The 52,374-nt window shown below is 64.3% G+C and carries 67 protein-coding genes and 1 pseudogene (2 of these 68 running past the window's edge); 30 read left to right on the forward strand and 38 right to left on the reverse strand.

What is annotated here, in order from left to right:
• Together MESCI2_RS0103045 and MESCI2_RS1000000136485 are read left to right on the forward strand one after the other, a co-directional pair.
• Positions 1 to 189, forward strand: the final stretch of a protein-coding gene (locus tag MESCI2_RS0103045; RefSeq protein WP_027035263.1) for a hydroxyacid dehydrogenase. The gene continues 843 nt to the left of window position 1, outside the view; only the last 189 of its 1,032 coding nucleotides appear in the window; its start codon lies beyond the left edge, outside the window; it ends in the stop codon at positions 187 to 189.
• Positions 190 to 302: 113 nt separating this feature from the next.
• Positions 303 to 419 carry a putative RiPP precursor gene (locus MESCI2_RS1000000136485; protein WP_346557995.1) on the forward strand — a complete coding sequence of 39 codons (117 nt, stop codon included), beginning with the start codon at positions 303 to 305 and terminating at the stop codon, positions 417 to 419.
• Positions 420 to 499: 80 nt separating this feature from the next.
• Here MESCI2_RS1000000136485 and MESCI2_RS0103055 read toward each other — a convergent pair whose 3' ends face one another.
• The gene (locus tag MESCI2_RS0103055; RefSeq protein WP_027035264.1) at positions 500 to 709 is read right to left on the reverse strand and encodes a hypothetical protein; all 210 of its coding nucleotides are present in this window, start codon (positions 707 to 709) and stop codon (positions 500 to 502) included.
• The gene (locus MESCI2_RS0103060; RefSeq protein WP_032900298.1) at positions 706 to 921 is read right to left on the reverse strand and encodes a hypothetical protein; all 216 of its coding nucleotides are present in this window, start codon (positions 919 to 921) and stop codon (positions 706 to 708) included. Before MESCI2_RS0103060 ends, MESCI2_RS0103055 begins: the two co-directional genes overlap by 4 nt.
• 556 nt (positions 922 to 1,477) lie before the next feature.
• Between MESCI2_RS0103060 and MESCI2_RS0103070 the strand changes: the two genes are divergently transcribed.
• Positions 1,478 to 2,203 (forward strand): Crp/Fnr family transcriptional regulator, encoded by a 726-nt coding sequence (locus MESCI2_RS0103070; protein ID WP_027035266.1) that lies wholly within the window; start codon positions 1,478 to 1,480, stop codon positions 2,201 to 2,203.
• Here the strand turns inward: MESCI2_RS0103070 and MESCI2_RS0103075 are convergent, their stop codons facing one another.
• A complete protein-coding gene (locus tag MESCI2_RS0103075; protein WP_081738612.1) occupies positions 2,204 to 2,524 on the reverse strand; it encodes a hypothetical protein in 321 nt (106 codons plus the stop codon).
• 227 nt (positions 2,525 to 2,751) lie between these two features.
• Between MESCI2_RS0103075 and MESCI2_RS0103080 the strand changes: the two genes are divergently transcribed.
• The 3 genes from MESCI2_RS0103080 to MESCI2_RS0103090 all read left to right on the forward strand — a co-directional run bounded on the left by MESCI2_RS0103080 (position 2,752) and on the right by MESCI2_RS0103090 (position 6,236).
• Positions 2,752 to 3,498, forward strand: a complete 747-nt coding sequence (locus tag MESCI2_RS0103080) for a helix-turn-helix domain-containing protein (protein WP_027035268.1) — start codon at positions 2,752 to 2,754, stop codon at positions 3,496 to 3,498.
• 164 nt (positions 3,499 to 3,662) lie between these two features.
• Positions 3,663 to 3,968, forward strand: a complete 306-nt coding sequence (locus tag MESCI2_RS0103085) for a hypothetical protein (RefSeq protein WP_027035269.1) — start codon at positions 3,663 to 3,665, stop codon at positions 3,966 to 3,968.
• 243 nt (positions 3,969 to 4,211) lie between these two features.
• Complete coding sequence (locus MESCI2_RS0103090; RefSeq protein WP_027035270.1) at positions 4,212 to 6,236, forward strand: acyltransferase family protein; 2,025 nt, start codon at positions 4,212 to 4,214, stop codon at positions 6,234 to 6,236.
• 104 nt (positions 6,237 to 6,340) lie between these two features.
• On the opposite strand, the gene MESCI2_RS0103095 is transcribed toward MESCI2_RS0103090, so the two are convergent.
• Positions 6,341 to 6,934: a DUF6456 domain-containing protein gene (locus MESCI2_RS0103095; RefSeq protein WP_027035271.1), complete on the reverse strand. Its 594-nt coding sequence runs from the start codon at positions 6,932 to 6,934 to the stop codon at positions 6,341 to 6,343.
• A 199-nt stretch (positions 6,935 to 7,133) separates the two neighbouring features.
• Here MESCI2_RS0103095 and MESCI2_RS0103100 point away from each other — a divergent pair, with 199 nt between their 5' ends.
• On the forward strand, positions 7,134 to 7,415 hold the full coding sequence (locus tag MESCI2_RS0103100) for a DUF982 domain-containing protein (protein WP_027035272.1): 282 nt from the start codon (positions 7,134 to 7,136) through the stop codon (positions 7,413 to 7,415).
• A 54-nt stretch (positions 7,416 to 7,469) separates the two neighbouring features.
• Positions 7,470 to 7,832 (forward strand): DUF982 domain-containing protein, encoded by a 363-nt coding sequence (locus tag MESCI2_RS0103105; protein WP_027035273.1) that lies wholly within the window; start codon positions 7,470 to 7,472, stop codon positions 7,830 to 7,832.
• Positions 7,833 to 8,318: 486 nt separating this feature from the next.
• Here MESCI2_RS0103105 and MESCI2_RS0103110 read toward each other — a convergent pair whose 3' ends face one another.
• Both MESCI2_RS0103110 and MESCI2_RS01000000134150 read right to left on the reverse strand, forming a co-directional pair.
• Entirely contained in the window at positions 8,319 to 8,981 is a 663-nt protein-coding gene (locus tag MESCI2_RS0103110; protein ID WP_027035274.1) for a GcrA cell cycle regulator, read from the reverse strand.
• Between the two features lie 114 nt (positions 8,982 to 9,095).
• Positions 9,096 to 9,362 (reverse strand): hypothetical protein, encoded by a 267-nt coding sequence (locus tag MESCI2_RS01000000134150; RefSeq protein WP_245270201.1) that lies wholly within the window; start codon positions 9,360 to 9,362, stop codon positions 9,096 to 9,098.
• A gap of 210 nt (positions 9,363 to 9,572) precedes the next feature.
• Between MESCI2_RS01000000134150 and MESCI2_RS01000000134155 the strand changes: the two genes are divergently transcribed.
• Positions 9,573 to 10,277 (forward strand): XRE family transcriptional regulator, encoded by a 705-nt coding sequence (locus MESCI2_RS01000000134155; RefSeq protein ID WP_032900299.1) that lies wholly within the window; start codon positions 9,573 to 9,575, stop codon positions 10,275 to 10,277.
• A gap of 52 nt (positions 10,278 to 10,329) precedes the next feature.
• Here MESCI2_RS01000000134155 and MESCI2_RS0103130 read toward each other — a convergent pair whose 3' ends face one another.
• A complete protein-coding gene (locus MESCI2_RS0103130) occupies positions 10,330 to 10,632 on the reverse strand; it encodes a hypothetical protein (RefSeq protein WP_027035276.1) in 303 nt (100 codons plus the stop codon).
• Positions 10,633 to 10,816: 184 nt separating this feature from the next.
• Here MESCI2_RS0103130 and MESCI2_RS0103135 point away from each other — a divergent pair, with 184 nt between their 5' ends.
• The 4 genes from MESCI2_RS0103135 to MESCI2_RS0103150 all read left to right on the forward strand — a co-directional run bounded on the left by MESCI2_RS0103135 (position 10,817) and on the right by MESCI2_RS0103150 (position 13,026).
• Entirely contained in the window at positions 10,817 to 11,179 is a 363-nt protein-coding gene (locus tag MESCI2_RS0103135; protein ID WP_027035277.1) for a hypothetical protein, read from the forward strand.
• Positions 11,180 to 11,270: 91 nt separating this feature from the next.
• On the forward strand, positions 11,271 to 11,852 hold the full coding sequence (locus tag MESCI2_RS0103140) for a hypothetical protein (protein WP_027035278.1): 582 nt from the start codon (positions 11,271 to 11,273) through the stop codon (positions 11,850 to 11,852).
• Positions 11,849 to 12,451 (forward strand): hypothetical protein, encoded by a 603-nt coding sequence (locus MESCI2_RS0103145; RefSeq protein WP_027035279.1) that lies wholly within the window; start codon positions 11,849 to 11,851, stop codon positions 12,449 to 12,451. The genes MESCI2_RS0103140 and MESCI2_RS0103145 overlap by 4 nt, the downstream gene beginning before the upstream one ends.
• Positions 12,448 to 13,026 (forward strand): hypothetical protein, encoded by a 579-nt coding sequence (locus tag MESCI2_RS0103150; protein WP_027035280.1) that lies wholly within the window; start codon positions 12,448 to 12,450, stop codon positions 13,024 to 13,026. The genes MESCI2_RS0103145 and MESCI2_RS0103150 overlap by 4 nt, the downstream gene beginning before the upstream one ends.
• On the opposite strand, the gene MESCI2_RS01000000134160 is transcribed toward MESCI2_RS0103150, so the two are convergent.
• From MESCI2_RS01000000134160 to MESCI2_RS0103175, 5 genes are all read right to left on the reverse strand, one after another.
• A complete protein-coding gene (locus tag MESCI2_RS01000000134160) occupies positions 12,950 to 14,338 on the reverse strand; it encodes a hypothetical protein (protein ID WP_245270202.1) in 1,389 nt (462 codons plus the stop codon). The genes MESCI2_RS0103150 and MESCI2_RS01000000134160 overlap by 77 nt on opposite strands.
• A 276-nt stretch (positions 14,339 to 14,614) precedes the next feature.
• Positions 14,615 to 15,631: an ABC transporter permease gene (locus tag MESCI2_RS0103160; RefSeq protein WP_027035281.1), complete on the reverse strand. Its 1,017-nt coding sequence runs from the start codon at positions 15,629 to 15,631 to the stop codon at positions 14,615 to 14,617.
• The gene (locus MESCI2_RS0103165) at positions 15,628 to 17,190 is read right to left on the reverse strand and encodes a sugar ABC transporter ATP-binding protein (RefSeq protein ID WP_027035282.1); all 1,563 of its coding nucleotides are present in this window, start codon (positions 17,188 to 17,190) and stop codon (positions 15,628 to 15,630) included. The genes MESCI2_RS0103160 and MESCI2_RS0103165 overlap by 4 nt, the downstream gene beginning before the upstream one ends.
• A 238-nt stretch (positions 17,191 to 17,428) precedes the next feature.
• Positions 17,429 to 18,376 carry a substrate-binding domain-containing protein gene (locus MESCI2_RS0103170; protein ID WP_027035283.1) on the reverse strand — a complete coding sequence of 316 codons (948 nt, stop codon included), beginning with the start codon at positions 18,374 to 18,376 and terminating at the stop codon, positions 17,429 to 17,431.
• Positions 18,377 to 18,667: 291 nt separating this feature from the next.
• Entirely contained in the window at positions 18,668 to 20,584 is a 1,917-nt protein-coding gene (locus MESCI2_RS0103175; RefSeq protein WP_027035284.1) for a diguanylate cyclase, read from the reverse strand.
• Positions 20,585 to 20,803: 219 nt separating this feature from the next.
• On the opposite strand from MESCI2_RS0103175, the gene MESCI2_RS0103180 reads away from it, so the two are divergent.
• Positions 20,804 to 21,505: a RibD family protein gene (locus MESCI2_RS0103180; protein WP_027035285.1), complete on the forward strand. Its 702-nt coding sequence runs from the start codon at positions 20,804 to 20,806 to the stop codon at positions 21,503 to 21,505.
• 235 nt (positions 21,506 to 21,740) lie between these two features.
• On the opposite strand, the gene MESCI2_RS0103185 is transcribed toward MESCI2_RS0103180, so the two are convergent.
• Positions 21,741 to 22,625, reverse strand: coding sequence for an SDR family oxidoreductase (locus tag MESCI2_RS0103185; protein WP_027035286.1), 885 nt, complete (start codon positions 22,623 to 22,625; stop codon positions 21,741 to 21,743).
• Between the two features lie 90 nt (positions 22,626 to 22,715).
• Here MESCI2_RS0103185 and MESCI2_RS0103190 point away from each other — a divergent pair, with 90 nt between their 5' ends.
• Positions 22,716 to 23,549, forward strand: a complete 834-nt coding sequence (locus MESCI2_RS0103190; protein ID WP_032900300.1) for a helix-turn-helix transcriptional regulator — start codon at positions 22,716 to 22,718, stop codon at positions 23,547 to 23,549.
• Between the two features lie 35 nt (positions 23,550 to 23,584).
• On the opposite strand, the gene MESCI2_RS0103195 is transcribed toward MESCI2_RS0103190, so the two are convergent.
• Positions 23,585 to 24,031, reverse strand: a complete 447-nt coding sequence (locus MESCI2_RS0103195) for an SRPBCC family protein (RefSeq protein ID WP_027035288.1) — start codon at positions 24,029 to 24,031, stop codon at positions 23,585 to 23,587.
• Between the two features lie 162 nt (positions 24,032 to 24,193).
• Between MESCI2_RS0103195 and MESCI2_RS0103200 the strand changes: the two genes are divergently transcribed.
• A complete protein-coding gene (locus MESCI2_RS0103200) occupies positions 24,194 to 24,946 on the forward strand; it encodes a pseudouridine synthase (protein WP_027035289.1) in 753 nt (250 codons plus the stop codon).
• A gap of 37 nt (positions 24,947 to 24,983) precedes the next feature.
• Here the strand turns inward: MESCI2_RS0103200 and MESCI2_RS01000000134165 are convergent, their stop codons facing one another.
• On the reverse strand, positions 24,984 to 25,397 hold the full coding sequence (locus MESCI2_RS01000000134165; RefSeq protein ID WP_155936566.1) for a hypothetical protein: 414 nt from the start codon (positions 25,395 to 25,397) through the stop codon (positions 24,984 to 24,986).
• Positions 25,398 to 25,787: 390 nt separating this feature from the next.
• Between MESCI2_RS01000000134165 and MESCI2_RS0103215 the strand changes: the two genes are divergently transcribed.
• Positions 25,788 to 26,189 (forward strand): VOC family protein, encoded by a 402-nt coding sequence (locus MESCI2_RS0103215; RefSeq protein WP_027035290.1) that lies wholly within the window; start codon positions 25,788 to 25,790, stop codon positions 26,187 to 26,189.
• A 255-nt stretch (positions 26,190 to 26,444) separates the two neighbouring features.
• Here MESCI2_RS0103215 and MESCI2_RS0103220 read toward each other — a convergent pair whose 3' ends face one another.
• Complete coding sequence (locus tag MESCI2_RS0103220; RefSeq protein ID WP_027035291.1) at positions 26,445 to 27,026, reverse strand: histidine phosphatase family protein; 582 nt, start codon at positions 27,024 to 27,026, stop codon at positions 26,445 to 26,447.
• 207 nt (positions 27,027 to 27,233) lie between these two features.
• On the opposite strand from MESCI2_RS0103220, the gene MESCI2_RS0103230 reads away from it, so the two are divergent.
• The 3 genes from MESCI2_RS0103230 to MESCI2_RS0103240 all read left to right on the forward strand — a co-directional run bounded on the left by MESCI2_RS0103230 (position 27,234) and on the right by MESCI2_RS0103240 (position 28,566).
• Positions 27,234 to 27,683 (forward strand): universal stress protein, encoded by a 450-nt coding sequence (locus MESCI2_RS0103230; protein WP_027035292.1) that lies wholly within the window; start codon positions 27,234 to 27,236, stop codon positions 27,681 to 27,683.
• Positions 27,684 to 27,784: 101 nt separating this feature from the next.
• Positions 27,785 to 28,075, forward strand: a complete 291-nt coding sequence (locus MESCI2_RS0103235) for a DUF1778 domain-containing protein (RefSeq protein ID WP_027035293.1) — start codon at positions 27,785 to 27,787, stop codon at positions 28,073 to 28,075.
• Complete coding sequence (locus MESCI2_RS0103240; protein ID WP_027035294.1) at positions 28,072 to 28,566, forward strand: GNAT family N-acetyltransferase; 495 nt, start codon at positions 28,072 to 28,074, stop codon at positions 28,564 to 28,566. The genes MESCI2_RS0103235 and MESCI2_RS0103240 overlap by 4 nt, the downstream gene beginning before the upstream one ends.
• Before the next feature lie 35 nt (positions 28,567 to 28,601).
• On the opposite strand, the gene MESCI2_RS0103245 is transcribed toward MESCI2_RS0103240, so the two are convergent.
• Complete coding sequence (locus MESCI2_RS0103245) at positions 28,602 to 29,351, reverse strand: sulfite exporter TauE/SafE family protein (protein ID WP_027035295.1); 750 nt, start codon at positions 29,349 to 29,351, stop codon at positions 28,602 to 28,604.
• 21 nt (positions 29,352 to 29,372) lie between these two features.
• Positions 29,373 to 29,579 (reverse strand): hypothetical protein, encoded by a 207-nt coding sequence (locus MESCI2_RS0103250; RefSeq protein WP_027035296.1) that lies wholly within the window; start codon positions 29,577 to 29,579, stop codon positions 29,373 to 29,375.
• A gap of 137 nt (positions 29,580 to 29,716) precedes the next feature.
• Between MESCI2_RS0103250 and MESCI2_RS01000000134170 the strand changes: the two are divergent.
• The 7 genes and pseudogenes from MESCI2_RS01000000134170 (at position 29,717) to MESCI2_RS0103285 (ending at position 35,549) form a co-directional block, all read left to right on the forward strand.
• Positions 29,717 to 30,590, forward strand: a pseudogene (locus MESCI2_RS01000000134170) (LysR substrate-binding domain-containing protein).
• Between the two features lie 131 nt (positions 30,591 to 30,721).
• A complete protein-coding gene (locus tag MESCI2_RS0103260; RefSeq protein ID WP_027035297.1) occupies positions 30,722 to 31,222 on the forward strand; it encodes an Lrp/AsnC family transcriptional regulator in 501 nt (166 codons plus the stop codon).
• A complete protein-coding gene (locus tag MESCI2_RS0103265) occupies positions 31,219 to 32,382 on the forward strand; it encodes a saccharopine dehydrogenase family protein (RefSeq protein WP_027035298.1) in 1,164 nt (387 codons plus the stop codon). Before MESCI2_RS0103260 ends, MESCI2_RS0103265 begins: the two co-directional genes overlap by 4 nt.
• A gap of 109 nt (positions 32,383 to 32,491) precedes the next feature.
• The gene (locus MESCI2_RS0103270) at positions 32,492 to 33,280 is read left to right on the forward strand and encodes an ABC transporter substrate-binding protein (RefSeq protein WP_027035299.1); all 789 of its coding nucleotides are present in this window, start codon (positions 32,492 to 32,494) and stop codon (positions 33,278 to 33,280) included.
• A gap of 141 nt (positions 33,281 to 33,421) precedes the next feature.
• A complete protein-coding gene (locus MESCI2_RS0103275) occupies positions 33,422 to 34,093 on the forward strand; it encodes an amino acid ABC transporter permease (protein WP_027035300.1) in 672 nt (223 codons plus the stop codon).
• A complete protein-coding gene (locus MESCI2_RS0103280; protein ID WP_027035301.1) occupies positions 34,090 to 34,764 on the forward strand; it encodes an amino acid ABC transporter permease in 675 nt (224 codons plus the stop codon). The genes MESCI2_RS0103275 and MESCI2_RS0103280 overlap by 4 nt, the downstream gene beginning before the upstream one ends.
• 26 nt (positions 34,765 to 34,790) lie before the next feature.
• Positions 34,791 to 35,549 (forward strand): amino acid ABC transporter ATP-binding protein, encoded by a 759-nt coding sequence (locus tag MESCI2_RS0103285; protein WP_081738577.1) that lies wholly within the window; start codon positions 34,791 to 34,793, stop codon positions 35,547 to 35,549.
• A gap of 36 nt (positions 35,550 to 35,585) precedes the next feature.
• On the opposite strand, the gene MESCI2_RS01000000134175 is transcribed toward MESCI2_RS0103285, so the two are convergent.
• From MESCI2_RS01000000134175 to MESCI2_RS0103375, 18 genes are all read right to left on the reverse strand, one after another.
• Positions 35,586 to 35,909, reverse strand: coding sequence for a type II toxin-antitoxin system RelE/ParE family toxin (locus MESCI2_RS01000000134175; RefSeq protein ID WP_430981651.1), 324 nt, complete (start codon positions 35,907 to 35,909; stop codon positions 35,586 to 35,588).
• Entirely contained in the window at positions 35,899 to 36,144 is a 246-nt protein-coding gene (locus tag MESCI2_RS0103295; protein ID WP_027035303.1) for a type II toxin-antitoxin system ParD family antitoxin, read from the reverse strand. The genes MESCI2_RS01000000134175 and MESCI2_RS0103295 overlap by 11 nt, the downstream gene beginning before the upstream one ends.
• 85 nt (positions 36,145 to 36,229) lie before the next feature.
• Complete coding sequence (gene arsK, locus MESCI2_RS0103300) at positions 36,230 to 37,456, reverse strand: arsenite efflux MFS transporter ArsK (protein ID WP_027035304.1); 1,227 nt, start codon at positions 37,454 to 37,456, stop codon at positions 36,230 to 36,232.
• A complete protein-coding gene (locus MESCI2_RS0103305; protein WP_027035305.1) occupies positions 37,449 to 38,876 on the reverse strand; it encodes an NAD(P)-binding domain-containing protein in 1,428 nt (475 codons plus the stop codon). The genes arsK and MESCI2_RS0103305 overlap by 8 nt, the downstream gene beginning before the upstream one ends.
• A gap of 44 nt (positions 38,877 to 38,920) precedes the next feature.
• A complete protein-coding gene (locus MESCI2_RS0103310) occupies positions 38,921 to 39,241 on the reverse strand; it encodes an ArsR/SmtB family transcription factor (protein WP_027035306.1) in 321 nt (106 codons plus the stop codon).
• A gap of 63 nt (positions 39,242 to 39,304) precedes the next feature.
• Positions 39,305 to 39,727 carry an arsenate reductase (glutaredoxin) gene (gene arsC / locus MESCI2_RS0103315; protein ID WP_027035307.1) on the reverse strand — a complete coding sequence of 141 codons (423 nt, stop codon included), beginning with the start codon at positions 39,725 to 39,727 and terminating at the stop codon, positions 39,305 to 39,307.
• Positions 39,724 to 40,833, reverse strand: a complete 1,110-nt coding sequence (arsB, locus tag MESCI2_RS0103320; protein WP_027035308.1) for an ACR3 family arsenite efflux transporter — start codon at positions 40,831 to 40,833, stop codon at positions 39,724 to 39,726. The genes arsC and arsB overlap by 4 nt, the downstream gene beginning before the upstream one ends.
• A gap of 24 nt (positions 40,834 to 40,857) precedes the next feature.
• Complete coding sequence (locus MESCI2_RS0103325) at positions 40,858 to 41,190, reverse strand: ArsR/SmtB family transcription factor (protein ID WP_027035309.1); 333 nt, start codon at positions 41,188 to 41,190, stop codon at positions 40,858 to 40,860.
• A gap of 70 nt (positions 41,191 to 41,260) precedes the next feature.
• A complete protein-coding gene (locus MESCI2_RS0103330; RefSeq protein WP_027035310.1) occupies positions 41,261 to 41,962 on the reverse strand; it encodes an RES family NAD+ phosphorylase in 702 nt (233 codons plus the stop codon).
• Positions 41,956 to 42,366 (reverse strand): MbcA/ParS/Xre antitoxin family protein, encoded by a 411-nt coding sequence (locus MESCI2_RS0103335; RefSeq protein WP_027035311.1) that lies wholly within the window; start codon positions 42,364 to 42,366, stop codon positions 41,956 to 41,958. Before MESCI2_RS0103335 ends, MESCI2_RS0103330 begins: the two co-directional genes overlap by 7 nt.
• A 143-nt stretch (positions 42,367 to 42,509) precedes the next feature.
• Entirely contained in the window at positions 42,510 to 43,943 is a 1,434-nt protein-coding gene (locus tag MESCI2_RS0103340) for an aldehyde dehydrogenase family protein (RefSeq protein WP_027035312.1), read from the reverse strand.
• A 159-nt stretch (positions 43,944 to 44,102) separates the two neighbouring features.
• A complete protein-coding gene (locus MESCI2_RS0103345) occupies positions 44,103 to 44,486 on the reverse strand; it encodes an ACT domain-containing protein (protein WP_027035313.1) in 384 nt (127 codons plus the stop codon).
• A 15-nt stretch (positions 44,487 to 44,501) separates the two neighbouring features.
• The gene (locus tag MESCI2_RS0103350; protein WP_027035314.1) at positions 44,502 to 44,981 is read right to left on the reverse strand and encodes a GNAT family N-acetyltransferase; all 480 of its coding nucleotides are present in this window, start codon (positions 44,979 to 44,981) and stop codon (positions 44,502 to 44,504) included.
• 218 nt (positions 44,982 to 45,199) lie between these two features.
• A complete protein-coding gene (locus tag MESCI2_RS0103355; RefSeq protein WP_027035315.1) occupies positions 45,200 to 45,940 on the reverse strand; it encodes an SDR family oxidoreductase in 741 nt (246 codons plus the stop codon).
• A 61-nt stretch (positions 45,941 to 46,001) separates the two neighbouring features.
• Complete coding sequence (locus tag MESCI2_RS0103360; RefSeq protein WP_027035316.1) at positions 46,002 to 46,601, reverse strand: flavodoxin; 600 nt, start codon at positions 46,599 to 46,601, stop codon at positions 46,002 to 46,004.
• A gap of 21 nt (positions 46,602 to 46,622) precedes the next feature.
• Positions 46,623 to 47,612, reverse strand: a complete 990-nt coding sequence (locus tag MESCI2_RS0103365) for an aldo/keto reductase (RefSeq protein WP_027035317.1) — start codon at positions 47,610 to 47,612, stop codon at positions 46,623 to 46,625.
• A 5-nt stretch (positions 47,613 to 47,617) separates the two neighbouring features.
• The gene (locus tag MESCI2_RS0103370; protein ID WP_027035318.1) at positions 47,618 to 47,953 is read right to left on the reverse strand and encodes a carboxymuconolactone decarboxylase family protein; all 336 of its coding nucleotides are present in this window, start codon (positions 47,951 to 47,953) and stop codon (positions 47,618 to 47,620) included.
• Positions 47,954 to 48,009: 56 nt separating this feature from the next.
• Positions 48,010 to 48,405 (reverse strand): (R)-mandelonitrile lyase, encoded by a 396-nt coding sequence (locus MESCI2_RS0103375; protein ID WP_027035319.1) that lies wholly within the window; start codon positions 48,403 to 48,405, stop codon positions 48,010 to 48,012.
• Between the two features lie 152 nt (positions 48,406 to 48,557).
• Here MESCI2_RS0103375 and MESCI2_RS0103380 point away from each other — a divergent pair, with 152 nt between their 5' ends.
• The 3 genes from MESCI2_RS0103380 (at position 48,558) to MESCI2_RS0103390 (ending at position 51,173) form a co-directional block, all read left to right on the forward strand.
• The gene (locus MESCI2_RS0103380) at positions 48,558 to 49,451 is read left to right on the forward strand and encodes a LysR family transcriptional regulator (RefSeq protein WP_027035320.1); all 894 of its coding nucleotides are present in this window, start codon (positions 48,558 to 48,560) and stop codon (positions 49,449 to 49,451) included.
• Positions 49,452 to 49,601: 150 nt separating this feature from the next.
• Positions 49,602 to 49,979 carry an ester cyclase gene (locus MESCI2_RS0103385; protein ID WP_027035321.1) on the forward strand — a complete coding sequence of 126 codons (378 nt, stop codon included), beginning with the start codon at positions 49,602 to 49,604 and terminating at the stop codon, positions 49,977 to 49,979.
• A gap of 135 nt (positions 49,980 to 50,114) precedes the next feature.
• Entirely contained in the window at positions 50,115 to 51,173 is a 1,059-nt protein-coding gene (locus MESCI2_RS0103390) for a YeiH family protein (RefSeq protein ID WP_027035322.1), read from the forward strand.
• On the opposite strand, the gene MESCI2_RS0103395 is transcribed toward MESCI2_RS0103390, so the two are convergent.
• A complete protein-coding gene (locus tag MESCI2_RS0103395; protein ID WP_027035323.1) occupies positions 51,174 to 51,671 on the reverse strand; it encodes a GAF domain-containing protein in 498 nt (165 codons plus the stop codon).
• Positions 51,672 to 51,933: 262 nt separating this feature from the next.
• Positions 51,934 to 52,374: the 3' portion of a chaperonin GroEL gene (gene groL / locus MESCI2_RS0103400; protein ID WP_027035324.1), read on the reverse strand. 1,191 nt of this gene lie beyond the right edge of the window; 441 of the gene's 1,632 nt are visible here — the last part of the coding sequence; its start codon lies off the right edge, out of view; the stop codon is at positions 51,934 to 51,936.

Genomic DNA, 52,374 nt, shown 5'->3' on the forward strand with positions numbered 1-52,374 from the left:
CGCGCCCTGCCCGGCTTCCTGCGCTCGGCTCACCGCGCCGGCGCGCTCGACATCGCCTTCAAGCGCATGGGCGATATGGTGCTGGAGGACATGGACCTGATCGACCGCGGCCTGCCGCCGCTGCGCTCCAAGCGCGCCGAGCGCGAGACGGTTTCGCGAATGCGTTCCAAGCCGGCCGACCGGAATTGAGGTGTGGGTTTTCGTTCGGGTTGGCCGACCCTCGACGAGGTCGGGAGGTCGGCTTGACAAGAGAGCGCGGCCGGCGATGACGCTGCCGCAATCGAACTTTGCGGAGGGAGGCCATGAACATGAAGAAAATCTATGAAAAGCCGATGCTGCACAAACGGCAGAAGCTCTCCGCCGTGACGGCGCAGCAGGCCACTTCAGGCGTGACAGGGCCGACAGGCCCGACAGGCTGACGCCTCACGGTGTTCGATGAAGGTAGCATTGGACGCGCCCGCGGGTCGGCGGCGAGACGGCAGTCGCTCCAGGCGCAGCTTCAGTGTCCATGGCTACTCTTCGCCCTGCGCGCGACCGCTTCCATGAAGGAGCGGGCGGCAGCGTCACAAGCCGTTCTGGACGGTCCGTTCGCGGACAGCACGACCTCCGCGGCCTTCCGCGACATGCCGTATTTCCGGGCGAAGACCGCAGCGTCGTAAGGTTCGTTTTCGGCTGCCGGTGCCGCCGACGTGATCCTGGCCTTGGTCATTGGCGGGTCCGCCTGAAACTCTCAAGCAACTCGCCTTCGTTGCGGCAGCCATTCTGGAACAGCGAAAACACCGTGGCTGCCAGAAGCTGCACGTCCGACTCCTCCGACATGCGGTCAAGGTTGCGCTCCAGGCAGACCCGATTGAAGACGCGCTGGCACAGCTGCAGATCGGAAGGATAGAAACCGGGAATGCGTTTATGAAAGCTCGACATAAGAAGCCCCTTTCGGAGCAGCGACCACTTCCTAGTCCATGTCGCCCAAAAGTGACCTCGGTTTTGGGAGAACGACATGCATGGACAAAGACCCAAAGCGCATCGCATGAATCCGATCAAACGCGATGCGCTTTAGACGCTGTGGGTCAAAAATGAAATCGGGCTGAGCAAGAGTCAACATCGGCCTTCATCACAGTAAGTATCGTACAATCCTCCCGCCGGTCCGCCCCCTCTTTTTCGACGGTTCGCAGGCCCAGCGCGACATGGCGACTTTGTCACCAGCCGGCGGGATTTTATCGACCGTCGCCGTGATCCGGCGCTCTCAAGAAATATGTCGGTTTTGTACCAAGTGGCGCTTGGTACGTTTCCGACACTAACATTCAGGCCGATCTTTTCATATGCGAACGGGCGTTGGGGGGCGCCGTGCTTCGAATTTCATATCGCATTGATATCTTTCTGCGTTCAGAGCCCCTATACATAGCCGATCGTCCGTACGTTTTTACGGGCACGGACGGCTGGGAGATTGGATGGCTCTTGCCCTGCATTGGGCCACGCCATGTCTGATCTCACCAAAAACCATCAATACCGAAACCAACTGCTGCGGCGCATGCCCGCGGATGATCTGGCATCGCTCGAGCCGCACATACAGCGCTGCGACTTGCCGCTACGCATGATGCTTGTGACCCCCAATGTTCCGATCGAGGCCGTCTACTTCATCGAACAGGGCATCGGTTCGGTGGTCGCCAGCACGACGAGCGGCCAAGAGGCCGAAGTGGGCTTCATCGGCTTCGAAGGCATGACGGGATACTCCCTGGTGATGGGCGACGACCGTGCGCCGCATGCCTGTTATGTCCAACTCGAAGGCGAGGCGATCCGCATTGAAGCCGGCGCTTTCAAGGCAGCATTGGCGGCAAGTGCGACCTTGCGCATGTTCCTGCTGCGCTTCGTCAACGCGCTACAAACCCAGGCCGGCTGCACCGCGCTCGTCAACGCGCGGCTGAAGCTCGAGGAGCGTCTGGCGCGCTGGCTGCTCATGTGCGACGACCGCGTGCCCGGCGAACATCTCGCCATCACCCACGAATTCCTGGCCATCATGCTAGGTGTCAGGCGGCCAGGCGTCACCGTCGCCCTTCAATTGCTCGAAGGCCGCGCGTTGATCCGCTCGCGGCGGGGCGAGATCGTCATTCGTGACCGCGCCGGGCTGCTGGAACTCGCCAATGGCAGTTACGGCGAAGCCGAGGCCGAATATGCAAGGCTGATCGGCGAGATCGGCGCGGCCTGATCAGGAGCGGTTGCCGCCGGCATCCGGTTTGCCCGATGTCGCTTTGCCAGGCGGTGCCACCCCTCCTTCAATTGCGCCCCGGCCAATCGGCCCATCCCTGTCCATCGGCCCATTCTTGCCTATCGGTCCATCCTTGGCTATCGGCAACCCGGCATGCTCCAGACTTGCAAGCTTGCACTTCGTCTGTTCGGCCGCCGCTCCGACAAGGCAGTCGATGGTGAACATGGCACCGGCGTGATCGCTGGCCGCGACCGCCTGGCGGATCTTCGTCAATTGGGCTTGCGTATAGTCCAGAAGCTCGACCAGGCCGGTATGATCCAAACCGCCCTCCATTGCAGGATGTCGAGAGGCCGATCTGAGGCGCTCTTGCCATCGAAATACGCCCATTTACACGGCTTGCATAGCCGGACTGTCAGAATCGTACAGTCTACGCGGCACCGGGTCGTTGCCTATTGGCCAAAGGTCCATCTTCGCGCCGCCGCCACGGCATGCAAGTGTATATAAGCCATCGCTTGAATACTGGTCCGTACGTCTGTCGGGGAGATGTCGTGCCAATTCGCGAGAATCTCGCCGCCAATCTCAGGCGGCTGGTCCAACGCCACGCTTCCGTCAGCGCGGTGTGCCGTGAGCTTGGCATCAACCGCACCCAGTTCGAGCGCTATCTGCAAGGCAAAGCGGTCCCCAACAAAGCCACCGCCAGGCTGATCTGCGACTATTTCAAGATCGACGAGGATGAGCTGTATCGCGAGCCGGCCGCCGCGGCAGCCAACGGTGACAGCAACGCAACGCTACGCCAGGCACTGTACGAGAACATGGTGCGGCCGCCGTCGCCCGCCATCGCCGGAGGAACCTATTTCACCTATTTTTCGATCCCCGGCCGACCCGACTTCTTGATGCGCTCGGTCACCTTCGTGCGGCGCGAGGCCGATCTCGTCACCTTCAGGCGGGTGACGCGCTGGGCTCCGGGCGATGGCCAGGGTGGCTCGAGAATACCCGGCAACCATTACGGCGTGGCGATCTCGCGCCTGAACTGGATCTATTTCACAGGCATTAACCGCCGCCAGACAAGCGAGCCCTCGATCATGACCGTACAGTGGGCTCCCATCTCCGAACCGGTTCTGGTCGGCAGGGCGATCGTCCTCACCGGATCGGGGCCGGCCTTTGTGTCGGTCATCATGCGGCAGGACGTCACCAGGATCAGCATGAGGCGAGCGATGCTGATGGCCCATATCGTCAGTCTCGACGACCCCAGCGTCGATCGGCTGGTGGTCAGTCTGGCACGAGAGACCCGCTAAACTCGCTTTCTTCGGGAAAAATCGGGGAAAGTTTCAAGTTTTTCGACTATATTTTTCTTCGTTTCGGGATTTTTACGCAAAAAATGCCGGAACTTTCGCCCAAACCTGTCGTTCTCCAACTGATCGTTGCTTCGACGATCCCAAAGCAACAGGAGGAGTACGCCATGAACATCAAGATGATCTGCTTCGGCGCGATGACGCTTTCGATGGTTGCCGGCTCGGCGCTTGCCGCAGGCAACAACGGCACGTCGGCTCTCGACGATCCGGCCAAGATGCAGCCCTTCTACACCGATAGCGGCATGAAGACGATGGTCGGCAACGACGACTTCGTGAAGGCTTGGAAGGCCCTTGCGCCGGACGACCAGACCGCGATGATGAAGGCCTGCGAGGACGAGTCGAAGGACGCCACAGCGGCCAACAGCCATCCCGAATTCTGCAGCAGCGTGAAAGCGAACGGCGGCAGCAAGTAGCAATCCAGCGAACCGATGAGAAACAGCCCCTTCGCGGGGCTGTTTCGCGTCCGCCACAGGGCGCGCGGACAAGCCAGCCACGCAAGGGACCGAGCCCGGCCGGCGCGGCGGCCATTTCCATTCCTGCTATGTTGCACTGCGACGGAATTGTACTATGTTGCACTGCGATAAATTTGTTGCATTGCGATATCGGCGTGCCCTGCCGACATTGCACAGGGGCTGGGCTTGCACGAGGGAGCCGTCGTGGCAGCATCGTTCCGGCCGGACATACAAGGATTGCGCGCGCTCGCCGTCGGCGGCGTCGTCGCCTATCATTTCGGCCTCACCGCGCTCCCCGGCGGCTTTGCCGGCGTCGACATCTTCTTCGTCATCTCGGGCTGGCTGATATCGACCCACCTCATGCAGGAGATCGGCGAGACCGGCCGGCTCGACCTCTGGCGCTTCTATGCCAGGCGCGCGCGGCGGCTTCTGCCGGCAGCTTTGTTCGTCATCCTGGTTACGCTGGCCGCCGGCTACTTCATCCTGGCGCCGCAGGAGCAGGCGCTCTATTCGCGCGGCGCCATGTTTGCCTCCGCCTATGCCATCAATCTGTGGCTGCTGCGCTGGTCTTTCGACTATTTCGCCGCCGACGCCACCGCCAATCCCTTCATCCACTTCTGGTCGTTGTCGGTGGAGGAGCAGTTCTATCTGGCCTGGCCGGCGCTGCTTCTGCTGGCGGCCTGGCTGCGGCCGGGCAGGCGAACGGCCGCAGCCGTGATCGGCGTGGTCGGCCTTGCCTCCTTCGCCGCCTGCCTGTGGCTGACCAGCGCAGCACCAGCCTGGGCCTTCTATTTCTCGCCGCTGCGCGCCTGGGAGTTCGCCGCCGGCGGCCTGGCGACGCTGGTCCCCATGACTTTGCTGCAGCATCGCATCTGGCTGCGGGCCGCACTTGGCTGGGTCGGCCTGGCGCTGATCGCGACCGCCTATCTCCTGTTGAGCGAGGACCTGCCCTTCCCCGGCTGGTACGCGTTGATGCCGGTTGCCGGCACCGTGCTGGTGCTGCTGGGCGGCGCAGGTGGGGAGCAGACCAACGGGCGGACCGGCTGGCACGCCCTTGGACCGGCCGCCGCTTTGTCGATGCCGCCTTTGCAATGGATCGGTACGCTCTCCTATTCGCTCTATCTCTGGCACTGGCCGGTCATCGTCTATGCCGGGATGCTGGCGCCCGATCTTTCCGTGCCGCAGCGGCTGGGCTGCGGCGTGCTGGCGCTGGCGCTGTCGGTGCTCACCTATCATTTGATCGAAGACCCCGCGCGGCGCGGCGCCTGGCCGACGGTGGGCGCCCGCGCCTTTCCCAAGGTCATTCCAGGCGCAAAACCGCTTCGCGCTTTTCCCGGCCTTGTGCTGGTTCCCGCGCTCGCCCTGACCGGTGCCGGCGTGGCGGTCGCCTATGCCAACGCGCATCTGGCCACGCGCAACATCGGCCCCGAGCAGCGCGGCATCGAGCAGGCGGTCGAAAGACCTTCCATCGCGCGGGCCGTCGACAAGAACTGCCTGGCCGACTTCCAAACGGTGACGCCGAAACCCTGCATGTTCGGCCCGGCCGACGCCACCCGCACCATCGTGCTGTTCGGCGATTCGCATGCCGACCACTGGTCGACACCGCTGATCGAAGCAGCCAGCCGCAACGACACAAAAGTGGTCACCTATCTCAAGTCATCGTGCCGCGCCTCGCGGCTCTCCACCTTCAACACGGTGCTGAAGCGCGACTACACCGAATGCGACGCCTGGCGCGAGCAGGCCATATCGGAGATTATCCGCCGCAAGCCGCGCCTGGTGGTGATCTCCGAATTTTCCATCGGCAATCTGACCCGCGACCTGCCCGCCGCCGAACGCACCGCCGAAGTAGCGCGCTGGCAGGCCGGCCTGCGCTCGACCTTGCAGGCCTTCAGCCGGGCCGGTGTCGAGACCGCTGTTATCCGCGACACGCCGATCAACGCCAGCTTCGCCGGCTCCTGCGTGGCGCGCACCCTGTGGTGGCGCGAAGCCCCCTCGCCGCACTGCGACACGCCAAGGGCCGAAGCCGCCAACGACAGCACCGCCGCCGCCGAGCGCGCCGTGGTGACCAGCGTGCCCGACACCCGCTACATCGACCTCACCAACCAATTCTGCGGCCCGACCACCTGCCACGTCGTCATATCAGGCCAGCTGGCGTTTCGGGACAGGCACCATCTGGCGACGGGCTTTGCCGAGACGCTGGCGGGGCCATTGGAGAGGGCGCTGTTTTAGGCGCCTCTGCGCCCGGTCCGCATTGCTCATCACATCTTGCGAATCTGTGGAACGGGCTTGATCACGGATCCGGCGGCATCGCCGGTCGGATCCATTTCACCCCCTCACCGCCTCGTCATCATCCCGTAATGCACCGCCAGCAGATCCAGCCCCACCTTCAGCAGCTTTGTCACCACATTCCGGCCCTCGCCGGTCTGCTCGGACAGGCGCTTGAGGGAACCGTCCGCGCAGCAGACTTGTCGCACCACGGCGGCCACCTCCCAATGGCCTAGCGCTCTTGTGGCGGCGGCATAGGCCCTGCCAGCGTCGAGCACACTGTCGGCGATGCCGCCGCCATCGCTGCTGCCGTCGACGCGCTCGGTCCAGCGCATCGGCTTGACATCAGCCTGCTGGCTGCAGCGGAAATCCTCGCGGTAGCGCAGGCCTGCCTCGCGCTGCTGGCGCGACAGCGAGGTGATGCCGACAAGCGCATCGATGGCGCGCACCCGCACGATGCCGCCGGTGGCGGCGTAGCCGTCATTCGACACTTCGTAAACACGGGCAGCCTCCAGCGTGCCCGCCGCCAGCCGCTTGCGGCCGAAGGCGTCATCCCTGAGCGCGAAATCATGGCCGATCTCGCGGCGTATGCGCACCTGCTCGGCCTCGCCCTTCGGCAATTTCGGCGCCGGCGGTTTTGCGGACCTGGTCTTTTTGCTCATGGGAGGCTCCTGGTTGGGTTGGGATGATGGAGGATGGCAAAGTGGGCGGAGCGGGCCGCCGTTCGGTTGGCCTTCAATGCACCGGAGGTCGTCGCCTCTACGCCGCTGCGCCAGCATCCTTGCCCCCGGCATCCAGGCTGATGGAACCGGCGCGAGTTTTCGACGTTATGTCGCGTCCATGCCAAGGGGAGGTTCGCCGATGACAGCCTTCATGCCGGTTACCGTGCGCTTTTGCGATAACAAAACCATGCTGGTCAGTTCGGTGGCCGGGGCCGCCGAGGCCCTGCGCCACCAATGGCCCGACAAGACAGCACCTGGCTATGTCGAGGCTTCCCGGCTGGTTGCGCTCGCCGTCGACGGCATTTGCTGCCAGCGCATTGCGTTCGACGCCTTCACCAGGGCGGCCAAGCAGCAGAACATACTGGTGGCCAAGCCCAAAAGCCGCGCCCATGACTGGCTGGATGCGGTGGCTAGCCCGTGAGGAGCGGGCGCCGGCCGAAAAATTGATGCAACCGCCCGCCAGCGGGGCGCGTTTATGGGTGCGGTAGCTGGAGCCGCGCGCAAAGCGAAGGTGAACGCCGTGGGTACGATGAAAACCGGATTGCCGCTCAAAGTGCGGGTGGAAGATGAGATCGAAGAGATCGACAGCGTCAGCGAAGCCGCCGATTTTCTGCAGCGCTGGCCGCTGGAGCGGCGCGGCCATGTATACCGCAGCGCGCTGAACGCCTGTAGCGCGGCGATCGCCGCGCAGATTTCCGAAGCCGACGCCATGAAGGTGTTTACCGGCTTCGCCCGGGTGACCGGCATATTGGTCGACGAAGGCAACCCGGCCATGGTGATGGACGCACGGAGCGTGCAGAGCCGCACGCCCAAGCAGGGACGGCAGATGCCGAAATAGGGCTTTGCTTCTCTCTCCCCGTTTACGGGGGTGAGGTGTGGTCCGCGCAGCGGACGAAAAGCCAATTGCTTGGCTTTTCGAACAACGAACGCCCAGCAGGGCAATGAGGGGCGGCGCCAGCGCTTCGGTAACTGGCATCTGAATCGGATGCTTGAATTTCATGTCAGCTTTCAATCCTGCCTCGTCAGCGCTGCCCCTCATCCGCCTGCCGGCACCTTCTCCCCGTGAACGGCAGGGCTATCGCATATGGAGTTCCTGAAATGTCTGCCCGGCACGGACCCCCACCCCTAACCCCTCCCCACAAGGGGGAGGGAGACTTCCGTTGGCGCCAGCCTGCGCAAATCGCCTGTCTTTTCAGCGCCAAAGAAGAATTAAAGGCACGCGGCAGCGTTCCCTCCCCTTGTGGGGAGGGTTAGGGTGGGGGTTCTTCTTCGCAAAAATCCATATGCGATAGCCCTGCCGCGAACGGGGAGAAGAGACCAAGCCTCACCCCATCGCCACAAAACCGCGGCGCTGGAAGCGCGCCTCGTGATAGGCGCAATAGCTTTTCAGCCCTTTGGTGCGCATGCCGCAGCACAGCATGTCGGCGTCCGGGCGGCTGCCTGGCGCGCCCTCTTCGACAATAGAAATGTCCGGATCCACTTCCACCGTCAGATCCAGCGGCGCGCGGCAGCGTGAAAACAGGCAATCGATGAAACGCATGGCCACGCCATGCGGCTGCCGGCCGATGGCCGCGCGCGGTGGTGCCGGCTCCAGGCGATAGGCTACGCCGTCGGCGATCAGCACGCCCGCCTCGCGCACGAACGAATGGCGCCTGGGCCGGGCCACTTCACGCGCATGGATGTCCTTGGCGGCAAGCACGCCATCCGTCTTGCCTACGACAGGCGTCGCATTCGCCGGCGCGCCACTCGCCCGCTTGCTTCCAGCGCGCTTGCCCACTGCCTGCCTGGCTCGCGGCGGGGCCCCCTTGCCATTGGCAAAGCCGATCGCGCCCAGCATGGCGTTGCGGTGCACGATGCCGATGATGGCGTCGCGCGACACCGGGCTGCCGCGCAACGCGCTGAACGCGACTGCAATCCTGGAGGCTGAAAGCCCGTCCTTCAGCCAGCGGGCGATCTCGTGCAATTCCGCGTCGCTATAGCTTGCCATATCCAGTTCCATCCAAAGTTCGGCCGCGCGCCGTCGGGCAGCGTCAAGGGTTCGACCCGGTGGCCGGGCCGCAGTCAGGTTGTTTTTCAAGAGCCGGCTGTCAGCCGGCCAGCCTCAGCCGGCTTGGGCCGATTTCCCGCCGGCAAGGTGCAGAAGCCGCGCCTCGGCCGTGTTTCTGTCCAGGGCGGAAACCGCCCTGCCCGTCGGCCTGTCGAACAGGATGACGGTGCCGTCCTCGGTGCGGATGCAGGATCGGCCAGCCGAAAAAATAGCGTCGGCGCCATGTCGGTCGAATTGGGGGCCGAAGCCGCTGGGAGCGGCGGCTCCGGCCGTTTCGGTCGCCAGAGACAGGCGGACCGGACCCGAGGCCGGTGCGATCAAGCACCGAGCCTCGGGCTTCATCCCGGCCGGGGAGGAGAACGGCCGGGGCGGAAGGGAATGGGCGGCGGTTATGACCGCCGGATGCCTCGCGTGAGGCCGGCGACTCGGCGCCATCAAAGCTGGACAGGTTTTGCATGACCAGATATAAGCATAACTCAAAAATAGATGCAAGCCATTCTTTCATAGACGAGAGCCGCTTTCATCGCTCACATGGGCGCCATGGCAAGAACGGAACTGTCGATCAAGGTCGGGGCGGCGATCCGCAAGGCGCGCAAGCAGCGCGGCCTGGTCATGCGCCACATCGCCGAGCACAACGACACCGATGTCGCCGCCGTCGGCAACTGGGAAACCGGCCGCAATCTGCCCAAGACCGAGAACCTCCTGAAGACCGCCGCCTTCCTGCGCGTTGACCCGGTGGCACTGGGCCAAGGGCAGGTCGTGTTTCTCGACGATGCCGGACCGGTCGCCGATGCGGAGATCGTCACCGATGCTGGTCCGCTACCCGCGGGATCGATGGATATCGAGGTGCTGGGCGCGGCCGTCGGCGGCGACGATGGCGATTTCACCTTCAACGGCGAGCCGGCGGGTTACGTCCAGCGCCCGCCGGGCGTGCGCAACCTGCCGAAGGTGTTCGCCCTGCACGTGCTCTCGGATTCCATGGTGCCGCGTTACGAGCCAGGCGACCTGATCTATTGCGGCGGTCGCGACGCCGTACCAGGCGACCATGTGGTGATCGAGACCTTCCCGGAGGAAAACGAGCGCAACGGCAAGGCCTTCATCAAGAAGCTGGTCAAGCGCACGGCGGGCGAACTGGTGGTCGAGCAGTACAACCCGCCGAAGACGCTGACCTTCAACCGCTACGCCATCAAACATGTCTGGCGCGTGATTCCGCTGAAGGAATTGCTGGGGTATTAGCGCCTTTTTCTTTCCCCTGGTGGGAGAAGGGAACCAGCGCCAACCCATCCCCTTACGCCCGCCGCGATCCCTCCAGCGGCGCCTCGCGGTCGCTCAGCATTCGCGCCTCACTGCGCACGCGCTGGCGCTCGTCGATGAATGCCGCCTGGATTGTAACGGTCGCCCCCGGCAGTCCGTCGGCGCGGCAAGCCGAACAGACGATGCGGCCCGACAGAGCGGACAGCGGCGTATTCCCCGTCACCCCGAACCGCTTCATCTGATCGGGTCGCCACCACCTGTTGCGGCCGCAATCCGCGCACTCGACCGAGATCGAGGCGACATGTGCGATTGTTGGTTCCCTGCCCGGTAATGCCATCGCCCCTGCCTAGTCTTTGTTCCTGATTTGTTCGTATATTCCTGTGTTTTGCGCTGGGAGTCGAGTCGCAGTTTTCAAACAGTCCCAAAAGTTTTTCTTCTATATATGTTTGAGTTATGCTTCTATAAACTCGTAAATGTGAGTCGGGCGTGCCCCCACCGCCACATCAAATCCGGGAGTGCCGATGGACGCCGCCGATTTTGCCCGCTCCTGCGGTTACGCCGGCGACAGCCTGGCCCTGCTTGAAGCCTTCGAAGCCATCCGCCGCAACGGCATCGCCCACGCCCGTCAGGATCACGTCAGGCGCAAGGCGGTGATCGACGAGTTGAAACCGTCGGAAGCGCTGTTCCTGGCCGCGATCGGCCCGGCGCTCTCGGCGGAAGAGGCCATCGAGGACGCCGCCCGCTTCATAGCCTGCTGGCGCAACATACCGCGCTGGCGCCAGGAGCGGCGCTTGCCCGACCTGGTCAGGGCCAAGCATCAGCGGCTCGTGGCGCGCTTCTTTCGACGGTACGGCCATTTTCTGTGGGCGCGCGAAGCAGCGTGAGGGCTGGACCAGCCATTTGCGGGTTCCATCAGCAATTTTTTCTTTCTAGACTGCACAGGGGTGGCTGATCGTTCGACGTGCATAGTTTGGAATGTTCAAGACTGCCCGTTCAAGATTTCAGACCTGGGTAACGGCCGGCGCGGGAACCATCGCCGCCCTGCTTGTGGCCGGCCTGATGGGGGCCTTCGGCGCCCTGCCCGCCCACGCCCCGCCACAATTGCCGCCCGATGCCGCCATCGATGCCGGCCGCTGGTGGGTCCAGCCGGCGCGCGCCTATGTCAGCCGCGCCAAGGTCTATGGCGTGGCGCTGAAACCAGGCCAGAAGGCGCTGGTACTGGAGACCGATCTGACCAATCGCACGGCGCAATCCGACAAGGCCTATTTCAACGTCTTCAAGCCGGACGGGATCGACCTGCCCGATCCCATGCCGATGATCGCGCTTGCCCGCGATCAGACGCTGACGCCGGAACTGCATCCCGGCATGACCGAGCGCATGGCCTACGTCTGGCCGCTTGCCGGCGACGCCATCGTGCCGGCCACCCTAAGCTTCGGCATCACCGCCGAAATCTTCAAGCCGCGCGACAATCTCTACGGCACGCCCGGCTGGTTCAATCCCTATCGGCTCGGCACCGTCACCATGCCGGTCGCCGACCTGCCCGAGAGCGGCTCATGAAAATCCGGGCCATCGGCAATCTCGCGATCCTCGCCGCCACCGTGGCGCTCAGCTACGGCATGCAGGTGTCGAAGCCGCATTATGCCGAGCTCACCGCACCGATCCCCATCGATGGCGCCATGCACGACACGGTGCGGGCGCGCAGCTTCGATGTCCGCCTCGACAAGGTGGTCTTTGCCCGCACGCTGAAGACCGAACAGTTCGGACAGGAAAGGCTCTTGACCACCAGCGGCCTGTGGGCGGTGGCGACGACCAATCTCGCCGCCACCGGCACCTCCACCACGGTCGCCGACGGCACCTGGCAGGGCCCGACCGGCCTGCGCTACCACCAGACCGAGCGGCTGAGCTATCGCCAGGACATGCCGCCGCATGCCGTCGATCCGGGCTTGGACAGAAGCGGCCTGTTCGTCTTCGAGGTGCCGCCGGACCAGATCCGCGGCGCCAGCGTGCTTATCGCCGCGCGCCAGTTCGCCCCGCTCGACGCCCAGGCCCGCATCAGCCTCGACGCATTGCCGATCGGCGCCGATGGCCAGCCTGCGGATGTCTTGCCGGAATACGATATGGACGCTGCCGTGCCATCAGTTCAAGGCAAGTCATGAGCGCTGTTTCGACTGACCTCGAACCAGCCGGCGATGACCGGCAGGCTGAGAAAAAAGGGCGCCGGCGCAGCCTCGTCGCACTCGCTATCCTGCTGCCGCTGACGCTGGCCGAGACCAGCTATGACAGCGTCCGTGAATGGCTGCGTGGCGAGGACCTCATCGCCAGGGACGTCGAGTTTGGCCAGTCCGTGCCGTTCGGCGGCAGCGAGTGGCGGCTGGCCGATTTGCGCGGCGGTAAGGCCGGCCGCTTGCCCGAGCATACTTTCGCCGTCATCGCCACCTTCTCCGTGACGGTCGGTGACCCCGATCTGCAAAAGCAGTGGCTGGGCTGCAAGGTAATGCTGACCGATGCCGCGGGCCGCCGCTGGCTACCGGACTTCATCAGCGGTGTCAGCCTGCCGGACGGCGTGATGAACTGCACCTCGGCGATCTTCTCCGGCGCCAAGAAAGGCGACGTGATCACCGTTGGCGAAACCTTCATCGTGCCCGAAGATGCCGTCAAGACCATCCGCCCGGCCGTTGGCCTGGGCAGCGAGCGGCCGTGGTTCCTGCGCTTTCAGAGGCCGCCGAAGTGAGCCGTCCTCCCAGGGCTTGGTTCCTCGCCCCCGCCCGCTTCGCCATCGAAAACGCCGTCTCCAGCACGGCGGCGAGAAAGCATATGCGCAGCGGCTCGATCAGGATGCCGGTGGAGGAATCCTGGAACGGGCTGCCGAACAGCAGCGTCACGCCGTGCGAAAAAATCTGCCAGATATCGAGTTCATGGGGACCGATCAGCCGCGTCGCACCCAGCCATAGCCAGGCAGCGCCCCAGTCGAGCAAGCGGTAGCCGACGACCAGCGTGCACAACAGCACCAGGCTGGAGCTGACCGTCAGCCGCACGCCGTTGGCGATCGGCAGATAGCGCGAACGGTAGCCGGCGATGAAATGCTCGACGAAATCGCGCAGGAATTTCGGCAGGCCGGCATAGCGCTGGCCGGCGCGCTCCAGCCGGCCGTGCACGCGCATCAGGGCAGCATCGTCGCGCACGTCATAGCCATAGATCAGCGCAGCCATCACCAGCCAGATCAGCGGCAGCAGCATGAAGAAGAACAGGTTGACGGCAACCGTCGACGGCGCGATCGAGGTGATTTCGACCGGCACCATGGGTGCGGCCGAAGCCATCGGCACCGGGTTCGCCAGCCCGTCCACTGAGGCCTGCAGGGCCGACCAGAAATTGCGGCTCATCAGCCATTGCAGCGCCGAGTCCTTCCAGCGGCTGATCACATAGAGGCCAACGAAGATCCAGTTGGTCTCGCAGATCACTACCACGATCTGCCAGAACGACGCGGCACTTGTTTTAGCCTGCATGAACTTGGCCAGCCGGCGGATCAGCCACGACACCGCCACCGAGACGAGCAGCCAGCGTGAATCGAGTACGTCGAGCACATCAGCGCTCTGGCCGAAATCGGCCTGGTCGAGCGTCGCGCGCGAATATTGCCGCACGATATCGCCCAAAAATCCCCAGGCGGCATAGTAGGCGAAGAACGGCAGCAGCGCGATGGTGATCATCCGCACCAGCCGCGAGCCGCGCCGGTCCACTCCCGCGCCCGGCTCCGTTCGCGCCTCGGCGGTTGCGGCCTTGTCGGCGCCGCGCTGCGCGGCCAGCACATACGGCAGGCCGGGGCGCAGCACATGGAACATCGCCACCGTCACCACCAGCTGCGCCAGTGCCACCAGCGTCAGCATCGCCAGCCCGGCGAAGTGATTGGCCAGCGCCACCTTCGCCGCGAGCTGCATGAGGAGATCGCCGACCAGCACGCCGGCCAGCACGAGTGCCATGAGTTGCGGCCAGAACCGCCGCAGCAGCGAAAAACCTAGGGTGATCGGTCTGATGATATCGGCAAACATGAGGTTCTCTCACGATGCCACCCGCCAAAACCTTTCTAGCAAAGCATGATTGTTTTGCAAGGAAGGGGGTGGGGTCTCCTGCCAGGGGGCAGAGCGAGGCGCCCCCCTCTGTCCTGCCGGACATCTCCCCCTCAAGGGGGGAGATCAGCAGCTTCGTCCTCGCCGCTTTCTCTCCAACGTTGAAAATTAGCGAAAGCAGTCATGACATCCGATCTCCCCACTTGAGGGGGAGATGTCCGGCAGGACAGAGGGGGGGTAAGCGCAGACCTTCCGTCCCTACCTTCGCACCCGCGACTTCAGCCACCGGTCAAACGCCACCGCCAGGATCAGGATGAGCCCGATGACGATGCTTTGCGTGTAGGAAGAGACGTTGTTGAACTGCAGCCCGTTCTGCAGCACGCCGATCAGGGCCGCACCGACCACCGTACCGCCGACAGAGCCGATGCCGCCGAACAGCGAGGTGCCGCCGATGACGACGGCCGAAATGACCGTCAGCTCGTAGCCGATGCCGGCGACCGCTTCCGATGAATTCAGCCGCGCCGACAGCACGAAGGCCGCGAGCCCGGCGAAGAAGCCGACGATGACATAGACCGAGACCAGGATGCGGTCGACGCGCAGGCCCGACAGCCTTGCCGCCTCGGCATTGCCGCCGACGGCATAGACGGCGCGGCCGTAGCGGGTGTAGCGCAGCACGATGTGGCACAGGATGGCGGCCGCGGCGAAGATCAGCGCCGGCACCGGCACGGGGCCGATCAGCCCGGTGCCGAACCAGCGCATCGAGGCGTCGAAGCCCGAGATCGGGCCGCCGTTTGAGATGGTCAGCGTCAGCCCGCGAAACACCGTCAGCCCGCCCAGCGTGACGACGAAAGGCGGCACTTTCAGCCGGGTGATGACAAGCCCCTGCACGCCGCCTGCGGCAGCGCCCACCACGACGGCGGCCAGCAGCGCCGCGAACCAGCCAAACCCTTGCGTGCCGCTCGTCGACAGCGACAGCGTGTTGGCGGAGCCACCCTTGGCGACCACGGCGGCGACCATGCCGCAGAAGGCGAGCAGCGAGCCGACCGACAGGTCGATGCCAGCGGTAAGGATGACGAAGGTCATGCCGAGCGCGATCAGCCCGGTGATCGATATCTGCCTTGTGATGTTGAACAGGTTGATCGGGTCCATGAAGCTCGGCTTCAGCACGGTGAAGACGATGATCAGCGCCACCAGGAACAGCAGCGGCCCGAAGCTCATCAAAAGCCGCGCGAAGTTGATGCCGCCGCGCTGATCCTGTTCCCCCGCCACGCTCATAGTGTCTCCTTGCGGTCGAGTGCCATCAGTTCCATCAGTCTTTCCTCGTTTGCCTCGACGCCCGGCATCTCACCGGTGATGCGTCCCCGGCGCATGGTGACGATGCGGTCCGACACCGCAAGCACCTCGGGCAGTTCCGACGAGATCATCATCACCGCAATGCCGCGCGCCGCAAGCTGCACCAGGATCTGGTGCACCTCGGTCTTGGCGCCGACATCGACGCCGCGCGTCGGCTCGTCGACGATCAGCACTTTCGGATCGCGCGCCAGCCAGCGCGCCAGGATCACCTTTTGCTGGTTGCCGCCCGACAGGCCTTCGATCGCCTGCTCGGCCGAAGCCATGCGGATCGACAGCATCTTGCGAAACCCGGACAGCGCATCGCGCTCGCGCCGCTCGGCCATGAAGCCGAAACCGTTGCTGAAGCTGCCCAGCGAAGCGATGGAGAAATTCGGCAGGATGCCCAGCGCGGCAAAGATCGCCTGGTGCTTGCGGTCCTCCGGCACCAGGCCGATGCCGAGCGCAATGGCGTCCGCGGGTGATGCCGGGGCGATCGGCTTGCCGTCGAGCGTGATGGTGCCGGCCGCGATGCGGTCGGCGCCGAAGATGGCGCGCGCCAGTTCCGTGCGGCCGGACCCCACAAGCCCGGCAACGCCGAGGATTTCACCGGCCTTGAGGTCGATGTCGACGCCGTCGAGCACGATGGCGTGGGGCGCCTCGGGGTCGCGCACGGTGCGCAGGCCGCGCACCGACAGCACGACATCGCCGGCAACCGAGCGCTGCGCCGGCCGGGCGTAGAGCTCGGACGCCGCGCGGCCGACCATCTTCTCGATGATTTTGGGCAATGCGATCGGTCCGCCCTCGCGGTCGAGATGTCCGGCCAGCCGCCCGTCGCGCAGCACCGTCATGCGGTCGCAGATGGCGGAGGCCTCCTCCAGCCGGTGGGTGACGAACATGATGGCGACCTTGTCCTTGCGCAGCCGGTCCATGATCGACAGCAGCCGCTGCACCTCGGTCTCGGTCAGTGCCGAGGTCGGCTCGTCCATGATGATCAGCCGGCTTTTCAGCGACAGGGCGCGGGCGATCTCGACCAGTTGCTGTTCGGCCACCGACAGCGCCGACACCGGCGTCATCGGATCTATGGAGAGACCGACGCGGGCGATGATCGTGCGGGAGTCCTGCTCCATCCGCCTCCAACTGACCAGCCCGAGCGGACCGATCGGCGCGCGGCCGATAAAGATGTTTTCCGCCACAGTCAGCGTCGGGATCAGGCTCAGTTCCTGGTAGATGGTGACAATGCCGAGCCGCTTGGCATCCTGCGGGCTCGATGGATGGTAATCGGCACCGTCGAAGATGATATGCCCGCTGGATGGCGGCATGACGCCCGAGAGGATTTTCAGCAGCGTCGATTTGCCGGCGCCGTTTTCGCCCAGCAGGCCGAGGATTTCGCCGGGGCGGATATCGAGCGAGACATCGCTGAGCGCGGTCACGCCCGAGAAATGCTTGGTGATGCCCTCGACGGCAAGCAGGACGGGTTCGGGCGATGCGGCTTCAGCTGGCAAGGGTTGCTCCCGGATTGCGGCAGGCCGCGGGACAGCGCCCCCCTCTGTCCTGCCGGACATCTCCCCCACGAAGGGGGAGATTGGCAGTTTTGCCGGCAGCGCCTCTTCTTGAAGGCTGGCGATTGGCGAAAGCCGAGGCAACGGCCGATCTCCCCCCATGTGGGGGAGATGTCCGGCAGGACGGAGAGGGGCGCGACAGAACGCGACCTCCACCCGTCATGCGCCCAGCTTTCACAGCCTACTTCGTCTCGCCAATCCGCTCCGCCTTGTCGAGATTGTCCTTGCCGATGACGATCGGCGTCAAAAGCACCAGCTTCTCCTTCGGCTCGGTCTTGTCCTTGGCAAAGGCCACCGCGATGCGCACTGCGGTGCGCGACTGCTCGCCGGGGAACTGCTCGACGGTGCCGGCAAGCTTGCCGTCGCGGATAGCGACCAGCGCTTCCGGCAACGCATCGAAGCCGTAGATCTTGACGTCGGTGAAGTTGCGCGCGGCACAAGCCTCCATCGCGCCCAGCGCCATGTCGTCATTGGCGCAAACGATGGCGTCGGGCTTGCCATTGGCGGCAAGGCCGGCCTCGGTCACCGACAGCGCCTCGGCGCGGGCGAAGTTGGCGGTCTGCTCGAAGACGATCTGATACTTGTCCTTCAAGGGATCGAGCACATTGTGCACGCCCTTGTTGCGGTCGATCGCCGGGCCGGCCCCGGGCTGGCCCTGCAGATGGAACAGCTTGGCGCCGTTGGGGAACGCCGCCACCACGGCGTTGGCTTCCGCCTCGCCGCCCTTGACGTTGTCGGCGCCGACATGGGCCAGGATGCCCTCGACGCCGTCAACGCGGCGGTCGATCGTCACCACGGGAACGCCGGCCTTGACCGCTTCCTCGATGGCCGGCGCCAGTGCGTTGACGTCGAGCGGCGAGATGACGATGGCGTTGACTTTCTGCACCAGGGCGGCCTCGATGTCGGCGGTCTGCTTGGTGGCCGAGTTCTGGCCGTCGCTCTCGGTCAAATTGACGCCTTGCGTGGCGGCTTCCGCCTTGATCTCGTTCAGCATGTGCACGAAGAACGGAAAGCCGAGACTGGGCACCGAGCCAAGGATGGTGAGCTTGTCCTGCGCAAACACCGAAGGCGCGGCAACCATCATGGCGCCGAAAGCCGCGGACGACAGCAGGAATTCACGTCTGTTCATGGGATCCTCCTCCACAAGAACGCACGGCCCCGGAAACCGGGCCGGTTTCAGGAAGGATCATGCGTCGGTTCAAAGTGTTGGAGCATCCTCCCTGCGCCCGAAAACGCATGCCGCTCCAGCCGGCCGCCGCTGTAAAAAGAGCCTCCCACGACGCCTGCCTGGGGATGCTAACCCAGGGTCAACCATTTGTGCAACATCGATATAACAGAGGTGCGGAGCAATTTATCGGAATTGTCGGATTTTTGAATTGCGGGCATGGGCGCCACCACCGGAGACTGGCCCCGCCCCTGCTCACGGCCGACGTCGTGCGCCTGTCGCGAGCGGCTCGCTGACATGCGGGCGCCAGCCGTGGACCCGGTCCCGTCCGGCAGCCTTGGCGCCGTAGAGCGCCTCATCGGCACGCCTGAGCAGATCGGCAATCTCGATCGGGGCTCCGGGACCAAAAGTCCCCACTCCAATGCTGACCGTGACGATGCCTTTTTCGCTGCCGGCATGTGCGAGCCTTAGATCGCGAACCTTGCCTCTGAGGTTCTCGGCGATCACGAATGCGCCGCGCGCATCGGTTTCAGGCAGGATGAGCGCGAACTCCTCGCCCCCGTAGCGGGCGGCCGCATCGGCCGGCCGCCGAGCCGTGGCCTTGATGCAGCCGCTGACGGCACGCAGGCACTCGTCGCCGGCCGGATGGCCGTAATGATCGTTGAACCGCTTGAACCAGTCGACGTCGATGATGAGCAGGCTCAGCGGCGCCATGCTCCGCTTGCCGCGTGCGTATTCGCGCGCCAGCGCTTCATCGAAGGCCCGGCGCGTCAGCAGTTCGGTCAGGCCGTCACGGTTGGCCAGCAGGTTCAGCTTCTCGTTGGCTGCCAGCAACTCAGCCTCGACAAGCTTGGCCTCGGTGATGTCGGAATAGACGCTGAGGCTGCCGCCATTGCTAGTCGGCCTCGTCCTGACATCGAGCCAGCGCCCGTCGGAAAGCCTGATCTCCTGGCGGTTGCTGGGAAGCTTCCGTGACGCCGCAATGCCGCCGATCCAATCCTCGATCCTGTCGGGCGGCACGGCCTGTTCGCCGCGCGTGGCCGAGATGCGCAGGATATCGCGATAATCGGCGCCGGGCAGCCGGATGTCGGCCGTCTGCGGAAACATGGCAATGTACTGGGTGTTACTGAGCACCAGCTTGCCATCCCCGTCGAACATCACCAGGCCGTCGGCCATATGCGTCAGGGCGTCCGCCAGCCGGACACGGCTTTCAGCCAGTTCGTCCTCCAGTCGCCTGCGCGTGGTGATGTCGCGATTGTGCGTGATCAGCCCGACAATGGTTCCGCTCTGATCCCGGAACGGCGCTTTCAGTGTCGACAGCCATCCGTCGGGTCCGTCTTCGTGATGAAGGCGCTGCTCAATGGTGGAGGGCACGCCGGCCGCGAGAATGGCGGACTCATCCTCGTGGAATTTTCGGGCGGTTTCCTGTGGGAAGAAATCGAAATCGGTCTTGCCGATCAGCGCCTTGGCATCCGCGGCGCGCATCAGCGTTGCGGTAGCCGGATTTGCGGCGATGAACCGACCCTCCAGATCCTTGACATTGAGGCAATCGGGCAGCGCCTCGACGACCGCCTTGTAGATGCGCCGCGATTGCAGTGCCTCGATGCGGCGGCGTTCCTGGTAGAGCGCAAGACCCGACAGCATGATCGAAAGAAAGATCAGCAGCGACGTCGGCAGCGCCACTTGCGGCAGCACCGCCTGCATGATCTCCTGTGGCAGGGCGAGCAGGCCGAGCAGCGAGCTGGCGGCGGCCGTTGCGGCCAGGATCAGGATGTCGACGCGACCGGGCGCGCGACCGCGCAGGGCGACATGGCCGGCAATGCCGATCGCAGTGGCGATCGAGATCCCCATGGCGCCGGCGAACACGCCGACACCGCCTTCATGGAAACGGAACGCGACAGCGGCCAGCCCGGCGATGACACAGGCCACGGGGCCGCCGAAGAAGCCCGCCAGTGCGATCATCGTGCCGCGCAGATCGACGAAGAGGCCAGGCTGTAACTGCATCGGCGTCAGCATCAGGATCACGGCGCCGGCGCCCATCAGCATGCCGAAAGCCGTCGCCCGGGTCAAAGCCGCCTTGCGGTCCAGCCACACATGGGTGTGGATCCAGACGGAAACGAACATCGCCACGACGGCGAGATTGGCCAGCAATTCGGACCAGGGTGAACCCATTCTTCACGCGTCCATTGTGCATCGCCATATGCGATACGGCCCTTGTGGATACGCCGCGTAAGAAAACAAAGGGTTACGGCGCGAGTTTGCATTGTCGCGATATGCGCGCAAGCGGTGTGTGGCCGGACCGATAGCCTGTTCGCTGCTTCCATTCTTTCGGCCCAGCGCTAGTTAGGACTTGAGCCTGAGCTTTCGAAACCCCCGACATGAGAAACGCGCATGAAGCCGCAAATCATCTGCCATATGCTGGCATCCCTCGACGGCAGCCTCCACCCCAGCCGCTACACGACAAGTCCGGACGGGACACGGGCTGAGTGGTCGAGCCTCTATGAGCACATCCACAACGACATGGCGGGCGACGCCTGGATCGTCGGCCGCGTCACCATGGCCGAAATGAGCAAGGCCGCCGCGCACCCACCGGCAAATGTCGGCAGGGTCGACCGACCCCATCATTTCGCTCAACGTGGTGCCGGCAGCTATGCCGTGGCGCTCGATGCCTCGGGCAAGCTTCACTTTTCCAAACCCGACATCGGTGGCGACCACGTCGTGGTGCTGCTTGGGCGCGACGTCGCCGACAGCCATCTGGCCGAGCTTGCCGCCGACGGCGTGTCCTATATCGTGTCGGAAGCGGCGGACATCGATCTCGCGGCGATGCTGGAGGTGCTCGGCCGCGAACTCAGCATAAGCCGGTTGCTGCTCGAGGGCGGCGCCGGCATCAACGGTTCTTTCCTCGCCGCCGGGCTCGTCGATGAATTGAGCCTTCTCGTGGCGCCCGCGATCGACGGACGCGCCGCGAACCAGGGCTTCGCCGAGCTCGGCGAGAGCGGCCTGGCAGGCAAGATGCAGTTGTCCCTGAAGAGCTGCGAGGCCTTGGCGCATGGGCTCGTCCATCTGCGCTACGCGGTCAGCCCTGGAGCATGATCCCGAAAAGTCGTCATCCTGGGGCGGAGCAAGGAGCGAAGCGACGCAGCGCAGACCCCGGGATCCATGCCGGGACTCGGAAGCCCCGCAGCAGTGCAGAATTCTGCTCCGCTGCACCCTATGATTAAGGTCGCGGCATGGATCCCAGGGTCTCCGCGACGGAGCTGCGCTCCTGCTTCGCCCAGGGATGACGAAGTTCAGAGACTTCGGCTCCCCTCAAACGTTGCTAGGCGCATCAATACCGCATGGCGTCGAGATCGGCGATCAGCGTCGGGCCGGTCGGGTGCCAGCCCAATCGTGCCTGTGTCAGCGCGCTGGAGGCCGGCAGATCCATCGGCGCGAACATCGCCATCCAGCCGAAATGCTCCGCCGCCTTTTCCGGCGCGATGGAAACGACGGGCAATTTCAGGCCCCGGCCAAGCGCCTCGGCGATAGCGCGCACCTCGACGCCTTCCTCGCCGACCGCGTGATAGCGCGCGCCCGGCCGCCGCTTTTCCACGGCGAGCCGGTAAAGGCGCGCGGCGTCGAGAAGATGGCCCGCGGAGAAACGGTTGCGGCCTTCGCCGACATAGGCCGAAACGCCTTTTTCACGCGCGATTTCGATGAGCGGCGTGATGAGGCCCTGCTTGACCGGGTTGTGGACCTGCGGCAGCCGCACCACCGACACGTTGACGCCGGCCTCCAGCAAGGCATTGCCGGCCAGTTCGGAGGCAATGCGCGGATTGGGATGGCTGGGGTTGAAGACGCCTTCGATCGCCAGTTCGCCATGTCCCGGGCTGCCCATGCCGACGCCGGAGGTGATCACCAGCGGCCGGTCGGAGCCGGCCAGTGCCGAGCCAAGAGCGGCGATGACGCGCTTGTCCTTTTCGCAATTCTCGGCAAACCGCGAGAAATCATGGTCGAACGCCGTATGGATCACAGCCTCCGCCTTCGCCGCGCCGTCGCGCAGCCCCTCGGGATCTTCGAGGGTGCCCCGATGCACCTCGGCGCCTGCCGCGACGAGCGCCTCGGCGCCGGCGTCGGAGCGGGTCACGCCGACCACCTGGTGGCCCGCCTTGATGAGTTCGGGAACGATCGCCGAACCGATGAAACCGGTCGCGCCGGTGAGAAAGATACGCATGCAAAATCTCCTGCACAGTTGCCTGCGTAATATTGCTGGTCTATTATTCTATTAAAGTAGTGACCTTATCATGGTATAATGGCTAACAGGATGCCCTCCAGTCCCGCTGGCTCACTGGCAGCGTTCCTCAAAGACCGGCGCACGCGGCTCGATCCGGCGTCCTTCGGCTTTTCGGGCCGCCGACGCACGCCGGGACTGCGCCGGGAAGAGGTCGCCCAGCGCGCCAACATCAGCCCGACCTGGTACACATGGCTGGAACAGGGCCGCGGCGGTGCGCCCTCGGCCGATGTCCTCAATCGCATCGCCAAGGGGCTGCTGCTGACCGAGGCGGAGCGTGAACATCTTTTCATGCTCGGGCTGGGGCGCCCGCCCGAGGTCCGCTACGCCGGTGCCGAGGGTGTCAGCCCGCGGCTGCAGCGCCTTATCGACACGCTCGATGCCAGCCCCGCCATAGTCAGGACCGCCACATGGGATGTCGTTGCCTGGAACCGCGCCGCGCGGGTCGTGCTGACCGACTACAGCGCCCTGCCCGAGGGCGAGCGCAACATCCTGCGCTTCATGTTCCTCAGTCCCCATATCCGCGCCAGGCAGCACGACTGGCAAAACCTCGCTCGTTTCGTGGTCGGCTCGTTCCGTGCCGATGCGGCACGCGCCGGCGCTGTCTCCGAGGTGCGCGAACTCGTCGACGAGCTTTGCAGCGCCAGCCCCGAGTTTGCCGCCCTGTGGCGGGCAAACGACGTGCTCAGCCACGGCGACGGGACAAAGCGCCTGAAGCACCCGGAACTCGGCGATATCGAGCTGGAATATTCGGGCTTCGCGGTCGACGGCCGGCCGGATCTGAGCCTGACCGTCTACAACCCGGTCGACAGCGCCGTCGCCGACCGCATCCGCGCGCTGGCTCTCGCCCGACACCCCAAAGAGTAAGGGCGGGACGACCGTCCGCGGGGAGACGCCCGCCCTCAAGCGCGCTCGCAAACCGCCTTCAGGATCTGCAAGGTCGGCCCCCAGTAGAGATTGGCATGCGGACGGATCGCCGGTTCGGCGAAGTCGCTGAGCGTCAGCGTCAGCAGCGTTGCCCCATCCGCCGGCGCCAGATCGAAGCTGACCACCGTGTGGTTTTCGGGCACCTCCGCCAGCCGCGAGGCCGACAGCGTGCTCCAGTAGTCGTAGGCGAAGCTCCTTCCCGGCTCAAAAGCGCGGATGGTGCCGTGATTCTCGAACGGCGCTCCGTGCAGCAGTCCGCGCATCACGATCGCGCCGCCGGCCTGTCCTTGCAGGCTGACGGTCAACTCCTCGTCGGACATCCATTGCGGGATCATTTCTGGCGTCGTCAGTATCCGCCAGACCTTGGCCGGCTCGGCACCGATGACGACGGTCTTGGTTATCGGCGCGGGAGACTCACTCATGCGAAGCAAGTTTATCGCGAATGCGGCGGCGACAATATCGCCGGTCCAAGAACCGCAGATGCCGTCACTGCCCCTTGCCCTGCCCACGATTGCAGCAGCGCGGCTTGCGAAGCGATCGCGGCCCGTGGCATCTGTCGGCTCCACCAGCGCAGACGGGCAAGCATGACACCACGGCAGACACGGCAGAGCGGCAGGCAGGCGGCGCCCGGCGTCAGCCTCAACCGGGCGCTGTCGAAGCTCGGCCTGTGCTCGCGCACGCAGGCCGAGGTGCTGATCGCCGAAGGCCGCGTGCGCGTCGGCGGCAAGGTGGTGCGCAATGCAGCCCTGCGCGTCGACCTCGACCGCGACCGTATCGTCGTCGACGACAGGCCGGTGGTTGCCGAGCGCAAGGTCTATCTCATGCTCAACAAGCCGCGCGGGCTGGTCACCACCCGCGACGACCCGCAGCAGCGCGACACCGTCTATGCCTGCCTCGAAGGGCTCGACCTGCCCTTCGTCTCCCCGGTCGGCCGCCTCGACAAGGCCAGCGAAGGCCTGCTGCTGATGACCAACGACACCCGATTTGCCAACCGGCTGATGGACCCGGCCTCGCATTTGCCCAAGACCTATCATGTGCAGATCGGCACGGTGCCGGACGCAGCGATGCTGGACAAATTCCGCGCCGGCGTGACCGTCGACGGCGAGATCCTGAGCGTCAGTTCGATCGAACTTCTGCGTAGCGGCGGCCGCACCGCCTGGCTGGAGATCGTGCTCGACGAAGGCCGCAACCGCCACATCCGTCGCCTGCTTGCCGCGCACGGCGTCGAGGTCCTGCGCCTCATCCGCATCGCCATCGGCCGCCTGCCGCTCGGCGACCTCGCCAAGGGTGCGGCACGGCATTTGACAGCAGAAGAATTGGCGCAGATTGGTGGGTGAGTGCTGGACCGTCGCTCCAGCACTTGAGAGGTGATTCCTATTCGACGTTGATGTTCACGACCACGCTGTGGGCATTTCCCGTGAACGTATGGATCGAAAGGTTCACCTGGTCCTGGCCCTTGAATCCGGGAGTGGATTTGTAGAACGCCTGGACCCCGTCGTCACTTTGCAGATTGCATTTGTATCGGTCGCTGTTCTTGGCAAAGTTCGGATAGACCTTGCCATCCACGATCCGGATCGATCCATGGCTCGGCCCCGATGTCGCATGCACGTCGTCCATGCCCGCACTTGTACAGTCCGGATTCAGGTTGGCGTCCTGAAAAATATAGATCTCCTGCCCGGAAAGTGCCGTCTTCTCATAGGTCTGCGGCCGATTGCTCCCGGCCATCGCATGCCCAGTAAACCCAACCATTGCACTCATTGTTATGATACAAGCCATCCGGTGCGTCATTTTACCTATCCTTCAGATGATTGGGCGTTACCAGCAGTTTTTCTGTATCAATCGCAAACAACAAGACCTGTATTGGCGGTGCGATGACCCGCTCTACTCCAGGGTCTTGAAGCAGACACGTGTATTTTAGCACTGTATGATCTTTCCGATTGCCTTTGTACTGACACCCACGATCAAATTTTCGTCAGAGGCAGCGACAAACGCTGCTCCCCTGGAAGAACTGCCTTCGCCATCTGTTTTCCCGCCGGCGCCATCGGCGCGTCCACGCCCCATGCCGGCTCTTCCGTTGAGTAAAAGTCGCACGCCGTCTCCTGACGGAAAGCTGTCAGGAGGCATGGCCTATAGGTCGGATGGAGCCGGCCACGGCTTCAACGATCAAGGAGCCATGCGATGAATTTCGTCTCTGTCCGCATCATCACGTCGGACGTCCAGCGTCTCGTGCGCTTCTACGGTGAGATCACCGGTATGCCCGTGACGGTCTACACTGAAGACTTCGCGGAACTGGCGACACCGGCCTGCACGCTGGCGATCGGCAGCACGCGCACCTTGATGCTGTTTGGCGGCGACATCGCCCGCCCCGCCGACAACCACACCGTCATCATCGAGTTCCGCGTCGGCGACGTCGATGCCGAATTCGCCAGGCTCTCAGGCCTCCTCAGGAATGTTACCGTGCAGAAGCCGACCACAATGCCCTGGGGCAACCGCTCGCTGCTGTTTCGCGACCCCGATGGCAATCTGGTGAATTTCTTCACGCCGGTGACCGCCGAAGCGATCAGGAAATTCGACAGGTAGAGGCATTTGGAATTGGCCGAAGCCTCCCCAACTTCGTCATCCACGGGCGGAGCAGGAGCGAAGCTCCGTCGCGAAGACCCGAGGATCCATGCCATGACCTTGGCCGTGAAATGCAGCGGAACAGAATTCTGCACCGTTGCGGCGCTTCTATGTCGCGGCATGGATCCTCGGGTCTGCGCTGCGTCGCTGCGCTCCTTGCTCCGCCCGTGGATGACGAAGCGACGGCGTTTCCGCGCCGAGCTGGCCGATGCCGCACTATTTCTGGTTCCATTTCCGGATGACCGGCTCGCTCAGATCATGCTCGTAGCCGAGCACGCTGGTGCTGGCCGTATCGAGCACGAGCAGCGCACCGCCTTCGGGCGGCAGCCCGATCCAGCGCGCCGCCAGCACGCGCAAGAAATGTGCGCTGGAAAACACCAATATGCCGGCATTGGCCTCGCGCAGCCCAGCGATGATCCTGTCGGCCCGCGCGCCGACATCGGCCGCCATCTCGCCCTTTGGACAACCATCGCGAAACACATTCCAGCCGGGGCGCTCGGCCAGGATCTGTTTTGTCGTCAGCCCCTCATAGGCGCCATAGTCCCACTCCTGCAGATCGTCCTTCTTGACGCTCTGCGCGCCGAAGCCGGCCAGTACGCTGGTGTTGTAGGCGCGCTGCGACGGGCTCGACCATACGGCCGAAAAAGACAGGCCCTCGAGCCTGTCCGCGACACCCCGCGCGGCGGCCTCGCCAACAGGCGTCAACGGCATGTCGGTGCGGCCGGTATGTTGCCCCGAAAGGCTCCATGCCGTCTCACCATGCCGGACCAGATGGATTTGGGGATACGCGTTGCTCATGGAATGCCTTTCGCTGCCGCCGGCACCTTAAGCGACGATGCGGAAAAGGGGAATCCGCTTGGCACAAAACTGCGTGGTCGCCTGGCCTTGATCCCCGGCGGGCCGGCCCTGTGATCATCCTGATGCCGCAACTATATCAAGGCCAGCCTCCACAAGGCTCCCGCCACCACAAGGGCATGGACCCTTGCCCAACAAGTCGAGATCATCATGTACAAACATCTGCTCATCGCCACGGACGGATCGGAACTGGCCGACAAGGGCGTTGCCCACGGCCTGACGTTGGCCAAGGGCCTCGGCGCCTCCGTCACCTTCGTTACCGTCTCGGAACCATTCCCGATCTTCGCCTGGGGCGGCGCCATGGCCGGCTATGCCGCCGGCGATGAGCTGGTCGCCTATAAGGATGAGGCCGGCCGCTATGCCAAGGAAGTGCTCGCCAAATGCAAGGCGTCGGCGGACGCCGCCGGCGTCTCCGCGGAGGTCGTGCATGTCGAGGACAAGCGGCCCGCCGAAGCCATCCTGGAACTGTCGCAGGCCCTGGGCTGCGACCTGATCGTCATGGCTTCGCATGGCCGCCGCGGACTGGGCAAGCTGCTTCTCGGCAGCCAGACGGCGGAAGTGCTGTCCTACACCGAGATCCCGGTTTTGGTGGTGCGGTAGGGTCAGCCGCGGATTCGCATGCTCCATCGAGCCGTCGCGCAGCACGGCGTAATGACAATGTCGTTACGCTGTGCTAGATATGCACAAAGAAGGAGCTATCCATGCCAACGTCACATCATCCGTTGCCGAAGAGCGTCCCGCTCAACATCCGCGTCAAGCCGGAAGTTCGCAATCTGATCGACCGGGCAGCGGAACTGCTCGGCAAGAATCGCACCGACTTCATGCTTGAAGCCTCGCAACGCGCCGCTGAGGAAGCATTGATCAACCGTCTCGTGTTTACCACCGAGCCGGATGCCTACGCTGCGTTTCTGGCCCGTCTCGACGCGCCGCCGCAACCGAACGATCGATTGCGCCGCACGATGACGACAAAGGCTCCGTGGGACGCTGCGTGAACCTGTCGGCCCCGGTCCCTCTTGCCCATCATCATGAACTTGGCGAATTTTCATCGGGCATATCAGCGCTCGACGATTGGTTGAAAAAACGCGCTCGTGCCAACCAGACGGGCGGTGCATCCCGCACCTATGTGACCTGCACCGGCAACCGCGTCATAGGCTTTTACGCCATCGCCAGCGGCGCCGTGAAGATGGTCGAAGCTCCCGGTCGCTTCCGGCGCAACATGCCCGATCCGATCCCGGTTGCGGTGCTGGGCAGGTTGGCCGTCGACCAGGCCTATCATGGCCGGGGCATCGGTCGTGCGCTGGTGAGGGATGCCGGTCTACGGATACTGCAGGCAGCTGAAATACTGGGAATCAGAGGAATGCTGGTGCATGCGATATCCGACGATGCCCGAGCCTTCTACATCGCTGTCGGGTTCGAGCCTTCGCCAGTCGAGCCGTTGACACTCATGGTCACGCTCGCCGATCTCAGCGCAAGTCTCGGTTGACGACTTCCTGCCAGTGCTCTCGGGAAATCCGGCGCCTAGAGCACCACCTCCCCCACAAGATAGCCCCCCAGCGCCAGCAACCCCACGAAGAATACTGTGCGGAAGGTCTCGACGCTCATCGTCTGGCGCAGCGCCTGGCCGGCGAACATGCCGGCCAGCGCCGGCGCAAGGGCTGCGACCGACCCGACCAGTTGCGCGCTCGGCGACGCCAGGGCACCGGTCCTGAACAGCCCGATGGCGAGCGCCGCCGTAGACACGGTGAAGGACAGGCCGAGCGCCTGGATCAGGTCTTCTTTCTCCAGCCGCAGCGATTGCAGATAGGGCACCGCCGGGATGACGAAGACGCCTGTGGCGCCGGTGACCAGCCCGGTCGCCACCCCGACCAGCGGTGATATCAGCGCCTCGTGGCGCGCCGGCGTGGTGAAGCCGGCTTTGGCGAGGCCGAGGATCGCATAGAGCACCAGAGCGGCGCCCAACCCGGCCGAAGCCGCGCCCGTATGCGTGCCGGTCAGCAGGCCGGCGCCGGCAACGGTGCCGAGCATCACGCCGGCCATCATCGTCCACAGCCGCTTGCACAGGCGGCCGAAGGACGGGCCGGTCAGCAATTGCCAGAGGTTGGTGACCAGCGACGGGATCAGCAGCAGTGCCGCGGCCTGCGCCGGCGGCATCGTCACCGCCAGCAGGCCCATCGCAACGGTCGGCAGCCCCATGCCGACGACGCCCTTGACGAAACCGGCGGCGAGGAAGACGGCGCAGATCCAGGCGAGGACGCCGGCGCTCAGCATGATCGTATCTTCAGGGCCGGATCAGTCATGCAGCAGCATATCGGTTGCGTCGGCATCCGGGCTGGCGGCCTTTGCCGGCGCCGCATCGCGGCTGGTGGATACGACCGTCGCCGCGCATCCGCGCAAGCCTGATCCCGTTCGCGCCATGGCAAGGCCAGCCATGGCAATGGCCAGCACGATCGCCGTGCTTTCAAGAATGCCGAGCCGGCCTGATGTTTGTTCGTTCATCACAATCTCCTTCGAAACTGTTTGACGAAGATCCCGGCCGATCACAATGTGGAAGTTACGCCGCCAGCCTTCGGCCAGGACGAAGGCTGGAGGGTCGACTGCCTTCCCAGGCGCCGAATGTTCGCAGGAGCAAAAAAATGCGCTTCGATCTGGTCGATCTCCGCCTGTTCCTGCTGGTGGCCGAGCGCGGCAGCATCACCCAAGGCGCCGAGCTTGCCGGACTGGCCTTGGCCTCGGCCAGCGCCCGTATCAAAGGCATGGAGGAGCGGCTCGGCGCACCGCTCTTGGAGCGCCGCCGCCGTGGCGTGGTGCCGACTGCGGCCGGACAGGCGCTGCTGCACCATGCAAGGGCGGTGCAAAACCAGATCGAGGCGATGGCCGGCGACCTCGCTGCCTATGCCACGGGTCTGCGCGCCCGCGTGCGGCTGCTCGCCAACACCGCCGCCACAGCCGAGCTGCTGCGCGATATCCTGCCGGCTTTCCTTGTCGCGCACCCCCTGATCGACATCGATCTCGACGAGCGCCCCAGCCATGAGATCGCGCAGGCCGTGGCCAGCGGTGCGGCCGATCTCGGCATCGCCGCGACCTGGGCCGGCCTGTCGCATCTCGAGCAGAAACCGTTTTTTCATCGACCGGCTGGTGGTGATCGCCGCGCGGAATTGGCCCGGCCTCGAAGGCCGAACCATCAGCCTCACCGAAATTCTCGGCGAATCCTTCGTCGGCCTCAGCACCGGCCATGCGCTGCAGGAGCACATCGCCCGCCAGGCCGCCCGCCTTGGCGGCCATCTGCATGTCCGCATCCGCGTGCCCGGCCTCGACAATGTCTGCCGGCTTGTCGCGCAAGGTGCCGGCATCGCCATCGTGCCGGAAAGTGCCGCCCGCCATTCGGCGCGGACACTGCGCACACTGCGGCTGACCGATGACTGGGCAACGCGCCTGCTCAACCTCTGCGCCCGCCGCTTCGACGATTTGACGCCGCAGGCAAAACTGCTGGCGGCGGCGCTGGCCTAAGCCGGACAGCGACCACCTATCCCCAGCAGCGCTGAATCATTGCCTTGCATTTCAAAAATCAGTGACGTAGCTTGTTTGCACAATGGCAAAAAAATCGCCGAAGTTTTTTCTTTTTGTGAAAGACGGGGACTTTGCGGGAACATCTCGATCTGACCGATCGGCGGCTGGTCAAACAGCTGTCGCAGGATGCACAGCCGGGCATCAACCGCATCGCCGAGATATTGGCGATTTCGGTGCCGACGGTGCGCACGCGGCTGCGCAACCTGCTCGACCGCAATCTGCTCAAGATCGTCGGCCTGCTGAACCTGACCGAGCGCCCCGAGCTGATCTCGGCCATTGTCGGCATCAATGCCCAGGGGCGCGGCCGGGCCCGCGAACTGGCGCAGCGTATTTCCGAACTGCCCTTCGTCAACTCGGCTTCGGTGGTCACCGGGCGCTTCGACATCATCGTCGACGTGACGGTGGCCGGTGACGTCGCCGATCTCTACCGCGTCACCAGCGAACTGATCCCCGGCGCCGGCGAGCCCGGTGAAGTCGTGCGCAGCGAAACCTTCGTCGTCATGGCGTCCTGCAACAAATGGGTCAGCCTGCCGGAAGGCTGCTGGTCGGATGACCGCAAGGAGCCGGCATGAGAATAGCGGTTCTCGGCGGCCTCGGCCTGCAAGGCCGGGCGGCAATCGCCGACCTCGTCGCCAGCGACGGCGTCGAGGAAATCGTCTGCGTCGACACCGCGGCGGATGGTCCGGCCCGGCTTGCCGGCCTGACCGATCTTGCGCGAGTGCGCTTCGTCGTGCCTGAAGGCGCGATCGGCCCGGCACTGGCCACTGTGCTTGACGATGTCGACGCCGCCATCGACCTGTTGCCGCAGCCGCTGATGCGCGAGGCGGTGCAGGCCGCGATCGCCACGCGCACGCCGCTGGTCACCACCAATTACGCCAAGTCGATCGCCGACCTGGCGCCAGCCGCCGAACAGGCCGGCGTTTCGATCATGACCGAATGCGGGCTCGACCCTGGTATCGACCTCGTGCTCTACGCGCGCGCGGCCAGGCAGTTCTCTTCGATTTCTTCGATCGATTCCTATTGCGGCGGCATCCCCGAGCCGAAGGCGATGGCCAAGCCCCTTTGCTACAAGGTGAGCTGGAATTTCGATATGGTCCTGGTCAGCCAGAACCGCGACAGCGTGATGATCGAGGACGGAAAACGCGTCGCGGTGCCGGCCGGTCAGCAGCACGACAATCCGTTCATCCATGAAATCGAGGTTGCGGGCCTCGGCAAGCTCGAAGCCTTCCCCAATGGCGACGCACTGCACTATGTCGAGATGCTGGAGGCAGCCAAGGGGCTGCGCCGCTCCGGTCGCTACACGCTGCGCTGGCCGGGATGGTCGGCCTTCTGGGCGCCGTTGAAGGAGCTCGGTTTCCTCTCCGAAGACAAGGTGCCCGGCACCTCCAACAGCCCCCGCGAATTCCTCGGCCGGCTGCTCGGCCCGCAACTGCAATACGGCCCCGGCGAAAAGGATCTTTGCGTGATGCGCAATGTCTTTTCCGGCCTCGAAGGCGGCCGCGCCAAGACCGTGACGTCGGACCTGATCATCGAGCGCGACCTCGTTTCCGGCCTGTTCGGCATGAGCCTCGGCGTCGGCTATCCCGCAAGCATCGTGGCGCAGATGCTGGCGCGCGGCGAGATCAACAGACCTGGCCTGCTCAACCCGTTGCTGGATGTGCCCGACATCAGGTTCTTCGATGAATTGGCCAAGCGTGGCATCACGGTTTCCGAGACGGTGGCACGGGACTGAGGCGAAAGATTTTCGAACGGTGGCTGCCGCCGGCAACGGCGCTGCCGCTCAAAAAGAGCCCAAGGAGAACCGCGGGCACACATTAACGACAACAGGGAGGAATACCGAAATGAAGATTGCCAGACTTTTCATCGCCGGGCTTGCGCTTGCCGGCCTCACCGCTGCGGCCAGTGCCGGAACGCTCGACGACATCACCAAGCGCGGCGAATTGCGCGTCGCCGTGCAGACCCAGGGACCGCCCTTCTCGCTGGTCGGCGCCAATGGCGAACGCACCGGCAGTTCGGTGGAACTGGCCGAACTGATGGCCAAGGAAATGGGCGTCAAGATCACCTTCCTCGACTTCGACTGGGACGGCCTGATCCCGGCGCTCTTGTCGGGCAAGGCCGACCTTCTGGTCGCCGACATGACACCGACGCTGGCGCGCGGCATGAAGGTCGCCTTCACCACGCCTTACATGTACACCGGCAGCACCGTCTTCACCAAGGCCGACAGCAAGTTCAAGACCACCGAGGACTGCAAGGCCAAGGGCACCAAGATCGCCGTGCTGCTCGGCGCCACCGGCGAGAAGGAAGCCAAAAAAGCCTTCCCCGACGCCGACATCAAAAGCTACAAGGGCGGCGGTCCGCTGCTGCTCGATGCCGTCAACAACGGTCAGGCCGATTGCGGCGTCAACGATGTCTCGGCGGTCAAGGGCCAGTCGACCGCCTATCCGGCCGGCAGCTTCACCATCATGCCGGACCTTCTGTCGAAGGAGCCGCTTGCCTTCGCCACCCGCTATGACGAGCCGGACCTGTTGATCTGGATGAACCTGTTCCTCAACCAGGTCACTATCGATGGCCGCCTGCAGAAGAACCTCGACTACTGGGTCAATTCCGACGCCTGGAAGAAGGATCACTGAGGAATGAAATAGCGAGTAGCGAGTAGCGAATAGGGAGTAGCGAATAGGGAATGGCCGTTCCGGCCATGCTTTTGCTGCTCCCAATTCTCCACTCGCTATTCGCTACTCGCCCTTCCTGCACTCTGGGGATTGCACCCAACGATGCTCGAAAATTTCAGTTTCCGCACCATCGTCGAATACCTGCCGCTGTTCGGACAGGGCCTGATCACGACCGTTTGGCTGTCGGCGCTGTCCTTTGTAGGGGCGCTCATCGTCGGCATCGTGCTGTGCGCCATGAATCTGCAGCGCGGCTGGCTGTTTCGTGTGCCGGCCAAGGCCTATATCGATGCGGTGCGTGCCACGCCCTTGCTGGCGCAGCTCTATTTTCTCTATTTCGGCCTGCCCCGGCTCGGCTTCGTGCTGCCGGAACTCGTCGTCGGCATCCTCGCGCTGTCGCTGAACAGCGGCGCCTATATCGCTGAAATCATTCGCGCCGGCATCCTGTCGATCCCACGTGGCCAGGTCGAAGCCAGCGTCGCGTCGGGCATGACCTATGTCCAGCGCATGCGCCTCGTCGTCCTGCCGCAGGCCTTCAAGGTGACGATCCCGCCGCTGCTCGGCCAGGGGATCGTGCTGGTCAAGGATTCCGCCCTTCTGTCGCTGATCTCGGTTTCCGAACTGACGCGCGCCGGTCAGTTGCTCGCCTCCGACCGCTTCATGCCGGCGGAAGGTTTCCTCACCATCGCCGCCTTCTATCTGCTGCTCTATTACGGACTGAAAGGACTGGCTGGCGTCTCCAGCCGCTGGCTCGGCACGGCGGGGGCGCGGACATGATCTGGCAACAACTGCAAAGCCTCGCCGGCTCCTATCCGCTGGCCCTGCGCGGCCTCGGCATGACCGTGATGCTGTCACTGATCAGCCTGGTGCTCGGCACCCTGCTTGGCTTCGGCCTCGGCATCTTGCGGACCGGCGGCAACCGGCTGATCTCGGGCTTGATCGGGGCCTGGGTCGACCTGATCCGCGGCACGCCGTTCCTGGTGCAGATCTTCCTGATCTTCTTCATCCTGCCGGAGTTCGGCATCGAGCTCGACGCCTTCACCGCCGGCATCATCGCACTGACCAATCTGGCTGCCTGCTTCATCTGCGAAATCGTCGTCGCCGGCATCCGCTCGGTGCCGACCGGCCAGGTCGAGGCGGCACTGGCGTCCGGCCTGTCGCGCTGGCAGCGCATGCGCCAGGTGGTGTTGCCGCAGGCGATGCGCATCGTGCTGCCGCCGCTGGTCGGGCAATATGTGCTGCTGATCAAGGATTCTTCCGTCGTCTCCGCCATCGGGCTGACCGACCTCACCCGCGTCGGCTGGCTGGTGGTGCAGCGTGTGCCCAACGGCCTGCTCGTCTTCTTCCTCGTCGGCGTCGGCTATTTCATCGTCTGCTATCCGCTGATCATGCTGGCCCGCCGGCTGGAGCAGCGCATGGGCGCGGCGCATGGCGAGGTGCAGTTGTGACTTCCAACCCCAAAGGTCCAGAAAACATGACCAAAACGGGCCTCGCCAAAACCGGCATGATCGACTTTCGCGGCGTCAACAAATGGTTCGGCACGCTCAATGTGCTTAAGGACATCACGTTGAGCGTCGAACCCCGCGAGGTGGTCGTCGTCTGCGGCCCGAGCGGTTCCGGCAAGAGCACGCTGATCCGCTGCGTCAATGGCCTTGAGGCGATCAAGGACGGCGACCTCGTTGTCGACGGCCAACGCCTGGGCGACCCCGCCACCAACATGACGCAACTGCGCACCGAGATCGGCTTCGTCTTCCAGTCGTTCAACCTCTACCCGCACAAGACGGCACTCGAAAACGTCACGCTCGCCCCCATCCATGTCCGCAAGATCCCGCGCGCCGAGGCTGAAAAAGCAGGCCGCGAATTGTTGGCCAAGGTTGGCCTCGCCGACAAGGTCAATGCCTATCCCGCACAGCTCTCCGGCGGCCAGCAGCAGCGCGTGGCGATTGCGCGTTGCCTCGGCATGCGTCCCAAGATCATGCTGTTCGACGAGCCGACCTCGGCGCTCGACCCCGAGATGATCTCCGAAGTGCTCGACGTCATGGTGGCGGTCGCCGAGGAAGGCATGACCATGATGGTGGTGACGCACGAGATGGGCTTCGCCCGCAAGGTCGCCCAGCGCGTGGTGTTCATGGACGCCGGCGCCATCGTCGAAAGCGGCACGCCGGAAGAATTCTTCTCGCACCCCAAGACCGACCGCAGCCGCGCTTTTCTGAGCAAGATTCTCAGGCACTGACGGCGCACTGACACTCCGATCAAATCTACGCGCGTCTTAAGTAGCGAGCACACGTCTCCCGTCACAGATGTCGTTCGATGTCCATTCGTTGATGCAGGATGCGGATAACATCCAGGTCGTTTCGGATAGACGGAAGAAAACGAAGTGCTGACCGACTGGGTATTTGAAGTACCCTTCCCGCACATCGGTGCGGCGGCCGGTTTTAACGCCGCGAGCCAGGGCTTCGATCACATCGATCAAACCGTGGTGGTACCGATCCGCTTGTTCCAGCGACCAGTGTTTGAACGTGTAGAGCCAGATATCTTCCAGGTCAGCTTCAGCCAGCGGCGAGAGCCGATACTGGCGGCTCTCATCTGGCATGCTTGGCCCGCATCTTGCTCAGGAATGCGGTGTTGTCGAAGGCTAGGGGCGCGCCAGATTCCTCGCCGGCGATGAGGGCGTTTTGCAAGGCACGGACCTTGGCCTCATGCTCTTCGAGCAACCGCAGGCCCGCACGCACGACATCACTTGCCGAACCGTAACGGCCTGTCTGAACCTGCGTATCGATGAAACCGGCGAAATGGTCGCCAAGGGAAATAGAGGTGTTTCGGGGCATGAGCTTCGTCCCAACGTGATGATACACGGTATACCAAAAATTGGTATACGTCCACAATTCTGGCCGGAGAAGGCCAGGTGCCAAGTCATGCGGGATGGGTCACAAACGCTGCCACCCGGCCACGCCCCCTCAGCAGCACGATGGCAAGAAAGGCGATCACGCCGCTCGCGGCGACGACGACCAGCACCCACAGGGAACTGGCGACGGATGTCCGCGCCATCATGAAGGCGAGCGCGAATGGCGCGAAGGCCGAGGTGAACTGACGGGCAGCACTTGCCCATCCGAGCCGCGCACCATAGCCTTCGCGACCGAAGAGTTCGAGCGGCAAGGTGCCGCCGACGATGCTGGTGAGGCCTGAACCGAGGCCAAATAGCAATACGAACAGGAAAGCGCCGGGCAGCCATGGCGTCGTCAGGAGCAGTGCGCACAGCCCGGCTGTGACCAGCAAAGCTGCAATGACGGCGAGGTGCGTCTGCTGCAGGCGGCCGCCAAACAGCATGTTGATCAACCGGCTGGCGACCTGCGCCGGCCCGAACAGGGTCGAGACGAAGAGGCCGGCGGTGCCCAGCCCAAGGGCCGCCGTCAGCGGCACCATGTGGATGAGGATCGCCGACAGCACGAAGCCCTCGGTGGCGAACCCCGCCAGCATGAGCAGGAATGCGGCCCGGCCGCGCCGCGGATCGAGCGGCGCGCCCGCTTCCGGGGCCGGCCCGCGCTGTTGGCTCGCGGCCGTGGCGTGGCGGCGCGACAGGCGCATCAGCCACGCGTGGATCGGCAGGCAGAGCCCGAGATTGAGAGCGGCGAACAAAAGGTAGACCTCGCGCCATGTCAGCTGCGCATGCAGCGCCGAGGTCAGCGGCCAGAACAGGGTCGAGGCGAACCCCGCGATCAGCGTCAGATGGGTGATGCTGCGTTGCGGTCGGGGAACTCCGATCTGCACGATCGCCACGAAGGCGGCGCTGTAGAGGACGAAGCTGGAGGCCAGCTCCATTGCCAGCAAGGCCAGGACGAAGGTCACGCGGCCGGGCGCGACGGCGCACAGCGCCAGCGCCATGGCTGCGGCCACCGAGCCGACCGTCATGATGCGGCCGGCGCCGAAACGGTCGGCCCACCGCCCGGCAGTCGGTGCGAACAGGCTGCCGGCAAACAGCGAGGCCGACAGCGCGCCGAATACCCAGCCTTCCGTGAGCCCGAACTCCCCGGCCATTGCCGGCGCGAGGATCGAGAAGCTGTAATAGAGCGTGCCGTAGCCGATGATCTGGGTCAGCCCAAGCGCCCAGATCGCCTTGCGCAGGACGGATCGGTCAGGCATCGACGCCGGCCGCCATATTCTCTCGCGTCTCGGTGGCCGGCGCGGTTGCGCAGCCGCAACCCGATGCGCCGGTTGCCTTGGCGTCCGCATCCCTGACGCAGCAGGCATCGACAGCGGCGGGCGCGGGCCCGCCACAGCAGCCGGCGCTTGCCGATACCGTCACGACACCGACGGCGCTGCACACGCCGGTCTCCGGCAGCACCAGCCGCACCTCGCGGGCCGCGGCATGGTCTCCGGCAATATCGGCCACCACCGAGCGGACTTGCTCGTAGCCGGTCGCCATCAGGAAGGTCGGGGCACGGCCGTAGGATTTCGAGCCGACGATGGTGAAACCGGGTTCGGGATGCGCGAGTTCCGCAATGCCATGCGCGGGAACCGTGCCGCATGAGTGGAAGTTTGGATCGATCAGTGGCGCCAGTGCCGGCGGCGCTTCGACGGCGGGATCGAGCGCGATGCGGATTTCGCGCAGGAACGACAGGTCTGGCCTGAAGCCGGTGGTGACGACGATGCGGTCGACGGCCAGGTTGAACGGTTTGCCGGCCAGGCTGGCATCAACAACGAGGCCCTCGCCTTGTCTCTCGACGCCGTTAACGGCGAAAGGCGCCAGCATGTTCAGCCTGCCATCCGTCATCGCCTGCCTGGCGGCCAACCCAAGCGCGCCGCGTTCCGGCAACTGGTCGTTCAGCCCGCCGCCGAGCAATCTCTCGATGCTGGCGTGGCGCAGCGCCCAGAAGATCTCGGTGCCCGGCGCCGCGTCCTGCAACTCCATCAGCGCCAGCGCGACGTTGATGGCCGAGTGCCCGCCGCCGATGACCAGGACGCGCTTGCCCGCATAGTCTTCTCTTGCCTTGCCGACCACGTCGGGAATGCCATAGGCGATGCGTGTCGACGCCGCGCCTTCGCCGGCAACCGGCAGCCCGTCGACGCCGATCGGATTTGGCCGCCACCATGTTCCGGACGCGTCGATGACGGCGCGCGCGAGAACGCGGTGTTCGCCGCCGGCATCGCGATAGCGGATGACGAAGGGCGCGCCCTTGCGGCCATCATTGGCGACCTTGTCGTGTCCCTGACGGGTGATCGCGGTGACCTCGGCGCCAAGCTTCAAATTGGCGGCGATAGCGGGAAGCCGGCCAAGCGGCGCCAGATAATCGCTCACGATCTCTGCGCCGGTCGGCAGGCCCTGGCTGTCCGGCGCCGTCCAGCCGGAACGGTCGAGCAGCGCCCGCGCCGCTGCGTCGATGTTGTATTCCCACGGCGAGAACACCCGCACATGGCCCCATTCGAGCAGCGCGGCGCCTACGCTTTCGCCGCGTTCCAGGACGAGCGGAGCGATGCCGCGTTCGACCAGATGCGCCGCGGCTGCCAGCCCGACCGGGCCGGCGCCGATCACCGCGACGGGAAGGTTTGCCATCATGTCCATAGGTTCGATCCTTCCGGTATGTTCGAATTACAAGCGCAAAAAAATCAGGCCAGCGCTTTGCCGACGGCGGGCGCACAAATGGCGTCGGCGCAGCACTCGTCGGCGAGATAACCGATCAGCGCATTCATGCCGGGATAGTTGGCGCGGCAGATCAGTGTCGTTGCCTGCCGCTCCTGCGTGACAAGCCCGGTGTCGACCAGGCGTTTGAGGTGATGCGACAGCGTCGATGACGGAATGTCGAGCTTGCCCTGGACGCTGCCGACGGCAAGCCCGTCGTCACCGGCGCGCACCAGGACGCGATAAAGCTGAAGCCGCGTCGGATTGCCAAGCGCTTCAAGCTGGGCGGCTGCTTTTTCGAGTTTCATGGAAATAAGCTACGCGACACTTTTCGCGCCGTCAATTCAATTTCGAAAATTATGGAAATAGCATCAGCCGGCGCGTCTGTCTGGGGTGTAAATGACCACCTCACCATCCTCCTTGGTGAACGCGCCGATCTCCGGGTTGGGCAGGATGTCCAGCACCTTTTCCGATGGCCGCGCAAGGACGACGCCGAGCGGGCTGACCACGATCGGCCGGTTGATCAGGATCGGATGCGCCAGCATGAAATCGAGGATCTGCTCGCCGGTCCATTTCGGATCGGCAAGGCCGAGTTCGGCATAGGGCGTGCCCTTTTCACGCAGCAGGTCGCGCGGCATCATCCCCATCGCCGCGATCAGTTCGACCAACCTTTGGCGCGACGGCGGCGTCTTCAGATATTTGATCACCTCCGGCTCTTCGCCGGACTGTCGGATGATGGCCAGCGTGTTGCGCGAGGTGCCGCAATCGGGGTTGTGGTAGATGGTGACGGTCATTGCGCGGCCCTTTCGCTGGACATGGTGTTGCGGACGGCACCGCCCTCTTCGTACCAGCCCTTGCTGCGGTTCACGATCCACACCACCGACAGCATGACCGGAACCTCGATGAGCACCCCGACCACGGTGGCAAGGGCCGCGCCCGAATTCAGCCCGAACAGCGCGATCGCGGCGGCCACCGCCAGCTCGAAGAAGTTCGACGCGCCGATCAGCGCCGATGGGCCTGCCACACAGTGCCGCTCGCCGCTGAGACGGTTGAGCAGATAGGCAAGACCGGAGTTGAAATAGACCTGGATCAGGATCGGCAACGCCAGCAGCACGATCACCAGCGGCTGTGCGATGATCTGCTCGCCCTGGAAGCCGAACAGCAACACCAGCGTCGCCAGCAAGGCAATCAGCGACAAGGGCTGCAGCGTGGCAAGCAGGGCATCGAGCCCGGCCTGCCCCCTCGCTGCCAGCAGCCGGCCACGAACCAGCTGCGCGACGATCACCGGCGCGACGATGTAGAGTGCGACCGACAGCATCAGCGTGCCCCATGGCACGGTGATCGCCGACAGGCCGAGCAGCAGGCCGACGATGGGCGCGAAAGCGACGATCATGATCGCGTCGTTGAGCGCCACCTGCGACAGCGTGAAATTCGGCTCGCCACGCGTCAGGTTCGACCAGACGAAAACCATCGCCGTGCACGGTGCCGCGGCAAGGATGATCAGCCCGGCAATGTAGGAATCGATCTGCGCGGCCGGCAGCCACGGCCGGAACAGCCAGCCGACGAAGAGCCAGCCCAGCAGCGCCATCGAGAACGGCTTCACCGCCCAGTTGATGAACAGCGTCACGCCGATGCCGCGCCAATAAGTGCCGACCCTGGCCAGCGAGGCGAAATCGACGCGCAAGAGCATCGGCACGATCATCAGCCAGATCAGCACGGCGACGGGAATATTGACCCTGGCGATCTCGGCCGACGCGATGGCGCCGAACACGCCTGGCAGCAGATGGCCAAGCGCGATGCCCGTGACGATGCACAGTGCCACCCACACCGTCAGATATTTCTCGACGAAGCCGATGCCGGGCCGCGTCGCCTCGCCCGCGTTCAGAGCGTGATCGGTCATGATGGTTTTCCAGTCATCGCTGCCTCAGCAGTCACAGGTCACGGCATTGATGACCGGACGGCAGAGCTCCGGCGCGCCGTTGCAGCAATCTTCCATCAGATACGCCAGCAGGTCGCGCAAGCCGGTCATGTCGGCGACGTAGCGCACGATCCTTCCCTCGCGTTCGGGGCGAACCAGCCCGGCATGGGCGAGCACCTTCAGATGCGCCGACATGGTGTTCTGGACCGTGTCGAGCCTCGTTGCGATCTCGCCCGCCGGAATGCCTTCCGGGCCGGCACGCACGAGCAGCCGGAAGACATCCAGCCGCGTCTCCTGGCCAAGTGCGGCCAGCGCGTTCAAAGTGTCCTTCTTATCCATATATCTGAATCCTTGGATTTATGGATACCTGCGTATCGACTTCCCCGCCATCTGTAAAGCCTTTCCGCCGCTATGATGTGACGGCCAGCACCTTTCCCGTATCGTGCTGGCGCACGAAGTCCACACGGGCGCCGTCCCAGTGGTAGCTGTAGTGGCGACCCTGCACTGGAATGGTAATGACATCGGGCCAGAAGATGCCGATGCAGCCGCCGCCCGGCATGCGCACGCTGTTCCACACCAGCCCGTCGCTGCCTGCTGCCCGCAGCGCCCGCCCTTCCGCCTGCGAGGCGGAATAGTCGTCCGGGTCGAGCACGCCGGGCACGGCGTTGACATCATCGAGGTCGCGGTCGACGCCGCCGATCAGCACACGAAAGTCAGCCGTCCAGCCCGGCCCCTCGTTGGTGGCACGCATGAATTTCTGATGGTGGTGGATGGTCTCGGCGAGCGCGACGTCCTCGCTGTCGCCGGCATAGTAGATGCCGTAGCTGCCATCCGAGAAGCGGCCTGGCCGCAGCGTCGAACAGTGCACGAAAGGCGCCATCACGAAGCTGGCGCCGGGGCCGGAAATCCGCCTTGCGGCAGCCACCTTGCCGAGGTCGCCGATCTCGAACCTTATGCGCGGGTTGGTCTTCGCCTCGACCGAGGCCAGCGCCTCCCAGTCGCGCGGATCGGCAATGTCCTCGAACAGGTCGATCGGCGGGTGGATAGAGCGGATGATGCGGAAGGTCTGGTGCCAATGGACGCGGCGCCGGACCGCAAGCCCACTCACCATGCACCACGCTCCGCATCGAGCCATTCGCGCATCGCCGAGAGATCGGAGATTTCGCCGCGCAACATCAGGTCGAGCGCCGACTGGCCGCCGAAGGTGGCATTGGGCTTGCGGATCCAGGCGTAGCCGCGCGCCGGCTCCGTGAACAGATAGCGCAGGCCCTTGTGGATGCCCATCAGATGCGCCATGCGGGTGCGCAGGTCACGGTCGATCCTGCCGACGCCACCTTCCTTCCAGCGCGCCCAGGTCCGGGCCGATATGCCGCCGAGCAGGATGCAGGCCTCCAGGTCAGTGAGGTTCCAGGCCTTGAACAGATTGACCGTGGTGCGCGCCAGAGCGCCCGCTTCTTCATCCGAGATAGCGGCTCCGAACGTGGCCGGCGTGGTGATTATGGACTGAAGCTGCATTACGCTCGCCTTGCTGATTGGCAGATATATAGCATGAGTTTGCCAATTGGCAAGAGTGCGGGAAGTGGCAAAGCTTGGCTGCAAATGAAAAGGGCGCGACCCACACCGCAGGGCGCGCCCTTCATTGCATCACTGTGATGTGCCTATTCCGCCGCCTCATAGCCCGCGATGCCTTTGATCTCGAGGAAATCCTCGAGCCCGTATTCGGCATATTCGCGGCCATTGCCCGACTGCTTGTAGCCACCGAACGGCAGGCCGGCGTCCCACTGGGGATAGTTGATGTAGACATTGCCGGTGCGCATGCGCGCCGCGACTTCGCGCGCCTTCTTCATGTCCTTGGCCTGGATATAGGAAGCGAGACCATAGACGGTGTCGTTGGCGGTCTCGACCACCTCGTCGACGCTGTCGTAGGGCATGATCGCCAGCACCGGCCCAAAGATCTCCTCGCGCGCGATGCGCATGTCGTGGGTGACGTCGGCGAACACCGTCGGCCTGACATAATAGCCGCGGTTGAGTTCGGCCGGACGGCCGGGGCCGCCGGCAACCAGCGTCGCACCCTCGTCGATGCCTGCCTGGATCAGGTCCTGGATCTTGTCGAACTGGACCTGGCTGACGACCGGGCCGAGCTTGGTGCCGGCTGCGTCGGCGGGGCCGACGGTGAACTTTTCCGCGGCCGCCTTGGCATAGCCGGCCGCCTCGTCATGGCGGTCGCGCGGCACGAACATGCGCGTCGGTGCGTTGCAGGACTGGCCACTGTTGCTGAAGCAGCCGGCGACGCCCTTGCTGACGGCGCTTGCGAGGTCGACATCCCCGAACAGGATGTTGGCAGACTTGCCGCCAAGCTCCTGGTGCACGCGCTTGACGGTGTCGGCGGCGGCCTTGGCCACCAGGATGCCGGCACGGGTTGAACCGGTGAACGACATCATGTCGATGTCGGGATGGCTGGACAGCGCCTGGCCAACGCCCGGTCCGTCGCCATTGACGAGGTTGAAGACGCCCTTCGGCACGCCGGCCTCGACGAGGATTTCGGCGAAGATGATGGCGTCGAGCGGCGCGATCTCGGAGGGCTTCAGCACCATGGTGCAGCCAGCAGCAAGCGCCGGACCGACCTTGCAGGTGATTTGGTTGAGCGGCCAGTTCCACGGCGTGATCAGCCCGACGACGCCGATCGGCTCCTTGACCACGAGATGGTTGCCCTTGACGTGGCGGAATTCGAAACTCTTCAGCACGTCGGCCATCTTCTGCAGATGCGCAAGACCGATGCCGACCTGGCTGTCCAACGCCATCTGGCGCGGCGCACCCATTTCGCGCGACACAGCGACGGCAAGATCGGCGCTGCGCTTCTTGTAGACCGCAATGATGCGGTTCAACAGGTCGAGCCGCTCACCAACCTCGGTGAAACCAAAGCTGTTGAAGGCGCGCTTGGCGGCAGCCACCGCCTTGTCGACATCGGCTTTGGAGCCGAGCGAAATCTGCGCAAAGGCGTCCTCATTCGAGGGATCGATAACGTCCAATGTGTTGGGCACAACAGGATCGACCCACGCGCCATCGATATAGAACTGCAGATTGTGTGACATGGTTTTCTCCTTGGCCGCATGGTCGCGCCGGGCCGTCATATCTGGCTGGAGATAACGATGCACAAACGCCGCTGTCAAACGCAACCCCCGAAGTGGTTGAGCCAGTGCGACAGTGATTGAGCCAGAGCAGTGGGCCAGCGAGTGCTTGGTGAGGATGGTCTACAGCAAGATATGCCCGGCCTCGACCAGAAACCGCCTCGCCGCGGCCTGATCCGTCGCTTTCACCAACAGATGGTCGCCATCGAAAGTGGACACCACGAAGATGCCCAACCCGTTCTCCGACAACGGCCTGATGACCGACAGCACGATACCGGTTTCGTCGAAGGCAAACGGCCCCTGGAGCTTGAGGGCAACCCAGGCGCCGTCGTGCCTGACACTATCCGGCACACGATCCTGCAGGCAAACGATCGAAAGCTCGTCGTCGGTCCTTGTGATGCTAACGAAGCCTGGCCCGTCCGCCCAACCGGGAATGGTCTCGCCCGCCGCCAGCCGGGAAACCGCGTAAAACCCTGAGAGTTGCTTAAGCCTGACCCTGGCAGCCATTATCGAACTCCTTCCTCAGATCGCCGGTGATCCCGCGAGCTTCTTGGTCATATAGACCGTCATACCGTTCATGAACGGCTCTTCCCGGTCCACGATATAGCCCTGCCTCTTGTAGAGCGACACATTCGCCTCGAAGGCGCCATTGGTCAGCAGGCGAAGCTCGGCACGTCCTGCTTCGATCGCCTTGCGCTCGGCCAGCTCCAGCAGCAGCCGGCCGATCCCCCTGCCCTGCGCCTGCGGTGCGACGCAGACATTCTCGATCCAGAGATGATCGTCGGCCAGCATGGTTTCGATCATCCCGACAATGCCGCCATCCTCGACGGCGAGATCGAACGGATGCTCGGCAACAGCCTTGTCATAGTCGGCGCGCATAGGCAGCGGCTCGCGGCCGATCACCGGCACCCATTTGGCATAGGCGGCGCGAACGATATCCCGGATGGCGGCGGCGTCAGCGGGCTCGGCCGGCCGAAGCCGGATGGAAGAATTGTTGGTCATCAAAGTGCTCCAGGCATGAAAAACCCCGCCGGCGGTTTCGCGGGCGGGGCTGGAAACGAAAGAACCGGGTCTATCCTGCCGGTCTTTGTCGTCGCGCAATCAGCTTGCCGCTCCGCATGGTGCAGGGGCGGCGTCGCTTGGTGATGGCTGGCGCAAAGGCAAACATGGCGCCAAGCTGGAGCAGGAAGTACGGCGCGTCAAGGCACCTATAACGGCTTCTAGTATTCCTGCGCCGTCGGCCTGAACAGTATCTCGTTGATGTCGACCTCGTCGGGCTGGCTCATGGCGAACACCACCGTCCTGGCAAAGGAATCGGCGGGAATGGCCACTCGGTCGTAGAGCGCCCGCACGCCTTCGGCGACATCGGCTTCGGTGACGCTGTCCGGCAGCTCGGTCGCCAACGCGCCGGGCGAGATGATGGTGGTCCGGATGTTGTAGGGTTTTACTTCCTGGCGCAGTCCTTCCGAGATGACACGCACCGCGTGCTTGGTGGCGGCATAGACCGCTCCGCCCGGCCCGACCTTGTGGCCGGCGACCGACGACACGTTGATGATGTGGCCGCTTTTCTGCGTCTTCATGTGCGGCAGTGCCGCGGCAATGCCGTAGAGCACGCCCTTGATGTTGACGTCGATCATCCGGTCCCAGTCCTCGACCTTGCCCCGCTCCAGCGGCGAGTGCGGCATCAGGCCGGCATTGTTGATGACGACGTCGACGCGGCCGTGCGTCTTGACCGCATGGTCGACCAGACGCCGGACCTGGCCGACATCGGTCACGTCGGTGCCCAGGATGGAGTCCTTGCCAAGCGACAACTCGCCGGCGAGCGCCTGCAGCCGGTCGAGGCGTCGCGCGCCCAGCACCAGCTTTGCGCCCTCCTTCGCCAGAAGCCGCGCCGCGGCCTCGCCCAACCCGCTGCTGGCGCCGGTGATGACGACGACCTTGCCCTTGATGTTCTCGGTCATGATGATGTCCTTTCTGATTTTAGGCTTCGCTGCCCATGGCCTGGGCGTTCGAATTGGCGGCTCAGCCGGGCATTTTGATCTTGCCCAGCCAGCCTGTGACCTCTTCAAGCGTCTCGCGCTCCTGGTCGCACTGCTTGGAAAAACCTTCGAGGAGCCGCGCCGCTGGTGCATGGTCGGCGAGAACCTTCAGGCTTTGCCCAAGGCCATAGCCGCCATGGGTGATGAACGGCACCACTGTCTTGCCGGACAGATCGTGTTTCGCCAGGAAGGAGCGGATCACCGAAGGCGCGGTCATGCCCCAGATCGGAAATCCGAGGAACACCGTCTCGTAGGCCTTGATGTCGGGCACGGTACCAGCGAGCGGTGGTTCGAACCCGGACTCCCGCTGCTGCTCCGCCACCGCAACCTGCAGCTTGTAGTCTTCCGGGTAGGGATCGACGGTCGCGATCTCGAAAATATCCGCTCCCAGAGCCCTGCTGATCTGGCGCGCGATGACACGCGTGTTGCCGGTGCGGGTGTAGTAAGCCACCAGCACCTTGGCGCCGCCCGCCTGCTGCCGCGCGTACGACGCGCCGGCGGGCAGGCTTGAGCCGGCACCGGCACCCAGTGGCAATGCAAGCATGGTCATAAGTGCACCCCGTCTTGAGACCGGTTGGCTCATCGCGCTCTCCTACGCTTGGCTTTAGCGATCGATCCTTGCTTCCTGTTGCGGAGAATAGCGCTCGCCCTGCACGGCAATCGCCGAGACCGCGTTCTCGATGTCGGCAAGATCGTCCGCCGTGAGCGCAACGGTGGACGATGCGATGTTCTCCTCGAGGCGATTGAGCTTGGTGGTGCCGGGGATCGGAACGATCCAGGGCTTCTGCGCCAGCAACCAGGCGAGCGCGACCTGTGCTGGTGTCGCCTTCTTCTGGGCCGCGATCACGCCGATCGCGTCGACCAGCGCCTGGTTGGCCTTGCGGGCGTCTTCCGCAAAACGCGGCACGGTGTTGCGGAAGTCGCTGCTGTCGAATGTCGTGCTGGCATCGATGGCGCCGGTGAGGAACCCCTTGCCCAGCGGGCTGAAGGGCACGAAGCCGATCCCCAGCTCTTCAAGCACCGGCAGGATCGCCTCTTCCGGTTCACGCCACCAGAGCGAATATTCGCTCTGGACCGCGGCGACCGGCTGCACCGCATGCGCGCGACGGATCGTGCGCACGCCCGCCTCGGAGAGGCCGAAATGCTTTACCTTGCCTTGGCTGATCAAGTCCTTCACAGCGCCCGCCACCTCTTCGATGGGCACGACGGGATCGACGCGGTGCTGGTAGAGAAGGTCGATGCGATCGGTCCTCAGCCGCTTGAGCGAGGCCTCGACGACGTCGCGAATATGCTCCGGCCGGCTGTCCATGCCATCGTGTCCGGCCGTACCGGCGATGTCGATGCCGAACTTGGTGGCGATCACCACCTGGTCGCGGATCGGCTGCAGCGCCTCGCCGACGACCTCCTCGTTCGTGAACGGTCCATAGACCTCCGCGGTGTCGAAGAAGGTGATGCCACGTTCGAACGCCGCCCTGATCAGGTGGACCGCATCCGCCGTCTCCATCGGCTGCCCGTATGACTGGCTCATTCCCATGCAGCCCAGTCCGATGGCCGAAACGTCGAGACCGCTGTTTCCAAGTGTGCGCTTCTGCATTGTCGTTATCCCTTCTTCTCGGCGTCGGCTTGTTCGAAGACCTTGCGGGCAATGCCCAGAGCCGTGGCTGCCGTTGGCCAACCGGCGTAGAAGGCGAGATGCGTGATGGTTTCGATGAGTTCGTCACGGGTGACGCCATTGTCGAGCGCGCGCTTCATGTGGAAAGGCATTTCATTGATCCGGTAGCCCGAAATCAGGCTGGTGACGGTGATGAGGCTGCGGTCCCGCGGCGACAGGCCGGGGCGCTCCCAAACGTCGCCGAACAGCACCTCGTCGGTGTATCTGCCAAGCGCGGGAGCGATATCGGAGAATGGGCTTTTCAGCCTTGGAACATCGGTCATGGTGGTCTCCTTCGTAGAGTTCGGGCGTTGAACTCGGCGCCACGCGCCGATACCTGTCAAATCCCGTATTGTTCGTCGCTGACATGCTCCAACCAGTCGACGACCTTGCCATCGAGCGCTTCGGCGATAGCGATGTGGCTCATCGCCGTGGTCGGCGCGGCGCCATGCCAATGCTTCTCTCCGGGTGCGAACCAGACGATGTCGCCGGGAAGGATCGGTTCTATCGGGCCGCCCTCGCGCTGCACCAGGCCGGCGCCCGATAGGACGATCAGCGTCTGGCCAAGCGGATGCGTGTGCCAGGCGGTGCGCGCGCCGGGCTCGAAAGTCACGGTGGCGCCGCCGACCCGGGCGGGCTCGCTGCCCTTGAAGGGCGCGTCGATGCGCACCGCGCCGGTGAAATAGTCAGCCGATCCCTTGGCCGAAGCTTGAGAGCCGTTTCGCGTGATGTCCATGGTTTTGTCCCTTCCTGGCAACAGGCATGACACGACCCCGGTCTTCAGAGGCCGCCAATAGAGGAGCCCGGTGTGATGATGCCTATCTAGGGTCTGCGATTGGTGCCGATTAGGTGCTATATCCAGCATGATCTTATGAAAAGGGCTCATGAATGCCGCGTGACAATCTGAATGAGCTGACCGCCTTCCTCGCTGTCGCGCGCGAGGAAAGCTTCACCAGGGCGGCGGCCAAGCTCGGCGTTTCCCAATCGGCGCTCAGCCACACGGTGCGGGCGCTGGAGGAACGGCTTGGCGTCAGGCTTCTGACCCGCACCACGCGCAGCGTTTCGCCGACCGAAGCGGGCGAGCGCCTGCTGCGCTCCGTCGGTCCGAGGCTCGACGAGATCGAGGCCGAGATCGCCGCACTCAGCGCCTTGCGCGAAAAACCCGCCGGCACCGTCCGCATCACCGCCGGCGAGCATGCAGCCGATGCGGTCCTGTGGCCCGCCCTGGCGAAATTCCTGCCCGACTATCCCGACATCAGGGTCGAGATCATCGTCGACTATGGGCTGATCGACATCGTCGCCGAGCGCTACGACGCCGGCGTGCGGCTGGGCGAGCAGGTGGCGCGCGACATGATCGCGGTACGCATCGCTCCCGACATGCGCATGGCGGTTGTCGGCTCGCCAGCCTATTTCGCCACCCGGCCAAAGCCGCGCACGCCGCAGGACCTGACCACCCACAATTGCATCAATCTGCGGCTGCCCACCTATGGTGGGCTCTACGCCTGGGAGTTCGAGAAGGCCGGGCGCGAGCTGAAGGTGCGGGTCGAAGGCCAGCTGGTGTTCAACACGGCCGCGCTGCGCATGAACGCGGTGCTCGCCGGCCTCGGCCTTGCCTATCTGCCGGAGGAGCAGGTGACGGCTCATCTGGCCGATGGCCGGCTGGTGCGGGTGCTCGCCGACTGGTGCGCGCCCTTTCCCGGCTACCACCTCTATTACCCCAGCCGCCGGCAAGCGACGCCGGCCTTCTCGCTGCTGGTCGACGCGCTGCGCTACCGCGGCTAGAACAGGAACCGGGTTTCCGGAAAAGATCATGCTCAAAACGAGCAGATAGAGCCCCCGTCCGGATTCGGAACAGGCTCTCCATCTGGACTGCGCCCGCAGTCGTTCTATCTTCCGGATCGAGCAGATCTGACAAAATCCGGAGCTATCGCCGTGACCGTGACCGACCTCTATCGAGGCTACATCGCCTGCCTCAACAATCAGGACTGGCAGAAGCTGCATCGCTTCGTTCATGACGAGGTGCACTACAATGGCGACCGCGTCGGGCTGTCGGGTTACCAGGCAATGCTGGAGCGCGATTTTCGGGAAATCCCGGATCTCTATTTCGACATCCAGTTGCTGATCGCCGAACCGCCATTCATAGCCAGCCGGCTCCAGTTCAACTGCACGCCGAAGGGAACCTTCTTCGGCCTGCCCATCAACGGCCGGAAGGTCTCCTTCAGCGAGAACGTCTTCTATGAATTCCTCGACGACAGGATCAGGAACGTTTGGTCGGTGATCGACAAGGCGGCGATCGAAGCGCAGCTTTAATCCAGGTCGGCCAGAAGGCGCCGTCTGCGCAACCAACAATCGTTCGTAAAAATAGATCATTCTGACGAGAATAATTCGTTGGAAAGATCGGTATAGGAATGACATTCTCCCAGCGTACCTGCCTGGAGCATTGCATTGTCTTCCGTTTCCCACTTCACGAACGATATTCCGAAAAGCGCGTTTCCTGTCGATCTGACCCAGGGGCGAAAATCCCTCAATTGGAATGGCATCGTCCCCGGCATCGTCCTTGTCACGATGATCACTGCCGTCGCCTTCTCGGCCCGCAATGTTTCCGGCTTCGCGCTGTTCAGCCCGATGATCCTCGCCGTCGTCGCCGGCATGATCTACTCCAACGTGCTCGGCACGCCGGTGCACGCCAAGGCCGGCATCGCATTCTCGCAAAAGCCCCTGCTGCGCTTCGCCATCGTGCTGCTCGGCTTCCAGCTGACGCTGGGCCAGGTCGTCTCGATCGGCGCCGGCGGCGTCGGCATTGTCGCGGCGACGCTTGGCGCCACTTTCGTTTTCACCATCACGCTCGGCCGGCTGATCGGCGTCGACGCCAAGCTGGCGCAGTTGATCGCCGCCGGCACCTCGATCTGCGGCGCCTCGGCCATCGTTGCCACCAATATCGTCACCGATGCGCGCGACGAAGACGTCACCTACGCCGTCGCCTCGATCACCTTGTTCGGCACCGTCGCCATGCTCGGCTTCCCGCTCATGGCGCCCATGCTCGGCCTCGACCAGCACGCTTTCGGCCTGTGGGCCGGCGCTTCGATCCATGAAGTGGCGCAGGTGATCGGCGCCGGCTTTCAGAACGGCACCCAGTCCGGCGAGATCGCCACCGTCGCCAAGCTGACCCGCGTCGCCATGCTGGCGCCGATGGTCGTCGCGCTCGGCCTGATGGCACGCCGCAAGAACAGCAGTGAGGTGGCGGCGCGGCCGCCCATGCCGTGGTTCGTCGCCGCCTTCGTCGCCGTCGTGGCGCTGAACAGCCTCGTCACGGTGCCAGCCGAGGTGAAGTCGGCAATGGCGCTCGCCACCACCATCATGCTGACCATGGGCCTGGCCGCCATGGGCTTGCAGGCAGACATCTCGCAGCTGCGCTCGCGCGGCCTGCGCCCGCTGGCGCTCGCCTTCTGCGCCTTCCTGTTCATCGGCGGCTTCAGCCTGATGCTGGTGAAGTTCGTAGGCTGATTAGTCCTCGAACGAACTCGCCGCGGCATAGATCGCCGCCAGCGTCTCGATGCCGGCCTGGTCGGCCTTGTCGAAGCGGCCGGGCAGCGGGCTGTCGAGATCGAGCACGCCGAAGACGCCTTCATCGTCCTCGAGCAGCACCACCAGTTCCGAGCGCGAGTCGGCATCGCAGGCGATGTGGCCGGGAAAATCATGCACGTCCTTGATCAGCATCGAGGTGCCGAGTTCGACCGCCGTTCCGCACACGCCCTTGCCGACGGCGATGCGCACGCAGGCCGGCTTGCCCTGGAACGGCCCGAGCACCATTTCCTCGTCCGACTGCAGGAAATAGAAACCGGCCCAATTGAGGTCCGGCACCATCTGGAAGATCAGTGCGGCGGTGTTGGCGGCGTTGGCGATCGAATCGCGCTCACCCTCGAGCAGCGCCTTCAATTGGGTGGCGAGGTCGCGGTAGAACGCGGCCTTGTCTGAGGTGTCGATGGCCTTGGCCGCAAACATGAACGTGTCTCCGTATCGAGGATAGCTGTTCGTCCGATCGCTTGCCAAAGTCCGGCGAGCTTCGCAACCAGACGGCCGCCTGGACAGTCTAGCGTGGATTGCGTCGCCTCCGAAAGCCGCAAGATCAGGATTGCCTCCCGGCGCTGAGCCGGGCGGCAAGGCAGCTATGCGTAAACTTTGCGATGGATCGTCTTAAGAATCATGACGGCCCCGATCGGGGGCCGCCATTCACATCTCAAACAGATCGGACAAGTCCTGGGTTTTAGTAGCCGCCCATGCCGCCACCGCCGCCACCCGCAGGCGCGGCATCCTTGGCCGGGATGTCGGTGATCATCGCTTCGGCGGTGATCAGAAGGGCCGCGATCGAGCCGGCATCCTGCAGTGCGGTGCGCACCACTTTCGCCGGATCGACGATGCCTGCCTTGATCATGTCGACATAGACCTCGTTCTGGGCGTCAAAACCCTGATTGTGATCCTTGCTGTCGGTGAGCTTGCCGACGACAACAGAGCCTTCGACGCCGGAATTCTCGGCGATCTGGCGGATCGGCGCTTCGAGCGCCCGCAGCACGATCGTGATGCCGGCCGTGACATCGGCATTGGCGCCGGTCAGGCCGCCAAGCACCGAGCGGGCACGCAGCAGAGCCACGCCGCCACCGGGTACGATGCCTTCTTCGACCGCCGCGCGGGTGGCGTTCAGCGCATC

The organism is Mesorhizobium ciceri WSM4083, assembly GCF_000519305.1.
Classification (GTDB): Bacteria; Pseudomonadota; Alphaproteobacteria; order Rhizobiales; family Rhizobiaceae; genus Mesorhizobium; species Mesorhizobium ciceri_B.

Bases quoted from the DNA above. Each gene is read 5' to 3' on its own strand.
- MESCI2_RS01000000134160 (WP_245270202.1), bottom strand. From the start codon at position 14,338: ATGTTTGCCGATATCATCAGACCGATCACCCTAGGTTTTTCGCTGCTG.
- MESCI2_RS0103100 (WP_027035272.1), top strand. From the start codon at position 7,134: ATGACAGCCTTCATGCCGGTTACCGTGCGCTTTTGCGATAACAAAACC.
- MESCI2_RS0103350 (WP_027035314.1), bottom strand. From the start codon at position 44,981: ATGACCAACAATTCTTCCATCCGGCTTCGGCCGGCCGAGCCCGCTGAC.
- MESCI2_RS0103055 (WP_027035264.1), bottom strand. From the start codon at position 709: ATGACCAAGGCCAGGATCACGTCGGCGGCACCGGCAGCCGAAAACGAA.
- MESCI2_RS01000000134175 (WP_430981651.1), bottom strand. From the start codon at position 35,909: ATGCCAGATGAGAGCCGCCAGTATCGGCTCTCGCCGCTGGCTGAAGCT.
- MESCI2_RS0103135 (WP_027035277.1), top strand. From the start codon at position 10,817: ATGGACGCCGCCGATTTTGCCCGCTCCTGCGGTTACGCCGGCGACAGC.
- MESCI2_RS0103345 (WP_027035313.1), bottom strand. From the start codon at position 44,486: ATGGCTGCCAGGGTCAGGCTTAAGCAACTCTCAGGGTTTTACGCGGTT.
- MESCI2_RS0103295 (WP_027035303.1), bottom strand. From the start codon at position 36,144: ATGCCCCGAAACACCTCTATTTCCCTTGGCGACCATTTCGCCGGTTTC.
- MESCI2_RS0103170 (WP_027035283.1), bottom strand. From the start codon at position 18,376: ATGAACAGACGTGAATTCCTGCTGTCGTCCGCGGCTTTCGGCGCCATG.
- MESCI2_RS0103305 (WP_027035305.1), bottom strand. From the start codon at position 38,876: ATGGACATGATGGCAAACCTTCCCGTCGCGGTGATCGGCGCCGGCCCG.
- MESCI2_RS0103130 (WP_027035276.1), bottom strand. From the start codon at position 10,632: ATGGCATTACCGGGCAGGGAACCAACAATCGCACATGTCGCCTCGATC.
- MESCI2_RS0103230 (WP_027035292.1), top strand. From the start codon at position 27,234: ATGTACAAACATCTGCTCATCGCCACGGACGGATCGGAACTGGCCGAC.
- MESCI2_RS0103280 (WP_027035301.1), top strand. From the start codon at position 34,090: ATGATCTGGCAACAACTGCAAAGCCTCGCCGGCTCCTATCCGCTGGCC.
- MESCI2_RS0103335 (WP_027035311.1), bottom strand. From the start codon at position 42,366: ATGCAGCTTCAGTCCATAATCACCACGCCGGCCACGTTCGGAGCCGCT.
- MESCI2_RS0103070 (WP_027035266.1), top strand. From the start codon at position 1,478: ATGTCTGATCTCACCAAAAACCATCAATACCGAAACCAACTGCTGCGG.
- MESCI2_RS0103275 (WP_027035300.1), top strand. From the start codon at position 33,422: ATGCTCGAAAATTTCAGTTTCCGCACCATCGTCGAATACCTGCCGCTG.
- MESCI2_RS0103185 (WP_027035286.1), bottom strand. From the start codon at position 22,625: ATGCGTATCTTTCTCACCGGCGCGACCGGTTTCATCGGTTCGGCGATC.
- MESCI2_RS0103145 (WP_027035279.1), top strand. From the start codon at position 11,849: ATGAAAATCCGGGCCATCGGCAATCTCGCGATCCTCGCCGCCACCGTG.
- MESCI2_RS0103110 (WP_027035274.1), bottom strand. From the start codon at position 8,981: ATGGCAAGCTATAGCGACGCGGAATTGCACGAGATCGCCCGCTGGCTG.
- MESCI2_RS01000000134165 (WP_155936566.1), bottom strand. From the start codon at position 25,397: ATGACGCACCGGATGGCTTGTATCATAACAATGAGTGCAATGGTTGGG.
- MESCI2_RS1000000136485 (WP_346557995.1), top strand. From the start codon at position 303: ATGAACATGAAGAAAATCTATGAAAAGCCGATGCTGCACAAACGGCAG.
- MESCI2_RS0103105 (WP_027035273.1), top strand. From the start codon at position 7,470: ATGGGTGCGGTAGCTGGAGCCGCGCGCAAAGCGAAGGTGAACGCCGTG.
- MESCI2_RS0103095 (WP_027035271.1), bottom strand. From the start codon at position 6,934: ATGAGCAAAAAGACCAGGTCCGCAAAACCGCCGGCGCCGAAATTGCCG.
- MESCI2_RS0103160 (WP_027035281.1), bottom strand. From the start codon at position 15,631: ATGAGCGTGGCGGGGGAACAGGATCAGCGCGGCGGCATCAACTTCGCG.
- MESCI2_RS0103325 (WP_027035309.1), bottom strand. From the start codon at position 41,190: ATGGATAAGAAGGACACTTTGAACGCGCTGGCCGCACTTGGCCAGGAG.
- MESCI2_RS0103340 (WP_027035312.1), bottom strand. From the start codon at position 43,943: ATGTCACACAATCTGCAGTTCTATATCGATGGCGCGTGGGTCGATCCT.
- MESCI2_RS0103060 (WP_032900298.1), bottom strand. From the start codon at position 921: ATGTCGAGCTTTCATAAACGCATTCCCGGTTTCTATCCTTCCGATCTG.
- arsB (WP_027035308.1), bottom strand. From the start codon at position 40,833: ATGACCGATCACGCTCTGAACGCGGGCGAGGCGACGCGGCCCGGCATC.
- MESCI2_RS0103360 (WP_027035316.1), bottom strand. From the start codon at position 46,601: ATGAGCCAACCGGTCTCAAGACGGGGTGCACTTATGACCATGCTTGCA.
- MESCI2_RS0103330 (WP_027035310.1), bottom strand. From the start codon at position 41,962: ATGGTGAGTGGGCTTGCGGTCCGGCGCCGCGTCCATTGGCACCAGACC.
- MESCI2_RS0103365 (WP_027035317.1), bottom strand. From the start codon at position 47,612: ATGCAGAAGCGCACACTTGGAAACAGCGGTCTCGACGTTTCGGCCATC.
- MESCI2_RS0103085 (WP_027035269.1), top strand. From the start codon at position 3,663: ATGAACATCAAGATGATCTGCTTCGGCGCGATGACGCTTTCGATGGTT.
- MESCI2_RS0103265 (WP_027035298.1), top strand. From the start codon at position 31,219: ATGAGAATAGCGGTTCTCGGCGGCCTCGGCCTGCAAGGCCGGGCGGCA.
- MESCI2_RS0103200 (WP_027035289.1), top strand. From the start codon at position 24,194: ATGACACCACGGCAGACACGGCAGAGCGGCAGGCAGGCGGCGCCCGGC.
- MESCI2_RS0103375 (WP_027035319.1), bottom strand. From the start codon at position 48,405: ATGGACATCACGCGAAACGGCTCTCAAGCTTCGGCCAAGGGATCGGCT.
- arsC (WP_027035307.1), bottom strand. From the start codon at position 39,727: ATGACCGTCACCATCTACCACAACCCCGATTGCGGCACCTCGCGCAAC.
- MESCI2_RS0103395 (WP_027035323.1), bottom strand. From the start codon at position 51,671: ATGTTTGCGGCCAAGGCCATCGACACCTCAGACAAGGCCGCGTTCTAC.
- MESCI2_RS0103370 (WP_027035318.1), bottom strand. From the start codon at position 47,953: ATGACCGATGTTCCAAGGCTGAAAAGCCCATTCTCCGATATCGCTCCC.
- MESCI2_RS0103380 (WP_027035320.1), top strand. From the start codon at position 48,558: ATGCCGCGTGACAATCTGAATGAGCTGACCGCCTTCCTCGCTGTCGCG.
- MESCI2_RS0103215 (WP_027035290.1), top strand. From the start codon at position 25,788: ATGAATTTCGTCTCTGTCCGCATCATCACGTCGGACGTCCAGCGTCTC.
- MESCI2_RS0103190 (WP_032900300.1), top strand. From the start codon at position 22,716: ATGCCCTCCAGTCCCGCTGGCTCACTGGCAGCGTTCCTCAAAGACCGG.
- MESCI2_RS0103220 (WP_027035291.1), bottom strand. From the start codon at position 27,026: ATGAGCAACGCGTATCCCCAAATCCATCTGGTCCGGCATGGTGAGACG.
- MESCI2_RS0103270 (WP_027035299.1), top strand. From the start codon at position 32,492: ATGAAGATTGCCAGACTTTTCATCGCCGGGCTTGCGCTTGCCGGCCTC.
- MESCI2_RS0103355 (WP_027035315.1), bottom strand. From the start codon at position 45,940: ATGACCGAGAACATCAAGGGCAAGGTCGTCGTCATCACCGGCGCCAGC.
- MESCI2_RS0103245 (WP_027035295.1), bottom strand. From the start codon at position 29,351: ATGCTGAGCGCCGGCGTCCTCGCCTGGATCTGCGCCGTCTTCCTCGCC.
- MESCI2_RS0103175 (WP_027035284.1), bottom strand. From the start codon at position 20,584: ATGGGTTCACCCTGGTCCGAATTGCTGGCCAATCTCGCCGTCGTGGCG.
- MESCI2_RS0103250 (WP_027035296.1), bottom strand. From the start codon at position 29,579: ATGAACGAACAAACATCAGGCCGGCTCGGCATTCTTGAAAGCACGGCG.
- arsK (WP_027035304.1), bottom strand. From the start codon at position 37,456: ATGCCTGACCGATCCGTCCTGCGCAAGGCGATCTGGGCGCTTGGGCTG.
- MESCI2_RS0103235 (WP_027035293.1), top strand. From the start codon at position 27,785: ATGCCAACGTCACATCATCCGTTGCCGAAGAGCGTCCCGCTCAACATC.
- MESCI2_RS01000000134155 (WP_032900299.1), top strand. From the start codon at position 9,573: ATGGGCGCCATGGCAAGAACGGAACTGTCGATCAAGGTCGGGGCGGCG.
- MESCI2_RS0103285 (WP_081738577.1), top strand. From the start codon at position 34,791: ATGACCAAAACGGGCCTCGCCAAAACCGGCATGATCGACTTTCGCGGC.
- MESCI2_RS0103310 (WP_027035306.1), bottom strand. From the start codon at position 39,241: ATGAAACTCGAAAAAGCAGCCGCCCAGCTTGAAGCGCTTGGCAATCCG.
- MESCI2_RS0103195 (WP_027035288.1), bottom strand. From the start codon at position 24,031: ATGAGTGAGTCTCCCGCGCCGATAACCAAGACCGTCGTCATCGGTGCC.
- MESCI2_RS0103180 (WP_027035285.1), top strand. From the start codon at position 20,804: ATGAAGCCGCAAATCATCTGCCATATGCTGGCATCCCTCGACGGCAGC.
- MESCI2_RS0103140 (WP_027035278.1), top strand. From the start codon at position 11,271: ATGTTCAAGACTGCCCGTTCAAGATTTCAGACCTGGGTAACGGCCGGC.
- MESCI2_RS0103150 (WP_027035280.1), top strand. From the start codon at position 12,448: ATGAGCGCTGTTTCGACTGACCTCGAACCAGCCGGCGATGACCGGCAG.